The 57,671-nt window shown below is 42.2% G+C and carries 62 protein-coding genes, 1 pseudogene and 2 other annotated features (2 of these 65 running past the window's edge); of the genes and pseudogenes, 12 read left to right on the top strand and 51 right to left on the bottom strand.

Annotation, left to right across the window (positions count from 1 at the left end):
• The 3 genes in view from C5Z25_RS12670 to C5Z25_RS12025 are tightly spaced (at most 2 nt apart) and all read right to left on the bottom strand, a layout consistent with a single transcriptional unit that may run on beyond the window.
• Positions 1-75: the 5' portion of a hypothetical protein gene (locus tag C5Z25_RS12670; RefSeq protein ID WP_234002751.1), read on the bottom strand. 75 nt of this gene lie to the left of the window's left edge; the window shows 75 of its 150 coding nt (coding positions 1-75); its start codon is at positions 73-75; the stop codon falls past the left edge of the window.
• A 2-nt stretch (positions 76-77) separates the two neighbouring features.
• A complete protein-coding gene (locus tag C5Z25_RS12030) occupies positions 78-848 on the bottom strand; it encodes an ORF6N domain-containing protein (protein WP_105452787.1) in 771 nt (256 codons plus the stop codon).
• Complete coding sequence (locus tag C5Z25_RS12025; RefSeq protein ID WP_234002750.1) at positions 849-1,067, bottom strand: helix-turn-helix domain-containing protein; 219 nt, start codon at positions 1,065-1,067, stop codon at positions 849-851.
• 256 nt (positions 1,068-1,323) lie between these two features.
• Here C5Z25_RS12025 and C5Z25_RS12020 point away from each other — a divergent pair, with 256 nt between their 5' ends.
• The 4 genes from C5Z25_RS12020 to C5Z25_RS12005 all read left to right on the top strand — a co-directional run bounded on the left by C5Z25_RS12020 (position 1,324) and on the right by C5Z25_RS12005 (position 4,576).
• Positions 1,324-1,728 carry a helix-turn-helix domain-containing protein gene (locus C5Z25_RS12020; protein WP_105452785.1) on the top strand — a complete coding sequence of 135 codons (405 nt, stop codon included), beginning with the start codon at positions 1,324-1,326 and terminating at the stop codon, positions 1,726-1,728.
• 9 nt (positions 1,729-1,737) lie between these two features.
• The gene (locus C5Z25_RS12015; RefSeq protein ID WP_105452784.1) at positions 1,738-2,214 is read left to right on the top strand and encodes a hypothetical protein; all 477 of its coding nucleotides are present in this window, start codon (positions 1,738-1,740) and stop codon (positions 2,212-2,214) included.
• Between the two features lie 129 nt (positions 2,215-2,343).
• Complete coding sequence (locus tag C5Z25_RS12010) at positions 2,344-3,327, top strand: hypothetical protein (RefSeq protein WP_105452783.1); 984 nt, start codon at positions 2,344-2,346, stop codon at positions 3,325-3,327.
• Positions 3,328-3,445: 118 nt separating this feature from the next.
• Positions 3,446-4,576 carry a site-specific integrase gene (locus C5Z25_RS12005; RefSeq protein ID WP_105452782.1) on the top strand — a complete coding sequence of 377 codons (1,131 nt, stop codon included), beginning with the start codon at positions 3,446-3,448 and terminating at the stop codon, positions 4,574-4,576.
• Between the two features lie 930 nt (positions 4,577-5,506).
• Here C5Z25_RS12005 and C5Z25_RS12000 read toward each other — a convergent pair.
• The 9 genes from C5Z25_RS12000 to C5Z25_RS11960 form a co-directional block, all read right to left on the bottom strand.
• Positions 5,507-6,046, bottom strand: coding sequence for a dUTP diphosphatase (locus tag C5Z25_RS12000; RefSeq protein WP_105452781.1), 540 nt, complete (start codon positions 6,044-6,046; stop codon positions 5,507-5,509).
• A gap of 15 nt (positions 6,047-6,061) precedes the next feature.
• Entirely contained in the window at positions 6,062-7,015 is a 954-nt protein-coding gene (locus tag C5Z25_RS11995) for a hypothetical protein (RefSeq protein ID WP_105452895.1), read from the bottom strand.
• Positions 7,002-7,889 carry an exonuclease SbcC gene (locus C5Z25_RS11990; RefSeq protein WP_105452780.1) on the bottom strand — a complete coding sequence of 296 codons (888 nt, stop codon included), beginning with the start codon at positions 7,887-7,889 and terminating at the stop codon, positions 7,002-7,004. Before C5Z25_RS11990 ends, C5Z25_RS11995 begins: the two co-directional genes overlap by 14 nt.
• 203 nt (positions 7,890-8,092) lie before the next feature.
• Positions 8,093-10,783 carry a BspA family leucine-rich repeat surface protein gene (locus C5Z25_RS11985; protein ID WP_158682948.1) on the bottom strand — a complete coding sequence of 897 codons (2,691 nt, stop codon included), beginning with the start codon at positions 10,781-10,783 and terminating at the stop codon, positions 8,093-8,095.
• A gap of 330 nt (positions 10,784-11,113) precedes the next feature.
• Positions 11,114-13,423 (bottom strand): BspA family leucine-rich repeat surface protein, encoded by a 2,310-nt coding sequence (locus tag C5Z25_RS11980; RefSeq protein WP_158682947.1) that lies wholly within the window; start codon positions 13,421-13,423, stop codon positions 11,114-11,116.
• A 272-nt stretch (positions 13,424-13,695) separates the two neighbouring features.
• Positions 13,696-15,042: a type I glutamate--ammonia ligase gene (gene glnA / locus C5Z25_RS11975; protein WP_105452777.1), complete on the bottom strand. Its 1,347-nt coding sequence runs from the start codon at positions 15,040-15,042 to the stop codon at positions 13,696-13,698.
• Positions 15,043-15,085: 43 nt separating this feature from the next.
• A complete protein-coding gene (locus C5Z25_RS11970; RefSeq protein WP_105452776.1) occupies positions 15,086-15,466 on the bottom strand; it encodes a MerR family transcriptional regulator in 381 nt (126 codons plus the stop codon).
• 109 nt (positions 15,467-15,575) lie between these two features.
• Positions 15,576-16,505 carry a tRNA (adenosine(37)-N6)-dimethylallyltransferase MiaA gene (miaA, locus tag C5Z25_RS11965; protein ID WP_105452775.1) on the bottom strand — a complete coding sequence of 310 codons (930 nt, stop codon included), beginning with the start codon at positions 16,503-16,505 and terminating at the stop codon, positions 15,576-15,578.
• On the bottom strand, positions 16,506-17,240 hold the full coding sequence (locus tag C5Z25_RS11960; RefSeq protein WP_105452774.1) for a glycerophosphodiester phosphodiesterase: 735 nt from the start codon (positions 17,238-17,240) through the stop codon (positions 16,506-16,508).
• Positions 17,241-17,347: 107 nt separating this feature from the next.
• Between C5Z25_RS11960 and C5Z25_RS11955 the strand changes: the two genes are divergently transcribed.
• Positions 17,348-17,524, top strand: a complete 177-nt coding sequence (locus C5Z25_RS11955; RefSeq protein ID WP_024625559.1) for a DUF3042 family protein — start codon at positions 17,348-17,350, stop codon at positions 17,522-17,524.
• Positions 17,525-17,576: 52 nt separating this feature from the next.
• On the opposite strand, the gene C5Z25_RS11950 is transcribed toward C5Z25_RS11955, so the two are convergent.
• The 7 genes from C5Z25_RS11950 to C5Z25_RS11920 form a co-directional block, all read right to left on the bottom strand.
• Complete coding sequence (locus tag C5Z25_RS11950) at positions 17,577-17,990, bottom strand: rhodanese-like domain-containing protein (RefSeq protein WP_105448298.1); 414 nt, start codon at positions 17,988-17,990, stop codon at positions 17,577-17,579.
• A 132-nt stretch (positions 17,991-18,122) separates the two neighbouring features.
• Entirely contained in the window at positions 18,123-19,085 is a 963-nt protein-coding gene (locus C5Z25_RS11945; protein WP_105452773.1) for an ROK family glucokinase, read from the bottom strand.
• 17 nt (positions 19,086-19,102) lie between these two features.
• Positions 19,103-19,324 (bottom strand): YqgQ family protein, encoded by a 222-nt coding sequence (locus C5Z25_RS11940; RefSeq protein WP_105448296.1) that lies wholly within the window; start codon positions 19,322-19,324, stop codon positions 19,103-19,105.
• A gap of 27 nt (positions 19,325-19,351) precedes the next feature.
• On the bottom strand, positions 19,352-20,038 hold the full coding sequence (locus tag C5Z25_RS11935) for a rhomboid family intramembrane serine protease (RefSeq protein WP_105452772.1): 687 nt from the start codon (positions 20,036-20,038) through the stop codon (positions 19,352-19,354).
• On the bottom strand, positions 20,016-20,534 hold the full coding sequence (locus C5Z25_RS11930; RefSeq protein WP_234002748.1) for a 5-formyltetrahydrofolate cyclo-ligase: 519 nt from the start codon (positions 20,532-20,534) through the stop codon (positions 20,016-20,018). Before C5Z25_RS11930 ends, C5Z25_RS11935 begins: the two co-directional genes overlap by 23 nt.
• Before the next feature lie 196 nt (positions 20,535-20,730).
• On the bottom strand, positions 20,731-20,880 hold the full coding sequence (gene rpmG, locus C5Z25_RS11925) for a 50S ribosomal protein L33 (RefSeq protein ID WP_105448293.1): 150 nt from the start codon (positions 20,878-20,880) through the stop codon (positions 20,731-20,733).
• Positions 20,881-21,008: 128 nt separating this feature from the next.
• Positions 21,009-23,051: a peptidoglycan D,D-transpeptidase FtsI family protein gene (locus C5Z25_RS11920; RefSeq protein ID WP_105452770.1), complete on the bottom strand. Its 2,043-nt coding sequence runs from the start codon at positions 23,049-23,051 to the stop codon at positions 21,009-21,011.
• A gap of 388 nt (positions 23,052-23,439) precedes the next feature.
• On the opposite strand from C5Z25_RS11920, the gene C5Z25_RS11915 reads away from it, so the two are divergent.
• Entirely contained in the window at positions 23,440-26,079 is a 2,640-nt protein-coding gene (locus C5Z25_RS11915; RefSeq protein ID WP_105452769.1) for a YfhO family protein, read from the top strand.
• Positions 26,080-26,121: 42 nt separating this feature from the next.
• Here the strand turns inward: C5Z25_RS11915 and C5Z25_RS11910 are convergent, their stop codons facing one another.
• The 3 genes from C5Z25_RS11910 to C5Z25_RS11900 all read right to left on the bottom strand — a co-directional run bounded on the left by C5Z25_RS11910 (position 26,122) and on the right by C5Z25_RS11900 (position 27,688).
• A complete protein-coding gene (locus tag C5Z25_RS11910; protein ID WP_105452768.1) occupies positions 26,122-26,424 on the bottom strand; it encodes a HesB/YadR/YfhF family protein in 303 nt (100 codons plus the stop codon).
• A 124-nt stretch (positions 26,425-26,548) separates the two neighbouring features.
• On the bottom strand, positions 26,549-26,932 hold the full coding sequence (locus C5Z25_RS11905; RefSeq protein WP_105452767.1) for a MerR family transcriptional regulator: 384 nt from the start codon (positions 26,930-26,932) through the stop codon (positions 26,549-26,551).
• A gap of 9 nt (positions 26,933-26,941) precedes the next feature.
• The gene (locus C5Z25_RS11900; protein WP_105452766.1) at positions 26,942-27,688 is read right to left on the bottom strand and encodes an SDR family oxidoreductase; all 747 of its coding nucleotides are present in this window, start codon (positions 27,686-27,688) and stop codon (positions 26,942-26,944) included.
• Between the two features lie 343 nt (positions 27,689-28,031).
• Here C5Z25_RS11900 and C5Z25_RS11890 point away from each other — a divergent pair, with 343 nt between their 5' ends.
• The gene (locus C5Z25_RS11890) at positions 28,032-29,171 is read left to right on the top strand and encodes an RNA-guided endonuclease TnpB family protein (RefSeq protein ID WP_105452765.1); all 1,140 of its coding nucleotides are present in this window, start codon (positions 28,032-28,034) and stop codon (positions 29,169-29,171) included.
• 187 nt (positions 29,172-29,358) lie between these two features.
• Here the strand turns inward: C5Z25_RS11890 and greA are convergent, their stop codons facing one another.
• The 8 genes from greA to C5Z25_RS11850 form a co-directional block, all read right to left on the bottom strand.
• Positions 29,359-29,841 (bottom strand): transcription elongation factor GreA, encoded by a 483-nt coding sequence (gene greA, locus C5Z25_RS11885; RefSeq protein ID WP_105452764.1) that lies wholly within the window; start codon positions 29,839-29,841, stop codon positions 29,359-29,361.
• A gap of 108 nt (positions 29,842-29,949) precedes the next feature.
• Entirely contained in the window at positions 29,950-30,579 is a 630-nt protein-coding gene (gene udk / locus C5Z25_RS11880) for a uridine kinase (RefSeq protein ID WP_105452763.1), read from the bottom strand.
• Positions 30,580-30,599: 20 nt separating this feature from the next.
• Positions 30,600-31,787: an endolytic transglycosylase MltG gene (mltG, locus tag C5Z25_RS11875; protein WP_105452762.1), complete on the bottom strand. Its 1,188-nt coding sequence runs from the start codon at positions 31,785-31,787 to the stop codon at positions 30,600-30,602.
• A 104-nt stretch (positions 31,788-31,891) separates the two neighbouring features.
• A complete protein-coding gene (pheT, locus tag C5Z25_RS11870) occupies positions 31,892-34,309 on the bottom strand; it encodes a phenylalanine--tRNA ligase subunit beta (RefSeq protein ID WP_105452761.1) in 2,418 nt (805 codons plus the stop codon).
• Positions 34,310-34,317: 8 nt separating this feature from the next.
• The gene (pheS, locus tag C5Z25_RS11865) at positions 34,318-35,364 is read right to left on the bottom strand and encodes a phenylalanine--tRNA ligase subunit alpha (RefSeq protein WP_105452760.1); all 1,047 of its coding nucleotides are present in this window, start codon (positions 35,362-35,364) and stop codon (positions 34,318-34,320) included.
• A gap of 53 nt (positions 35,365-35,417) precedes the next feature.
• Positions 35,418-35,647: a binding site (T-box leader), on the bottom strand.
• A 44-nt stretch (positions 35,648-35,691) separates the two neighbouring features.
• Positions 35,692-36,063, bottom strand: a complete 372-nt coding sequence (locus C5Z25_RS11860; RefSeq protein ID WP_105452759.1) for a winged helix-turn-helix transcriptional regulator — start codon at positions 36,061-36,063, stop codon at positions 35,692-35,694.
• A gap of 39 nt (positions 36,064-36,102) precedes the next feature.
• Positions 36,103-36,609, bottom strand: coding sequence for an HD domain-containing protein (locus C5Z25_RS11855; RefSeq protein WP_105452758.1), 507 nt, complete (start codon positions 36,607-36,609; stop codon positions 36,103-36,105).
• A gap of 96 nt (positions 36,610-36,705) precedes the next feature.
• The gene (locus C5Z25_RS11850; protein ID WP_105452757.1) at positions 36,706-37,476 is read right to left on the bottom strand and encodes a TrmH family RNA methyltransferase; all 771 of its coding nucleotides are present in this window, start codon (positions 37,474-37,476) and stop codon (positions 36,706-36,708) included.
• A 110-nt stretch (positions 37,477-37,586) separates the two neighbouring features.
• Here C5Z25_RS11850 and C5Z25_RS11845 point away from each other — a divergent pair, with 110 nt between their 5' ends.
• Together C5Z25_RS11845 and yidC are read left to right on the top strand one after the other, a co-directional pair.
• A complete protein-coding gene (locus tag C5Z25_RS11845; RefSeq protein ID WP_105452756.1) occupies positions 37,587-37,859 on the top strand; it encodes an acylphosphatase in 273 nt (90 codons plus the stop codon).
• Positions 37,860-37,922: 63 nt separating this feature from the next.
• A complete protein-coding gene (yidC, locus tag C5Z25_RS11840) occupies positions 37,923-38,858 on the top strand; it encodes a membrane protein insertase YidC (protein WP_105452755.1) in 936 nt (311 codons plus the stop codon).
• 67 nt (positions 38,859-38,925) lie between these two features.
• Here the strand turns inward: yidC and C5Z25_RS11835 are convergent, their stop codons facing one another.
• From C5Z25_RS11835 to C5Z25_RS11765, 15 genes and pseudogenes are all read right to left on the bottom strand, one after another.
• Positions 38,926-39,864, bottom strand: coding sequence for a UbiA family prenyltransferase (locus C5Z25_RS11835; protein WP_105452894.1), 939 nt, complete (start codon positions 39,862-39,864; stop codon positions 38,926-38,928).
• 148 nt (positions 39,865-40,012) lie between these two features.
• Positions 40,013-41,650 carry a HAMP domain-containing sensor histidine kinase gene (locus C5Z25_RS11830; RefSeq protein WP_105452754.1) on the bottom strand — a complete coding sequence of 546 codons (1,638 nt, stop codon included), beginning with the start codon at positions 41,648-41,650 and terminating at the stop codon, positions 40,013-40,015.
• A complete protein-coding gene (locus C5Z25_RS11825; RefSeq protein WP_105452753.1) occupies positions 41,650-42,336 on the bottom strand; it encodes a response regulator transcription factor in 687 nt (228 codons plus the stop codon). The genes C5Z25_RS11830 and C5Z25_RS11825 overlap by 1 nt, the downstream gene beginning before the upstream one ends.
• A 199-nt stretch (positions 42,337-42,535) precedes the next feature.
• A pseudogene (locus C5Z25_RS11820) lies at positions 42,536-43,878 on the bottom strand (replication-associated recombination protein A).
• A gap of 111 nt (positions 43,879-43,989) precedes the next feature.
• Positions 43,990-45,426: an NADP-dependent phosphogluconate dehydrogenase gene (gene gndA / locus C5Z25_RS11815; RefSeq protein WP_105452752.1), complete on the bottom strand. Its 1,437-nt coding sequence runs from the start codon at positions 45,424-45,426 to the stop codon at positions 43,990-43,992.
• A 233-nt stretch (positions 45,427-45,659) separates the two neighbouring features.
• A complete protein-coding gene (gene rpmF, locus C5Z25_RS11810; RefSeq protein WP_105448274.1) occupies positions 45,660-45,839 on the bottom strand; it encodes a 50S ribosomal protein L32 in 180 nt (59 codons plus the stop codon).
• Between the two features lie 57 nt (positions 45,840-45,896).
• Positions 45,897-46,448: a YceD family protein gene (locus C5Z25_RS11805; protein WP_105452751.1), complete on the bottom strand. Its 552-nt coding sequence runs from the start codon at positions 46,446-46,448 to the stop codon at positions 45,897-45,899.
• 134 nt (positions 46,449-46,582) lie between these two features.
• Positions 46,583-47,728 (bottom strand): nucleotidyltransferase, encoded by a 1,146-nt coding sequence (locus tag C5Z25_RS11800; RefSeq protein ID WP_105452750.1) that lies wholly within the window; start codon positions 47,726-47,728, stop codon positions 46,583-46,585.
• A gap of 9 nt (positions 47,729-47,737) precedes the next feature.
• Positions 47,738-48,472 carry a class I SAM-dependent DNA methyltransferase gene (locus C5Z25_RS11795; RefSeq protein ID WP_105452749.1) on the bottom strand — a complete coding sequence of 245 codons (735 nt, stop codon included), beginning with the start codon at positions 48,470-48,472 and terminating at the stop codon, positions 47,738-47,740.
• Positions 48,469-48,825: a ribosome silencing factor gene (gene rsfS / locus C5Z25_RS11790; RefSeq protein WP_105448270.1), complete on the bottom strand. Its 357-nt coding sequence runs from the start codon at positions 48,823-48,825 to the stop codon at positions 48,469-48,471. The genes C5Z25_RS11795 and rsfS overlap by 4 nt, the downstream gene beginning before the upstream one ends.
• A gap of 24 nt (positions 48,826-48,849) precedes the next feature.
• Positions 48,850-49,467, bottom strand: coding sequence for a bis(5'-nucleosyl)-tetraphosphatase (symmetrical) YqeK (yqeK, locus tag C5Z25_RS11785; RefSeq protein ID WP_105452748.1), 618 nt, complete (start codon positions 49,465-49,467; stop codon positions 48,850-48,852).
• On the bottom strand, positions 49,451-50,086 hold the full coding sequence (locus C5Z25_RS11780; RefSeq protein ID WP_105452747.1) for a nicotinate-nucleotide adenylyltransferase: 636 nt from the start codon (positions 50,084-50,086) through the stop codon (positions 49,451-49,453). Before C5Z25_RS11780 ends, yqeK begins: the two co-directional genes overlap by 17 nt.
• A gap of 13 nt (positions 50,087-50,099) precedes the next feature.
• Positions 50,100-50,414: a ribosome assembly RNA-binding protein YhbY gene (gene yhbY, locus C5Z25_RS11775; protein ID WP_105452746.1), complete on the bottom strand. Its 315-nt coding sequence runs from the start codon at positions 50,412-50,414 to the stop codon at positions 50,100-50,102.
• A 9-nt stretch (positions 50,415-50,423) separates the two neighbouring features.
• A complete protein-coding gene (gene yqeH, locus C5Z25_RS11770; RefSeq protein ID WP_105452745.1) occupies positions 50,424-51,572 on the bottom strand; it encodes a ribosome biogenesis GTPase YqeH in 1,149 nt (382 codons plus the stop codon).
• On the bottom strand, positions 51,572-52,099 hold the full coding sequence (locus C5Z25_RS11765) for a YqeG family HAD IIIA-type phosphatase (RefSeq protein ID WP_105452744.1): 528 nt from the start codon (positions 52,097-52,099) through the stop codon (positions 51,572-51,574). Before C5Z25_RS11765 ends, yqeH begins: the two co-directional genes overlap by 1 nt.
• Before the next feature lie 354 nt (positions 52,100-52,453).
• On the opposite strand from C5Z25_RS11765, the gene C5Z25_RS11760 reads away from it, so the two are divergent.
• The 3 genes from C5Z25_RS11760 (at position 52,454) to C5Z25_RS11750 (ending at position 54,814) form a co-directional block, all read left to right on the top strand.
• Positions 52,454-52,942 carry a hypothetical protein gene (locus C5Z25_RS11760; protein ID WP_105452743.1) on the top strand — a complete coding sequence of 163 codons (489 nt, stop codon included), beginning with the start codon at positions 52,454-52,456 and terminating at the stop codon, positions 52,940-52,942.
• Positions 52,943-52,944: 2 nt separating this feature from the next.
• On the top strand, positions 52,945-54,246 hold the full coding sequence (locus tag C5Z25_RS11755) for a glycosyltransferase family 2 protein (protein WP_105452742.1): 1,302 nt from the start codon (positions 52,945-52,947) through the stop codon (positions 54,244-54,246).
• Positions 54,247-54,478: 232 nt separating this feature from the next.
• Positions 54,479-54,814 (top strand): ribonuclease G, encoded by a 336-nt coding sequence (locus tag C5Z25_RS11750; RefSeq protein ID WP_105452741.1) that lies wholly within the window; start codon positions 54,479-54,481, stop codon positions 54,812-54,814.
• Positions 54,815-54,924: 110 nt separating this feature from the next.
• On the opposite strand, the gene C5Z25_RS11745 is transcribed toward C5Z25_RS11750, so the two are convergent.
• The 6 genes from C5Z25_RS11745 to thrS all read right to left on the bottom strand — a co-directional run.
• Positions 54,925-55,446, bottom strand: coding sequence for a GNAT family N-acetyltransferase (locus C5Z25_RS11745; RefSeq protein WP_105452740.1), 522 nt, complete (start codon positions 55,444-55,446; stop codon positions 54,925-54,927).
• Between the two features lie 12 nt (positions 55,447-55,458).
• Entirely contained in the window at positions 55,459-55,914 is a 456-nt protein-coding gene (locus C5Z25_RS11740; RefSeq protein ID WP_105452739.1) for a MarR family winged helix-turn-helix transcriptional regulator, read from the bottom strand.
• A gap of 415 nt (positions 55,915-56,329) precedes the next feature.
• Positions 56,330-56,689: a 50S ribosomal protein L20 gene (gene rplT, locus C5Z25_RS11735; RefSeq protein ID WP_105448262.1), complete on the bottom strand. Its 360-nt coding sequence runs from the start codon at positions 56,687-56,689 to the stop codon at positions 56,330-56,332.
• Positions 56,690-56,724: 35 nt separating this feature from the next.
• Complete coding sequence (gene rpmI, locus C5Z25_RS11730) at positions 56,725-56,919, bottom strand: 50S ribosomal protein L35 (protein WP_024623797.1); 195 nt, start codon at positions 56,917-56,919, stop codon at positions 56,725-56,727.
• A gap of 21 nt (positions 56,920-56,940) precedes the next feature.
• Positions 56,941-57,441, bottom strand: a complete 501-nt coding sequence (gene infC, locus C5Z25_RS11725) for a translation initiation factor IF-3 (protein ID WP_199774916.1) — start codon at positions 57,439-57,441, stop codon at positions 56,941-56,943.
• 44 nt (positions 57,442-57,485) lie between these two features.
• Positions 57,486-57,609, bottom strand: a sequence feature (ribosomal protein L20 leader region).
• A gap of 44 nt (positions 57,610-57,653) precedes the next feature.
• A protein-coding gene (gene thrS / locus C5Z25_RS11720; protein WP_105452738.1) for a threonine--tRNA ligase crosses the window boundary here: on the bottom strand, positions 57,654-57,671 show its 3' portion. It continues 1,941 nt past the right edge of the window; only the last 18 of its 1,959 coding nucleotides appear in the window; its start codon lies off the right edge, out of view; the stop codon is at positions 57,654-57,656.

Below are 57,671 nucleotides of genomic sequence, written 5' to 3'. Positions count from 1 at the left end.
CAAATTAGGATTTAATTTTGAATCGTTGTAATCTAATAAGAATTTCAACGCTACACGCACATTTTCATATTCCATGACTATTCCTCCTCTTTGTCATCAACATCTAGGTTCATTTGACCATCAGCCTCATCACTCATTCGCTTAATAATCTGAACAGTTGACACGGATGGTTGCCAATCGGTAATTAACTCGTCTACCATATTGAAATCTTTTGCACGTAATTGTGAACGAGTTTTCGTTCCCGCGACTTCATTAATGCTCCGGTTAATATCTTTGAATAAGAGGCTACGCTGCTTGCTGTTAGTGATGAACGAATGAACCTTTGCGTACTCGTTTACCTGCCGTGAGGCTCGCTTACCAATGTAGTTATACTCACCCGGAGTAAGCACCCAATCATCCCGCAATTCCTTGATATCCTTCTCAACGCTGTCTATACGCACGTTAGTTTCTTCATTAACTTCTAATGCTAGCCTTGCTAACTCACGCGGCGTGGTCGGAATTTTAACTTGTTGTGGATTAAAATAGTTTTCCTCGAGTACATCGAACATATCCCAAGCCTTATCAGTACCCAGCATTTTTGAATGTCGGCTAGCACCTTGTCTGGTCCATAAAACTAATTGGCTAGTATATTTATTAATTAGAGGCTTATCGGAATTTCCGATGACCCTCTTAAACTCCTTGAGTTTATTGCCCTGTAAGATGTAATAGTGTTTGCCTTCTAAAAACTTATCTTTGTTCTCATGAAAATTGTCAATAATACGATTAACTGTCGTTTCATAAAAATCAGCTAACTGCTCCGTAGTTAAAATCAAATCACCGTTGTATTTAACCTGCTGTAATTCGTTCATTTAGATCATTCCTTTCGTTTTTTCATCTTCAGGTGGTAACAACAATCTGTAATCAACCCCCAAATAGTCACCAACCTTTTTCAAGGTCGCTATTTTAGGTGGGATTCTATCCCAACGATAAATAACTTTTTCGCCAACCCCTGAACTTTTACCAACATCTTCAATTGTTAGATGATTTGCTAACGCTAATTTTTTTATGTTATTTACAAGTCCGCTCATATTCATGCCTCCCCTATATGATATTTTTATTGCAGTCTAGTACCACAAGTGGTACTATATAGGCATAAAGAAATAAGCCATAGTTTCTAACTGTCCGGTCTGAAATAATTGGCATTTTCATATTACTATGATTTTGTGTTAAATAACTTCTTTAACCTATGACCATAGTTTAATACCATATGTGGTACTTGTCAACATAAGAATACCATTTTTGATACTTTGTGCTTTCTATACCACTTTGAAGGGATGACTCACTATGGACACCGTTGCAATTATAAAAGAGCTAGCTGCAAGTAAAGGATTGTCTTTAAAGCAACTAGCACTGCAATTAGGGTTTGGCGAAAATACGATTTATCGCTGGAATACAAAAAAACCTACAATTGATAAAGTACAAAAGGTTGCAAACTACTTTCACGTTTCGGTTGACTATCTTCTTGGAAACGATGACACACAACAAACTGATGATCCTAAACATATTGACGTGGAAGATATAGTTAACGATTCAGCAATGCTAACATCACGTGATCACGCCTTATCCGATGAAGATAAAGCAGCGATTCGTGCACTAGTAACAACCTACCTTAATAGTAAGGAAGGTCAAGACCGCTTGCGTCAGTATGGTGGTTACGGTAACGATGGAAATAAAATTAATAAGGAATGAAGTGATTAGATGATCTATGATACTTTGGACGAAGCGTTAACCGATATGCAAACATTAGGTACGTGGGACCCTGATCGTCTAATTAGTCACTATGGTATAACCTACCATTTAACTAGCGGCTTGCCAGATAATATTAATGGCTACTCTATTCCTCTCACTCGAACTTTTTTCATTAATGAAAAGACTAGCTTTCCCACGTTTGTTAAGTGTCACGAATTCTATCACTGCTTATTAGACGACAGTATAGAGCCACTCATAGACACTAGCATGGTTTCCAATAGTAAGATTGAATCCCGTGCCAACCACGGTGCCTTCTACATTATGATTAAGAATTACGTTAACGAGAGTGGCATTGAACCACAAGACTTCGATGTAACACGTTTCAGTGATGCATATTGTTTGGAACCTAAGCAACAACTATTCATCCGTAACATCGCTGAAGATGCTCTTGGCATAAAAATTAACACTGGTGCTTTTAGCTTATGAAATCCACTATTCTATCTCAGTAGTAAAAACATTAAGTTGTTATGACCAGAACGGATATCGTTAAAAGCTGTGAATTAGATTTAAGTTCATGGGGATTATGTTGGGGAATAATATTTTGGAGGAGTTTTAATGATTGGAGAATTAGCTTTCATAATTGCTATAATCGTGTCAATAATTTTCATTTTTTCTAAAAAAAGCTGGTGGGGTTGGATCTTGATAATCCTAGGTGCTCTTGTTTTGATTACCTCATTTAGTTCCATACCCACTCTTGTTGCAAGTATTCTATTCATATTACTAGGTATATATGGGACACAACGCTTTAAGATTCCTTTTCTTAAAGATACCAAGTTAATACGTGGGCTCATGATTTTCGTATTTTTAGCTGTTGTTGGTGGCACAACGGTTGCAGTCAATAAAATAGATCAGCAGCACAGAGACGCTAAGATAGAAAAATCAGTAAAAAAGGAACTGGCCAATTTACGTTTAGACACTCCGATTTCACAATATGAATCAGTTCGAGATGAAATCTACACAATTGATGATTCTAAAACTAGACAGAGCTTAATGGCGACTTATAATTCAAAAAAAGAAAACTACGACAGCTCCGCTACGACTAATACTAATGATGATAGTCCAAGTTCATCCAAAAATGACACGGTTAATATTTCAGGTAATGCTAGTAACGTAATCTCGGCGCTTTCAAAAGAAAAACCAGCAGCAAGTAAATATATCAAATCAATCAATACTGATTCGAAGTTAGGATTGGTTGTTACTACTACTGGATTCAATATTAAAAATCAGTCACAGACTCAAAAAATGATTGGCAATATTGAAAATATTATGAAGGTTATTCATAACACAGACAGTAGCAAGGGTATTGGATTCATCCAGAAAGAGGCTTCAGGTGACACCTTATTCGCTATCTATTTCAAGTCTGATAATGTTAACAATAACCTAGCAGTTGGTACTAGTGATTTCTTCGATAATTCTACTTCTTACTACGTAGATGGTAGTGTGGCCGGGAACAACCATGTTTTCACAAATAAACAGCTTTCAAAAGAAGGCCCTACCGTTAATAATAAAACATATACAAATATGCTCATGTACAATTAAATAAAAAAGGCACATCCCACTCCCGCCAAGAAGATGGATGCGCCAACCTGAATTATTCACTAGAGGGGACTAGTACGCCCTTTTAGCTCCTCTAGTATATCACAAGGAGGAATTTATTATGGCAAGCATTCAAAAACACGGTGATCAGTGGCGGATTCGTATTAGCTACAAAGATGCCGACGGTAACTTCAAGACACAACAAAAGTCAGGATTCAAGACTAAGCGCGAAGCTACTCTCTATGCTAGTCAATTGGAAACTGAGAAACAAACTGGTGTAGACTTAGGTGCCAATCAAACCCTAACCGAATACTTCTTAGACTGGTTCCATACCTACCGTGAACCTAATATATCAAGCGTTACTGCCTATCGCTATGAATTGACGTCTAAGGACATTCAAGACTACTTTGGCGGTACTTGTATTAAAGATATTACTAGACGCGACTATCAGCGCTTTATTAACGCTTATGGCAAGGTACACGCTAAGGGTACTGTTAGAAAAACCAATGCTCACATTCGAGCAGCAGTCCGTAACGCTGTTTATGAAGATGTCATCCCTAAAGACTTCACAAAAGATATCATCCTTACATTTGACAAGTCTCGTACGTGGAAGGTTGAATATCTTAACATGGCAGAAATAAACGCATTGGGCGAATACCTAGTGGCCGGTCTATCTACTCGATATACATCGCGTTATATGATATTAACTGCCATGCTTACTGGTGCCCGTTTAGGCGAAATCATGGCATTAACTTGGAAAGATATTAATTTTAACTTCAAAACAATCTCGATTAACAAGGCTTGGAACTACCAAGAAGGCGGCGGCTTCAAACCCACTAAAAATGAAAGCTCAGTCCGAACCATTCGGGTCAATCAGCAACTTCTTGATTTGCTAAAACCACTAAAAAAAGCAAACTCAAATCAACTCGGTTTAGTATTCATGAATCAGAACGGACAAATACCAAGCTCCAATGCTGTTAACAAAAAATTACGAGAATGCCTAAAAGATTTAGACATCGAACGTAAAGGATTCCACTTCCATAGCCTGAGACACTCTCACGTTGCGTTCCTACTCGCTAACGATGTTGATCTATACGTTATATCAAAAAGACTTGGACACTCTGATATCGGTACTACGTCGCGTGTATACGCATACTTGATTGACGAATATAAAGCACGCTATGATGAAAAGATTGATGCTAGTCTAGATACGATTATTCCTAAACATGTTGCTAAAGCTAAACATGCATAAATTCAGTATAAAAAATCGTTTTTTGTTTATACTATTTTACCACCGAAAAAACAAAAAAATAATTTTGAACTTTTTTGACCAAACACCCTATAAACACTGACATATAAGCGTTTAAAATGTCCACTCGTGACATAATTGGTCACATAAAAACTTTTTTTAAAATCAGGAATCCCGTTAAAGCAACATTTAGCGTGGTTCCTGATTTTTAGTTTACACTAGATTACATCAGATTATTAAAAAAATGTGCACAAATTGTGCACATAAAGCGTCTGTTCTTTCGTAACCATAATTATGTCAGATGATTATAATTGACTCTTTCGCTCATTATCCAAGTAATAGTTTTATATGGGCGTTTTTAGTTTTAATAATAAGGAAATCTTTAAACAAATGAGTATATCCCAAGATTATTTAGACTTAAATCACATCACCCGCTACCAAGTTAGCAAAATTAGTGGTGTAGGTCATGACATAATTAGACGAATTAATCACTGCTTTTAGTTTGCATTAAATCTACAACTATTAAAATAAAATTGACTTAGAAACACGTCAAAAAACATTCAAGCGTGGCATCGAGGATTAGTGATTAGTATTTGATTTGATAGTTACGTCACTAATTCTTTAAATTATCACCTGCCCGCTTTATTACCAGACACTCTCATTGCAACGAATATGTGCAATTTGATTTCCACCCGGCATAAATTTTTAAACGATAATTATTCTAAAAAAACGCCGCACTGCCCTTGATTGGTCGATGTGGCATTTTATTGACCCTTCAATTTGTCACTAAGCTAAATCGGTGAATTGATTATTTTACCATTTAGCCTAGCTAGCAGTAATTCCAACATCTACCGGATAGTAACCTGCTTTTATTCTTATTTTAGTAGCCAACTAAAAAAGCATAACCAGCCCCAAGCCAGTTACACTTCCCTTTTAATAATTATCTTTTTGCCGTTGCTCGTTCACTTGGTTCTTAGCAATGAACGCTGCTTGAATCTCCGCCTGCGAATAACCAAAATCCACAAGTCCCAGTTTCAAGAACACATGCCAAGCGTGTTGATAACTGGCTTGACGATGGGTAAAGTAAGCATCATATAATAGCTGTTTAATGGCCAAATACTGTTTATTCAAGTCTGTACTTGGCTTGGCACTAAGCTCTTCTAAGTCAGTCGCCGTCATAGGAATAAGGTGCGTCCACTGTTGAATCGCCGCCACTAGGAAAAAGAAATCCATCGCATCGACGTATTCATTTAACAGCGTTTCACGCGCCGTCTTCCCAGCATCCGCCTTGCCTTTGTGAATCTTCCAAACTTTGAACCATTCTGATGTATTCGCCATTTCGGCCAATTCAACATCTAAAGCGACCATCGCATTTTGCAATCGTTCAGCTGGCCGCCAATGAATGGCTTGTTTCGCCGTAATGTCCCGGTCTAAACGAATTGATTGTTGTAATAAAGTGGTTAAATCTAACATACATCCTCCTGAAAGTTACGCAAATACCACGGGGTCCGCTTTAATTTCAAGTGAGGCAATATTGTCTAAATACCAATCACGCATGAAGTCAAAGTGTAGTAAGACATCGAACCATGACACCCGTTGATCTGGATCACGCACCGTCAGGACCCATTTAGCTTGCTGAGCAGTGCCAGTATCGAAAAGATCCACAACTAGCTTCCCAGGTAGTTCAATCTGAGCACCCCGACCATTCGGCGAGTTGCGTAACATATAATCATGTTGGGCAGCCGTAACGAATAACTTATCGACCACTTCACCAGCTAGATCAGTCTCACGGAGTTCATACTTAGCCGCATTATCAACGTCTAAGATATTGAAGTCCACGTTAAAGCCAAAGTCATCTTGCAAGAAATGACCGAAGTTAATTAACGTTGCTAAAACTGTGTTAATCTGGTCAACGCCGGTCCCCTTTAATAATAACTTGTTAATGAACAAATTCGTAAAGGCCGTGCTGTTAAACCGTAGTAACCGGCGTTCTAGATGAATGTAAAATAAATTTTCACCCGTTGTCTGTTCATGATAATAAGCGCCACCATTTCCACTCGAAACAACTTGATACAAGAAGGTGTAATCATCTGATAACGCTGAAAAAACGTGATACAGCGCCTCACTATGGGTCCGTGTATTCAAAATTGCCTGCTCATCTTCATGCATACTCAATAAGCGACTCATAAAAATAAGATAGTAATCAGCATTTTTGTATTGATGTGGGAACGTCACATACGCCGAATCTAGCTTAAAATCAGCGAGCTTTTGTGCTGCCGTCAATAACACTTCGCCATCAGTGGCATCAATCAACTGGTCCATCAATGCGGTAAACTGTTGACCATTAGCAAGACCACTCTTCAAGCCTTCGTTAAACATCGCCAGCTTGCCATGAGTACTTAAAGTTGCGGAATCAATCTGTTTGTCTTCATTCGCCATCAGCATCAACCTGCGCCTTTCCAATCAGCGTGGTGAGGTAGTCGACATAGAGGCTACGGTTACGCTCATTAAAGTTTTCAAAACTCTTAAATGCGTTTTCAATGGCTTGCTTTTCGTAGGCTAAAATCGTGTCCTCTTTCGATAACGTTAGAATTTTAGCTTCATTGTCTTTCATCGTTGCATGGGCATTATTCGCCTGTTCATCTTCATCCGCCAGCGCCGATAATTGGTCAATAATTTGTTGGCGTTCTTCTTTAATTCGACCAGAATCAAACAAAGAATTACGTTGGCCATTCTCTTTTAATTGTTGCCGTAAAGCGTCTTTTTGATCGTCGCGATCACTTTGCGCCGTAATTAACTTTTGCAACTCGTCGTTAGCCGCCGAGACCTTCTGGATATTATCGGTATTAAAACGCTTATGCGCTGCGGCCAATTCAAACGTTTTTTGCAGTTTGTCAAATTCAGCTTGACTGAATTCAAAAGCCACCTTTAAAACGTTTAACTTGCCGAACTTACGCCGGTCCCACCAATTCCCAAAATAAATTTGAAATTCGCCCGGTTGGGTTTCTTCATAGTAAAAGAACGGATAAACCTGTGCCAAATAATCAATTAACTTCGTACTGAGGTAATGACTAATTGACGGATGCACATCCGTAATCAAATCCACTTGCACATTTCGGGCGGGATTTTGATCCTCATTTAATAAGGCTTGATGATAGTGATCACCATCGATCAATTCATAGATCAACCGGTCATCGCCAGCCATAATTGCTTGACGCAGCGTTGTTAAATAGTCTAATTTTTGTTGTAAACTATCGGTTAACTCGCGCGTAGGTTGATCTTGTTTTTCGAGATCAGGCTGATTTTGTTTTTCCATGATAATCTCCTTGCAATTATTGTTAATTGGCAAATTGCTGAATTATGCTACTGTTGTTTATGTTACCGAATATTAACCAATTAATAAAGGTTTGTGCCATCAATTTTCCAATTTTATAACAAAAAAGTGCTTAGAACGACCAATTTTGCGTTCTAAACATTTCTTTTACCAAAAAATAAGATTCTGAAAGCTTAATTGACATACTATTGGTTTGCCACCGTGGCACCCAAATTCCACGTAATCGTGGCATGATAGTGACCCACCAACCCATTTTCCGGTGAAGTTAACACCAAACCTGCCGTATCCGACCACCCGCTTGATAACTCAACTGGGTCATGTGATGTGGTCGTGTGGGTCACAATCGGTGTGGCGGCCTGTCCAATCACCGTATTCTGGTCACCTATACGATAACTCAACGTGGCACCAAGGTATTTCGGCTTCGTAGCATCTGAATCATCCACAAAACCACCTGAACCTAATTGCGCTGTCAGGGTCCAAGCCGAATCCAGCCGCCGATTGTCTTGCACAGTTAGTGGTTGGTCAGGCGTCGCCCCATAAGTGGCCTGACTGGCTAACTTGTGGGTGCCGAAACGCAATTCGTTGGGAGCAGAATCAAAAACCAGCATCCCTTGATAGATATAAGTAACGGTAATCGGGTCAACTGTATAAGTCCCGGTAGCATCGCCTGGTGTCGATGCCAATTCATAGCCATCAATGTCGGGAGCAGACGTCGTATAGTTAGCACCTACTGGCCCAGTTTGTGACGTGCTTTTTGCAAGTTCATTACCATCAGTATCAACATACCTGGTCGTAACTGTCCCATTTTGTTCTTCCCAATTATACCGTCCAGCCATAGTACTACCATCATAGTCCATCATTAACTCACTAGCCGTATAAGTTGGACCATCAGTACCGAATTGCCATTTACCAGTGTAAGGTGGCTTTGAACTCGGTTTAATAAGCGACATTTCAGTACTTTCATGAAATGTAAACTTCGAACCGAGTACAATGCTTTTTAAGTTAGTATCTCCATTGAGCATATTCGAATATGTCGTTGCCCTGCTTGTATCCCAGCTAGAGAGGTCTAAAAACGTCAAACTAGAACAATCCTGAAAGGTCGCTGTTAAATTAGTCACTTTACTAGTATTCCAATTATCGACATTTATAGCAGCTAGATTGTTGCAATCTGAAAAAATAAAACTTAATGATACTGCATTACTTGTATCCCACTTAGACAAATCTAATTTCGTTAATTTAGAACAGAGTTGAAACATACTATAAAAAGAAGAGCCATTCTCAACATGCCAATCGCTTACATTCACATAGGTCAAGTTCTTACAATTTGAGAAGACTTGAGAAAAAGAGGTCCCCTTATCTGTCTCCCAGTGACTAACATCCACAGTTTCTAGGCTAAAACACCAGCTAAAAACAGAACCAAAGTTAATTACATTAGAAGTATCCCATTGACTAACGTTTACGGACGTCAGCCCACTACAAAAGCCAAAAATATTACTAATATCTGTAGCATTTCCCATTTGCCAATTATCAACAGCTAAATTTGTTATTGTTTTACAGTTTTGAAACATTGAAGTAAAATTCGTCACATGCGAAACATCCCACCGACTCACATCTAAAGCTATCAAATTTTGACAACCCGAAAAAGAAAATCTAAAATACAACGCATTACTAGTATCCCAATTCGAAACATCCAGTTGCTTTAATTGAGTATCCCCGGAAAAAGCACTAGTAAATCTTTGAACCTGACTCACATCCCATGTACTAACATCAACAGTGACTAACGCTTTACAATTCTCAAATAAAGACGCCATATTCACAACTTTCCCCATTTGCCAGTTCGAAGTCGTTACATCAGTTAACGATGCACAATTATAAAACATATATGACATATCTGTAACACTACTAGTGTCCCATCCGGTAGTATCAACACTGATTAATGCCTGACATGCATAGAACATTTGTTTCATCGTAGTCACCTGGCTTACATTCCAATTAGAAAGATCAAGATGCATTAATGACGTACAATTATAAAACATATCTAACACATCTGTAACACTATTAGTGTCCCATCCGGTAGTATCAACACTGATTAATGCCTGACAATTGGAGAACATTTCTTTCATCGTAGCCACTTGACTTACATTCCAATTAGAAAGATCAAGATGCATTAATGATGTACAATTATAAAACATTCGAGTCATCGAATTGACTCCGGTCATATTCAAATTATTTAAACCGGTAATATCAGTTACATTAGTTAAATTGGCAAACAGATATGAATAGTCCGTTATCGTCGACGCTGTAAGTTCACCATCAATATTAATACTAGTAATCTGGCTCGCATAATCGCCACCATAAAGTGGATTAATAATCGAACTAGCCCAGGGAGAGCTGAAGATAGCACTATGTGCCAAGCTCCCACCGCTCAAATGCAACACCCCGGTACTGTCAATCCGCCAACTCACAGTCCCATTCAAACCACTGGCAATATCGTCAGCCGCTGCGGCTTCCCGGGCCAACGACTTTGGCATGCTACTACTGCTAACAGTAGCGGCTTTTGAACTACTGGTCTTTGAACTGCTCGCCGTTGACGCACCGGTTGCCTGACTACTCTGATCACTAGCCGAAGTGCTGTCAGCGGTTGTAGTCGCCGTATCTGTCGACGCACTTGGCGGAACCGGTGCCTCATTATCGACAGCTGAAGACGTGGCGGTGACCAACCGTGAAATTGAATTATCCCTGGCTGGTTGCGACGTATCAGCGGTCGTAACCGCTCGCACTTCAATCAATGGCACGACAGCCACCGCGACTGGCGCTACCAGTCCCAACATGACTCCTACGATTAGGCTACCCCATTTATACGATTTTTTTCTCATGGCTACTCCCATCATCCTTAACTGGCGACCCCCGCCATTTTTGCGCTAATGACTCATTCCCGTTAGCTTATTTTCAACCAACCAATTCAGTCACAGTTAACCGCGTTTACTGTCGACCTTTCACACTATTATTATCTATCGTACCATAGGTTACTGTAATGGACATAGCAATTTTTTAAATTTTAGCGCCGTCATCTCCTTAGCCTATCATAATCTGGATAGATCCCTAATAATCGGGGGCTTTAGCGACTATTTTAGGGCCTACTTCACAGGTTCAAACACCACAAAAAAATTATCCAATCGTTAGTTATAACAACTGGATAATTAAGTTTAGTTATTTGCGACGGTATCACCTAAATCCCATGTGATTTTAGCCTGATAAGTGCCAATTAAACTACTGTCTTGCGCCGTTAAGAGTAACCCAGTCGTCGTTGACCAACCACTTGACACACTAACGGGATTATTCGAGATACTCATTTGTGTCACAATTGGAGTTGCCACATTGCCAATCACCGTTGCGGTGCCCAGCGCATCTCGATAAGTTAGGGTCGCCGCCAATGAATCACCGGTTGCTGTATTGACAAAACCACCGGCACCTAGTTGCGCTGACAACGTCCAGCTGGCATTGGGACTTCGATTATCCTTCACCACCAACTCCTGATCTAAGTTAGCGCCATAAGTCGCCGACTGTCCCGTCAGAATATGACGCCCAAAGCTCACCGTACTAGGTACTGAACTAAATATCAGGTTACCCGTATACACATATGTCACGGTAATCGGGGCCGTCGTGTAAACACCAGTCGCATTAGCTGGGGTGGTTGTTAATGTATAACCAGCCAACACTTTAGGCGCAAATGCGTAGTTAGAACCAACCGTACCAGTATAAGTTACCGCTGGCGACACAGTCTCACCGATTGTATCCACATACTTCACAGTAACCGTTGATTTAGTCGGTACCTTGACCCAATTATACTGCCCGGCCATCGTACTGCCATCATAGGTCGTCATTAAGTCGTTTGTCGCAATGGCCGGCCCATCATCCCCCAACTGCCAATCTCCAGTATATCCATTAGTAATCGCACCACTGGTCAACGCCATCGATGTATCACCATGAAACGTGAATTTTTCTCCCAGTGTAAGATGTTGTAAGTTTTGGGAACTACCAAACATAGCCGTATAACTAGTTGCCGCCGAAGTATCCCAACTAGCCAAATTCAAGGTGGTTAACTTAGCCATTCCGCTAAAGGTATTCTTAAAATTTGTGACTTTAGCCGTCGTCAACTGACTTAAATCAAGCGTTTTTAATCCGCTACCGTTAAAAAGCCCAAGCATACTAGTCACATTGCTCGTATCCCAACCCGTCCCGTTAAAGTCCAAGGCTGTAAGACTACTTGCACCCTGAAATGTCTGCGAAAAAGTAACTAATTTCGGTGTTTGCCACTGACTAATATCTAAGGAAGTGAGGCTCTTGCAGTTAGTGAAAGTATAGTTAAGCGTCGTCACATTGCTCGTATCCCAATTACCAACCGGAAGTGTTGTCAAATTGAGACAACCATTAAAAGCAGATGCTAAAGTGGTTACATTACCCATTTTCCACTTACTCACATTTAGCGTCGTTAATTGTGAGCAGTTGATAAAGGTGCTATTTAGGGAGGTCACCTTGCTTGTGTCCCAGTTACCAACCGCTAACGTCGTCAAGCTGGAACAACCATTAAAAGTATTTTCCAAACTGGTCACGTTACCAAGCTGCCAACCACTAACATCAATGGCGGTCAAGGCTTTACACCCCCAAAAGGTCCCACTAAGTGCTGTGACATTGCTGGTATTCCAATCGTGCGTATTGACCGTGGTCAAGGATGCACAATTATAGAACATTCTTGATAAGTTGGTCACCTTATTGAAAGTCCACGCTGTCCCAACGGTCGTTAGTTTAGTACAGCCTTCAAACATTGATAGCATGGTCGCCACACTCGAAAAATCATTATCACCAAAATCAACGCTTATCAGACTAGTATCGTTATAAAACATATAACTCACATTAGTCACACCAGCCAGACTCAACTGATTTAATCCCGTAATCGTGGTTACATTAAGTAGCCCGGAGAATAGACGAGCATAGGTCGCATTCGCTCCCGCTGTGATAGGACCTTCAATACTAATACTGGTAATCTGAGCCGCATAGCTGTTCCACAGTGAACTATTGCTTGGCAATGTGCCGAAACTCCCAGCACTTAAATGTAAGACCCCATCATCACCAATTGTCCAATTAACCGTACCACTAACCCCAGTCGCCACCGTATCATCAGTGGTCGCCGTGGTTTTCGTCACTGCAGTCTCAGTCGCTGCCCGACTAGCTTCACTGGTAGTCGTTGAACTGGTCACGGTGGCACTACTTGCGGCCTCGCTTGCCGCACTGTCAGTTACCGGCGCACTACTTGAAACTGCCGAATCACTCACCGCTGAAGCCGTGGTCGCCACCAAGCGCGCGACAGCATCATCCGAACCAACTGGTGGCAGTGAATTGGCGGTCGTCACGGTCTGTACTTCAGTCACAGCAGCCCCCACAGTTGTTAGCGGTGTCACAACCCCAACCGTTAAACTAAGCAACAAACAGCCCCATTTGTTTTGTAATTTACTCATCACGAATCCCTTCATTCTTTAATTGGCGGCACGCACCAACTCATTTATCATACGTTTAATAATCAATCGATTAGCTAAAACTAATCATCAATAGTGTTTACTGTCGACCTGTCGTATCATCATCACCTATCGTATCATAGGTTGACCTAATCGACATGTAAACGCACCAAAATTATACTAATTAGTTATTAACAAGCATAAAAAAAGTTATCCAAGAATTAAAAATTCTCGAATAACTTTCATATTACTTAGTCATTTATTTTTTATACGACTTAGTACAATTCCATATATTGATCGCGTTCCCATTCACTAACTTGTTGGCGATATGATGCCCATTCCAACCGTTTAGCTTCTAAGAAACTTTGATAAATATGTGGCCCTAAGGCTTTCTTCATCGTTGGATCAGTCTGGAATTCCTTTAAGGCATTGTGCAATGTGGATGGTAAGTCCGCAATGCCAGCAGCTTGTCGTTCGTCTTCATCCATCACATAGATGTTACGGTCAACACTCTTTGGTGGTTCGATGTTATTTTTAATACCATCAAGTCCGGCTTCCAAAACTGCCGCAAATGCCAAGTATGGATTAGCAGACGCATCAACACTTCGTAGTTCCAATCGCGTGGATAATCCACGTGAACTTGGGACCCGAATCATTGGTGACCGGTTAGAACCAGACCAAGCAACATAAACAGGTGCTTCATAACCTGGCACTAGTCGCTTATATGAGTTAACGGTTGGGTTAGTGACCGCCGTGTAACTCCGGGCATGCTTCATCAAGCCACCTAAGAAATGATAGGCATCCGTTGATAATTGCAGTTCGTCTTTTTCGCTAGCATCGTAAAAGGCGTTGCCTTGGTCATGGAACAAGGACATGTTCACATGCATCCCAGAGCCGTTAACCCCATTCAATGGTTTTGGCATAAAGGTGGCCCATAAATTATACTTACGTGCAATCGTTTTGACGACTAATTTAAAGGTCTGAATATGATCAGCGGCAGTTAAAGCATCCGCATATTTAAAGTCAATTTCATGTTGACCAGGCGCAACTTCATGGTGACTTGCTTCAACATTGAAGCCTAAGCGTTCTAATTCCAACGCAATATCACGGCGACAATTTTCACCTAAGTCCATTGGTGCTAAATCAAAATAGCTCCCTTTATCGTTTAATTCAGTGGTTGGTTCACCCTTGTCATTCATCTTAAATAAGAAGAACTCTGGCTCAGTCCCAATATTAAAGGCCGTAAAACCAGCGTCACGCATATCACTTAGGACCCGAATTAAGTTGTTCCGTGGATCGCCTTCAAATGGTTCGCGATCAGCATTGTAAACTTCGCAAATAATCCGTGCAATCTTACCATGTTCAGTGTTCCAAGGCATAATCAACCAAGTTGATAAGTCTGGATATAAGTACATGTCACTTTCTTCAATTCGTACGAAACCGTCGATTGAAGAACCGTCAAACATTAACTTGTTGTCTAATAATTTATCTAATTGTGACACTGGAACTTCCACATTCTTGATAGTCCCAAATAAATCAGTGAACATTAAACGTAAGAAATTAACATTTTCTTCATCGACGATTTTGCGAATGTCGTCCTTTGTATACTGCTGTTTTGCCATGTGAATCGCTCCTTAAATTGATTGACTAATGGGTGCAGATGGATTAATGAGTGGGATATTCTGGCCCATCTTTGGTCTTTAAACCGCCAATAGTCAGAAATTCGTCATGTAAGATCCGGCGTACATCGTTGTCAGTCAGTGGGCGCGCTAAGTCCGCTTCTTTTTGTTGGGCTTTTTGCTTTTGCATGGTATAGATGGCTTTAATCCCCGCCATATTAATGCCATCAGCTAAATAATCCTTAATCTCTAATAACCGATCCACATCATTCAAGGAGAACATTCGGCGATTACCCGCATTACGTTCCGGGCGAATCAAATTCTGTTCTTCATAATAACGAATCTGACGTGCTGACAAGTTAGCTAACTTCATAACCGTACCAATTGGTAAGACTGCTAACGAACGACGTAATTCCTTTTCTTTCATAACGACCCTCCTTCTTAATACAGACTTAATAGTAGCAATGTCGACACAGAATGTCAATCATTCATGTTAGAAAACATTACATGTTTTGGGTGGGTATACCAATTGCATTTTAGCAGCGCCAATTAGTGACTAAGTCATCAATTTCACGCCGTTGTTCTGGGTGTTCAAGTAAGTTATACCAGTTGACCGTCATTTTATTGCGAAACCAAGTTAATTGGCGCTTCGCATACCGACGCGAGTCCCGTTTAATTAAGTCAACTGCGGTAGTCAGCATCGTGTCTCCTGCAAAATACGGGAATAATTCATGATAGCCAATCCCCTTACCGGCGGGCAATGCCCGACCGCCTTGTTGGTAAAGCCAGCGAGCCTCATCAATGAGCCCCGTCGCAACCATCTGATCAACCCGCTGATTAATGCGCTGGTAAAGTTCTGACCGCTCCGCCGTTAAACAGACTGTTAACGCTGATAAATCCGTTGGCTGTTCATCGGCTTGATCCGAGAATCGCCGGCCACTCACATGTTGATACTCTAAAGCCCGGACCACGCGGACCACATTTTGTGGCTCAATCTTGGCAGCCGCCTGCGGATCAACCCCTTGTAAGACCGACCAGACGGCTTGGGATCCCTTAAGCGCCGCTAAATCAAACCACGTCTGCCGATACGTTAAATCCGGGACTACATTGGCCGTACCAAACTGAAAGCCGGCTAACAATGATTGTAAATAGAACCCCGTCCCCCCAACAATAATCGGCAACTTGCCCCGCGCTTGGATTTGATTAATCAAAATCGTTGCTCGCGACACAAATTCAGCCACTGTAAAGGAATCATGTACTGATTTTATGTCAATCAAATGATGGGGGATGGCTTGCCGTTCATCTGGTAAGACTTTGGCCGTACCAATATCTAAATGCCGATAAACTTGCATCGAATCGCCAGAGATAACTTCACCATCAAATTGATGCGCCAATTCTAATGATAACGCGGTTTTCCCAACCGCAGTTGGTCCCGCAATTAAGAGCACTTGCTTCGTTGTCACAATTTATCCTCCTTGCATTGTCCGGCGCAACTGGTGAGCCAGGCCGGGATAATCGGTAATCAGGCCGGCAAACCGGTGCCGAAAACAAAACTTCATGTCACGGGCAGTATTGACCGTCCACGGCCGTAGTTGCACCTTAGGCAACATCAGCCAATGCCGCCGTACCCAGCGAATATCCGGATGATAACCGAGAATCACCCGTTCCGCATGTAACCGTTTGGCGGTTTGAAATTTACTTTTAAATAAGCTATCAAACTCAGCGGTCGGTTGTAACGCATGTAGTCGTTCAATTGATTTACCATAAAAGCTGGAATAGACTAACTTAAACGGAACATCATGATGATTAAAATAATCGGCCACTAACGCTTCAATCCCATCATAATGAATTTTATTGGTTTTTAATTCCAGATTAAAGATGCCGGTAAAGTTTTCTGCTACTAATAATTGCACGACTTCATCTAACGTTGGGACCCGCGTGCCAGCATAGTCCGGTGCAAACCAAGCGCCGGCATCTAACTTTTTTAATTGGACCAAGGTCAAATCAGTAATCCGCCCGGTCCCGTTAGTCGTTCGATCGACTCGTTCATCGTGCATAATGATCAAATGGCCATCTTTTGATAAGTGGACATCAGTTTCGAGACCATCCGCGCCATCCGCCAATGCGGCTTGAAAAGCCACCAGTGTATTTTCCGGACGGGTACCCTTGCTCCCCCGATGCGCAATAATCTGCGTTAACATCTAAATCACCTCAACTTCATTCAAGATATTTTTTAAGCCTTTCGTATTGATATCTAGCCTCAAAACAATCATAATGAACTTAATAACTTACTAGGAGGGTCAATTCTATGAAATCATTTACACGCGGCTTTTTATTCGGCGTCGTTGCCACGGCAGGTGCCGTTATCGGCTCGGTACTATCATTTAAAAAGCAGGTCGTCGATCCCATCGAAGATCAAGAAAATAAGTTTGAAGAAAGTCGGAAAAAGGCTTTACGTAAAAGTCGTTCCGCTCATAATGGTTAATTAAAAAATGGTGGCTTGAACAAAAAATAAATTTTGTTCTGGCCGCCATTTTTTAATACTTCGCTTTTTTTGTTTTTCCTTCCCAACGGGCATAACCTGGCTTCAAAATAAATAATTCTTTGAACCCATTTTTGGATAAGGTCGCCACGGCACGGGTACTCAACGTATGGGTCTGGTCATAGACATAGACTGGCATATCTTGACGTAATTCGCCCATCCGAGATTTTAACATGTTATATGGAATGTTCCGGGCACCAAGAATATGGCCCGCATCAAATTCCTTCTTTTCACGTAAATCAACGACTTGCGCTTTCCGCATGCCGGCATTAAATTCGTCAGCTTCCAACATCGTCGAGACTTGGCGGCGTCGAATATAACTATAAAAAACATAAATAAAATACGCTGCGATAAGAATAATTAAGACAATATTAATTGAATTCCAAACGCTGATTGCACCTAAAACCACACTATCCCTCCTAATTTCTACTTCTTTATTTTACACAAAACCGCTTACTTTTACTAGACCTAAACCCATTAAAAGCCAATTACGCCCAAAAAAGAGGCCCCCATCGCTGGTCAGCCTCTTAAAAATCGTTAATTAGATAAATCGTTGGGCTAATGAAGCGGCCCCAATCACACCGGCATCGTTACCCAATACCGCTAACTTCAAAGCAGTCGTATTACGTACCGTTGGGAATGTATTTTCTTTAAAGTAATGTTCAACTTGGCGTAATAAGAAGTCGCCGGCAGCTGAAACGCCACCACCAATAATAATAGCGGCGGGGTTCATCGTATTACCAACATTCGCTAAAGCTAAGCCTAAGTAGAATGAAACGCGATCCACGACGCTCTTAGCCAAGACGTCGCCTTCTTTAGCTAAATCAAAGGTAATCTTAGAGCTGATTTCTTCACCGTTGTCTAAAAGTTGTTTTAGCTTAGAAACACCAGAGAATTCTTCAGCCATATCACGAGCCACATGGACAACCCCAGTAGCAGAGGCGTATTGTTCCAAACAACCACGCTTACCACAAGTACACATGTAGCCATCTGGCTTGACCGTAACGTGACCAATCTCACCAGCAGCCCCAGCGGCACCATGCAACAAGTGACCGCCAGCGACGATTCCACCACCGACACCGGTCCCTAAGGTAACGAAAACCACATTATCATTGTTTTCGCCGGCACCCTTCCAGCGTTCACCTAAAGCAGCGACGTTAGCATCGTTGTCTAAGGTGAACTTGATTCCGGTGCCTTCTTCAATCTGTTGCTTAACTGGTTGTAAAACCTTCCAGTTCAAGTTGTAGGCGCCAATAACGGTCCCAGCTTCCAAATCAACGGTCCCAGGAGTTCCCATCCCGATACCGACGAATTGTGAGCGGTCCATCTTGTATAAATTGATGTGGTGATTGATTGATTCAATAATATTCGGTACGATATGCGTACCTTCATCAAGAATTGTCGTTTCAATACTCCACTTTTGTTGGATGTCGCCATTTTCAGTTAAAATAGCGAACTTAGTTGTCGTCCCACCAAGGTCGACACCAATTAATTTGCGGTCCATGTGACTAAATCCCTCCATTAATCATGTTTCTGCGCTGTTGGCGCTTGTTCTGCTTCAAGCCGGTGCTCATGATTCAATACAATCTTCACCCGGGCATACATTTTGGCATTAATAACCCCAGCTTGATACAAATGATCAATTTCGATGGCCATTAATTCAATATCCCAAATACGTTTGCCCACATAAACGTAAACACCAAACTTTTTCAGTAGCTGTTGTACATCGTAAAGTGTTTTCATGTGCATAACCTCGATTAATTATACCGTTTATTTAAAATTTGTAAAACCCAATTTTATCATGGCGGCCCAAGCAACAATTAGCGTGATGCCAGCTAAAATCCGCTTTAAGTTTGGTATTTTACCCATCTTAGGCACCCCGATGACATACGCAATCAAGAAGCCCCCGATTAAGCCGCCAATATGGCCCCAAATATCAATTCCCGCTGAGAATAAATCAAAGACCAGATTCATCACCGTAAATAGTAGGAATTGCCCAGTTAATTGCCGAATCATTGGATTCTCCCAGAACGATTCACCAACCATTAAGAAAGCACCTAGTAGCGCAAAAATTGCGGTACTAGCACCTACTGACTGGTTCGCAGATAAGCCAAAGCTCATCACGTTCCCACTGATACCACCTAATAAATAAATCGCCAGTAAGCGCCACCGACCAAACAACGCTTCAATCTGCATACCCATAAAATAAATGACTACCCCATTTAACACAATGTGGGTTAAGCCCATATGTAAGAAGATTGGCGTTACAAATCGCCACCACTGACCAGCAATGATTGCCTGATTATTCTTGGCCCCCATTAAATATAAAATAGCGGCATTCGTGCTGCCACCCAGCAACCATTCAATTAAAAAGACCCCGACCGTAACCCCTAAAATAATCTGAGTCATTGCGGGTTGGGTCCGCCACCATCGTTTAATGTCCGTCGTTACCACCATCCTCTGCTACTAATAATTGATCCAACAAGATATCAGTCGGCTCGATGGGCCAACCAGCTTGGTCAAATGCCATCTCACGAAAAGCCAAGGTTAACTTAACCCCCGTATAATCAGCCAGATAACGATCGTAATAGCCGCCACCAAAGCCAATCCGCGCACCATCCGCACGACTATAGCCTAATCCAGGTACCAAAATCAAATCTAACGTGGCCTTATCAACGGTCAGCCCAGTAACCGGTTCTAAAATACCGAACTTGGTCCGTTCTAATTGGGTGGTTGCCGTATACGGCTTAAAGGCAAGTTGCCGCTGTGGTCGCGTCTGGGGCACAAAAACAAGTTTATGTGCCCGCCAGGCCGCTTCAATAATTGGCCGGGTATCTACCTCAATGGCGCTACTAATCGTCACAGCAATTCGATTAGCTTGCTTCCAAGCGGGACTAGCAACTAACTGTTGCTGCAAAGCTTGGTTTTGAGCCAATCGATCAGCCGCACTCATTGCGCCTAGGCGCGTTAGTTGTTGTTGTCGAAATTGCTTTTTATCGATCGTAACCAGCTCCTAATTTTTTGCTTTAATAACAAAAAATCTCATTCATCAACATAAGCGACTGGAAACCCAATCACTCATTTGCCAACAAATGAGAAACCCATTGTCTAATGACAATGCAACAGAAAAACAACAGGTAACCCCGTTGTTATTTTGTTTCACGATGTAAAGTTACTTTATGTTCCCGTGGACAGTACTTCTTAAATTCAACCCGATCCGGATTGTTCCGACGGTTCTTTGAAGATAAGTAGTTACGTTCATGGCAATCAGTACATTCTAGTGTAATGTGTACCCGCATGTTGTTGACCCTCCAAACTCATTCGCAAATTACAGGGCCGGAACCCTTAACTTGAATTACTATACCATTAATGGCAAAAAAATACCAGTATCAATTAAGATACTGGCACCTAAAAATCAAGATTTTAGTTATTTTGCATAGTACTTCCAATAAGCCTTATAAATCTGGGTTGCAGTCGTGGTATTAACCGTGCTACTTGTTGCTGTAATCCCAGGAAAGACAATGGCAATTACCACTTTTGGATTCTTATATGGCGCATAAGTTGCCAAACTCAACGTTTCCGTCGAAGTCGTCCCATGGAACGTTTCAGCAGTCCCAGACTTAGCAGCCACTTGTGGTGATAGGTCTTCTAGGGCACTCCCAGTCTTATAAGTACTGGTCCCATGAACCACCAAATAGTACCCCTTTTGAACCACGTCAAAGTATGATGATGGCACGTCAACCGTGTTCAAGACCCGGGTGCCGACATTCGTCTTAACCCGACCTTGTGTCCCGTCAGACTTAGTCCCAGTAATGGCAGAAACCACATGTGGGGCAACCCGTTGACCACCATTAGCCATGGTTGCCATGTATTGGGCAACCTGAATTGTCGTATATGAATCGTAGTTACCGAAGGACAAGTCAAGGGATTTACCAATACTGCTCTCACTAGAATCCCCTTGATAACCGGTCGCTTCACCTGGTAAATCAATCCCAGTCTTGACCCCTAACCCAAATTCGTTAAAGTAACTCCGGAGTTTTGAGAAAATCGAGGTCGACATAGTTAAGGCTTTACCTGAGGCATACGTATAATTGCCTTCCTTCATGGCTAACTGCATCATGTACGAGTTAGAAGACACTTCCATCGCTTCAGACGCATTCAAGGATAAGCTCGTTGCCCCAGTTTTGTTGAACCAAGAACTCTTGGTAGCGGTACCTTGAAGCTTGATTGGCGTATCCGTTAATGTACTGCTGGTTGGGGTAATGACGCCTGATTGTAAGGCTCCCATAACGGTTGCCCCCTTAACAACTGACCCCATGACAAAGGATTGATTAATCGTCCCCAGCGCATTTTCAGTGACTTTACCAGTCGATAAATTACGACTAGCCCCAGCTAAGGCGTAAACTGCCCCAGTCTTAGGATTCATGACGACTGCATAGGCGCCTGGCAAATATGGATTAGCTGACCCAGCACTCTTCGTCTGCGCCATCATAATCTTTTGAACATCTTTTTGGAAGGCCGAGTTAATCGTCAAAACAACGTTATCACCCTTTTGCCCACCGTACTTTTTAATTTCTTTTTTGATGACGCCGTCTTGCGTCTTCACTTCAGTTTGCGACTTAGTGCCACGGAGCACACTCTCGTATTGCTTCTCTAGTTGGCTTTGCCCAACTGAGTCGTCCCGCGAGTAACCTTCAGCCAATAACGTCTTGATATTATCACTAGGTAACCCTTGCTTTTCAGTGGTAACAGTTCCCAGTACACTGGTCATACTAGTGCCATTCGGATAACTCCGAGTCCAGCTAGTCCCAACTTTAACACCAGGCATTTGCGATTGATGTTCGCCAATCTCAGCTAATTCCTTACTGGTGACACCCGTTGATTTAATATTGACGGTTGACAAGGAATACGCAGCACTCATTTTGGCATAAATGGCGGCTGCATTTTCTTGCTCGGCTGTAAAATTATCAATGAGGTGTTTTTCAGTATAAGCGACTTCTTTATCATATAAGGTATCTGCCGACAAAGAAGACGCTCCCGAAATATGCTTTGCAACTGCTTTTAAATTTGCGCTGCTACCCAAATAGTAATCAGCCTTATTTCGATCGGTCAAACTTGACGTCGAAATAGTTAAATAGTCGCTCAAACTCGTCGCAACTTGGTACATTTTAGTCGATGCGACACTCAAGCCCTTTGTATATTGAATGGCCTGATGTGATTTATTACCGACTAAGACCCGCCCCGTTGAATCATAGACTGATCCCCGTTGGACACTTGCGGTCGCCGTCGTATTATTTGCTGAATTAACTTCAGTTGCAAACTTACCACCATAATCAACTTGTAAGTAAGCCAACTGACCAATTAACGCCGCAAATAGTAAAAAGACGATAAAAAACAAAAAATTCAATCGGAATGGAATATGCGACTTATTAGGGTCACGGTTCGCAGTAATTTTCTTAAACAGTTTCAATTCTCAGGCTCCCGTTCTTAATTTGGTAAAATTGGCTCCTAGTTCGCCAGCTGTTACTAGCACTTTTAGATAATTGCATTACTCATACTATTGTAGCCTATGCCTATTTTTCAATCAATAGTGTACTATAAATCTGACAGTTTAGCAGTCCGATTGCAACTACTTTATCACCATCTTTAACAATTCCCAAAATCATCACCCATTTACGGGCCAATTAACCAAAGTTGGTACCGCTAATTAACCACTGATCATAATAAAGATTTAACGCGTACTGCATAAAGAATATGATATTCTATATAGTAGACATAAGAATTTCAACTAATCAATCCAGCCGATGCAGGTAATTTTTGATTTGGTTGAAGATTTAAATAAAGATTGAGGTGGCATTTTGAGAATCCGTCGTATTTTTGACAAACGAACTTGGCCGCTCTGGCTGAGTTTCTGGCTGCCATTAATATTAATGACTGGCTATTTTATTTATCGACACATGGCGCCATTTGGTTCCAGCAGTTTATTGACTGTTGATTTAGGGCAACAATATGTTGACCTATTCGCCTACTTCCGCCATACGCTGTTGCACGATCCAAGTGCTTTTTTCTATTCCTTCTCTAAAACGATTGGTGGTGAAATGGTAGGTGTTTGGGCTTATTATTTAATGAGTCCCTTTAATTTAATCTACTTGTTTTTCCCTGGTCAATCGCTGACTACTGGGATTTTCATCGTCACAGTCTTGAAATACGGCTGTGCTGGCTTAGCCTTTGCTTGGCTTTTGACCAAAACACAGACGCAAAAAGGTTGGCTCGTCCCAACTTTCAGTACTGCTTACGCCATGATGGGCTGGATGGTTGCTAATCAACTCAACATGATATGGTTGGATACCATCGCCATCTTACCCCTAGTCATCTTAGGCCTTGAGCGCCTCTTTAAGACTGGGAAAGTGCGCTGGTTTGCCGGTTGGTTAGCGGTCATGTTAATTGATAACTATTATATGGGTTACATGGTCGTCTTGTTTGCTTGTCTTTACTGGTTGTATGGTGCAACTAAATATTGGCAGAACTTTAAGACCCTTGGTATTCAGGCGTTAAAATTCGCTTGGGGGGGCTTATTGGCAGCAGCATTATCGGCCTGGTTGCTCTTACCAACCCTGTGGGCCTTAATTCAAAGTAAAGCGCAATATAATGAAACAACCGTCCATTGGAAATTTGAATACGCCCCTTGGAAAATGCTCGCTAAGTTTATTACCGGCAGTTTTAATTTCAACCAAATGCCATCCGGTCAGCCTAACTTCTATATTGCCTGGCTTGCAATTTTGGCATTTATCTTATTTTTCTTACGCCGACATGCCAAATGGCAAGTTAAGCTCGTCGTCTTATTAGTAACGGCTTTCTTACTGCTCTCGTTTTGTTACGAACCATTAGACTTGCTCTGGCACGCAGATCAATTTCCAGTTTGGTACCCTTACCGCTTCTCCTTCGTCTTTAGCTTTTGGATTGTATGGATTGGTGCGCAGGCGTTAACCAAAGAAATAACAATCAAGTTATGGCAAGCGTTAGTGATGTTAGGGCTACTAATTGGCTTATTCACAACTGTTTATCTGAATATGAAACATGTAACGTATGTGACGCAAGCTAACCTGGTCATTACGATTGGACTAGCCGCAATCACCTTGATCTTGTTGATTGTACCTAAGCACCATTTAGGCTTGTATCAAGCGATTGCACTCTTGTTAGTCGCAACTGACATGATGATTAATGCCTCGGCCTCCTTGGGTAACTTATCCTACGTATCTCAAGCTGAATTCGGTAAATATACGACCGCTTTGGATCGAACCGTTAATAAAATCAAAGCCAGCGACAGTCATTTCTATCGTATTGGCAAGACTTTCACCCGGACTAAGGATGACCCGATGCAGGCTGCTTATAATGGTGCTGACCACTTTAGTTCAACCTTTGAAAGCATTATTCCGAACTTCTTTGGCTCAATTGGTCAACCTGATGGCGATGGCGTTGTGACTTATTCTAATGGGACCTTGATCACAGACTCTTTATTAGATATGAATTATTTCATGGATAAGACCGTGCCAACTGCTCAAACGGATAATGACAATTACAATAGTTATATTCCAGTTACGAGCACGAAACCAGACTTGAAAAATTATCATAAAAAATCTAGTTTGAGTAACAGTGAAGCGACCACTTATCAGAATCCCTATGCGCTAGGCTTAGGCTTTGCGGCTTCAGATAAAATTACGACATTAAAAGTTTCTAAGACCACTGGCGATCCGATTGCGCGGCAAGAATTAATTTATCAAACCTTAGCTAATCGGTCTACCACCAGTTTAATTTCAGCGGAAAACTTTGACCAAGTCATCTTCCAAAATGTGAAGAAAGTCGTCACGCTAACGGGGTCAGTGGTTAATAAGCAAAATCTGGCTAAAACTGGGTCAATTTACTTCAAATTTACTCCCCAGACCAATGATTCGTACTACTTGACGCTTGGACAAAACTTAACAACGTCCAATGCCAGTTATTATATCAACGGTAAAGAGCTCAAGCAGTACCCCACTTATCGCCATACAATTGCGGTAAACATTGCAGCTAATAGTAAAGGTAAGACGATTACCTTTGGGATTCAGATGAAGAAGACGTCCTTGTGGTTGCAAAACTTCACGCTGTATAAGTTAGATAACAGTGAATTCAAGCAATCCGCTAAAAAGTTACAACGTTCGCCGTGGAAGTTAACACAACACTCTAGTCGCAAATTGACTGGAACTATCAACATTAAGCAAAAGCACCAAGTTTTAATGACAACAATTCCCTACTCGGCTGGCTGGCATGCTAAAGTCGATGGTAAGACAGTGGCAACTAAGAAGGTTATCAACACCTTTGTTGCTGTGCCACTAAGTAAAGGCAAGCATACGGTCACTTTGACGTATCGACCGCCTTACCTCGCTACCGGGGGGCTCATCACTGGTATCGCTGCCGTTGGGACCGTTGCTTGGTTTACCATCAAGCGTCGGCGCCACTAATAACCTAAAAATGGATTCGAGACGTCGGTCTCGAATCCATTTTTAGTCTTGATTGGGTTGATAATCGTATTTAGGCCCATCATTTTCAGCATCAAAATCAACCGTCAAATCGTACCCTTTAAAGAACCAGTCATCACGATCATTAACGTAATAGTTCACGCCATCCTTTTCAACTAGCGCAATCGGTCGATGGGGCTCATCATCTCGCGCTAGTCCAATGGAAAAACCATGATGGACAGCGGTTTTACCATACGTTTTACCGTAAAAACGGACACCATTCCCAGCTACTACACCCATTTCAGTTTGGAACCAATGACTGGCTTCATCTGTAACTGTTATTTTCATATCGGTTCACCTCATTAATTGTAATCGTTTACAGTATTGTCTCCTTTTTACCTGTAAAACGCAACATTGCAACTTGGTGAGCAAGTGCTCCAACAAAAAAGCGCCCAAGAATGGACGCTACTAGCTATTGTGGTGGTACTAACTTACCATGATAGCCTTCCACATGTTCTTCATAATGGTCAGCCTTGTATTTAATTAAATCATATGTTTTCTGCATCCGGGCCAAGCGTTGGTGAATCCCGACTAATTGCTCGTTAAGTAAATCCTTACGCGCTGATCGGGTTGCCTCGCCTAGTCGAAATAAGTCAATATATTCAATTAAATAATCAATGCTGACCCCGGCCTCACGCATACACTGTGCAAACTCAATCCAACCTAAATCTTCTTGGTCATAATTTCGATACCCCGCTTGGTCACGGTGCACGGCAGGAATTGCGCCGACCCGTTCCCAATAACGTAATGTATCGGCAGGAATCTGATATTTTTCGGTCACGGCTTTAATTTTCATGCTTTTATTCTACCACGGTTGCGTCGTCGGACCAATTGTGAATTCGCTGACGTTAGTGTCTTCGGGCTGATCAATCGCAAAAGCGATCACATTTGCAACCCGCGCTGGTGAGATACCATATTCTTTGTAAATTTCAGCTGCGCCTTTGGCGGTCGCTTGATCGGTAATCGTATCCAAAAGCTCCGTATTGATTGCAGCCGGATAAATTGTCGCCGTTCGAATATTCGTCTTTTCTTGGGCTGATTCCATCCGTAAAACTTCCATCAAGTCCCGGACGGCCCATTTAGTTGCGCCGTAAACCGCACCACCAGGGTAAGCTTTCAAGCCAGCGACCGATGACGTTGCAATAACATGACCGGACTTTTGCGTTTTGAAAACAGGTAATACTGCCTCTAATCCATTTAAAACACCATTAATATTCACATCGACCATTTGATGCCATTGATCAGTTTTTAAGTCTGAAAGTGGGGAGTTAGGCATTAAACCAGCATTTAAAAACATGACATCGACTTGCCCAAATTTTGTCTGTGCCAATTCAACTAGGGCTTGATTATCAGCCACTTTGGTCACATCGGTCACCCGGTAAACAGCTTCGCCACCAGCAGCAATAATTTCATCGACCATGGCTTGTAACTTACTTTCACGTCGTGCGCCTAATACAAGCTTGGCACCTTTACTGGCTAATAATTTAGCGGTCGCCGCACCAATCCCTGCTGATGCGCCGGTAATAATCACGACTTTCCCTTTAATACTCATGTTAAAAACTCCCTTACTTGTTTAATAGCCTTAGTATAAACCTTTGAGTCGACTCCAAGGCAACTAAAAACACGCATTTTTTGAACTTAGGTGAGGAAACACGTTCTTTTAAGGACGTGATGAATCGCCTTTTGTTTTGTACGCAGTGTATATTTAATAGAAATCGTTTCAAAATACGTATTTAGTACTGAATAGATGGAAATTGGTCACGACGATTGTAGCCACTTATTAGTTAATGTACCGCAAAAGTTATCGGCAAAAAACTGATTGTCACTGGTGGTCACCTAGTTATGATGTCGAAAACATTATACTACTAGCCAACAAATAAAAGAGGTGCTTTTAGATGACGCTACGAGCGATTAAAACCAGAATCTATCCCCAAATTGACCAACAAGCCAAAATCATTAACAATTTTGGCTGCTGTCGTTTCGTTTGGAACCAGTTATTAAGCATGCAGATTGAGCGCCATAACAATGGTGGATCTTACGTCAATGAATTTGGCATGAATTATCTGATTAAGTGTCTCAAACAGGAATACCCATTCCTCAAGCAAGCGGAGTCAACCAGTCTGTTACATGTTAGTCGTGATTTACATCATGCTTTTCAGAAATTATTTAAGGAGCATGTTGGTTTTCCGAAGTTCAAATCGCGTAAATTCCCCAAACAGAGTTACCAGTCTAATTCAGTCAATCAGAATATTAGTCAAATCGATCAACACTATCTCAAATTACCAAAATTAGGCCGTCTTGCCTTTAAGTCTGGCCGACAACTTACCGGTAAGATTAAAAATGTCACAGTCTGTTTATCCGCTACCGGTAAATACTACGCCATTGTGTTAGTCGATAATGACATGCAAGAACTGCCTAAAACTAAGCAGGCGGTGGGGATTGATATGGGTGTTGCAGATTTAATGATTACCAGTGATGGTGTCAAATATCCCACTATTCGTTTTGATAAGGCCTTATCGCAAAAGAAACATTATTGGGAAAAACGGCTAGCCCGACGTCGGTTACAAGCCATGAAAGAAATTGCGTGGGACAAACACAATCAAGTCTTAGAACCGCGTGAATTAACCGACTTCAGTAATTATCGCAAGGCGCGTATCATGGTTGCCAAATATAACGAGAAGATTGCTAACCAGCGGAATAACTATTTACATCAACTCACTAAGAAACTAGTAACGCTCTACGATGTGATTAAAATCGAAGATTTGAAAACCAAAAATCTTCTCAGCAATCATCAGCTCGCTCGCGCAATTGCCAATCAAGCTTGGCGTGAACTACGCACGCAGCTTGAATATAAATGTGCTTGGTATGGTAAACGGTTGGTCACTGTGAACCCTCGAAAAACTAGTCAAATCTGTGCTGACTGTGGTTACGATGATGGTAAGCATGGGCTAGCTATCCGGCAATGGACATGTTCTAGTTGTGGTGTTAACCATGATCGGGATATTAATGCCGCCAAGAATATACTAAGCGCTTAACCAGACTAGCAAGGCTCGGAACGAGCCGTGATAAATAGCTGTAACCGCTGGGCATAGTGCTAGTCACTATTGTGTAAGTTGGCAGTGTTCTCAGAAGCTCGGTCATTTATGGCCGAGTAGTTCACATGAATCAATACAAAAAAGACCAATCCACAATTGAATTGGTCTCCTAGCATCACACCTGAACTTAGGCGTTTTCTACCTTAATAATCTTAACGTTCATCTTACCAGCTGGAATTTCGATGGTCACTTCTTCATCCACGTGATGGCCAATTAAGCCTTTAGCAATTGGCGAATCATTGGAAATCTTACCTAAAACAGGATCGGCTTCAGCCGCACCAACAATCGTGTAGCTTTCAGCTTCTTCATCAGGTAATTCTTTAAAAGTCACAATCTTACCAACTGAGACTTCATTAACATCAATCTTTTCGCTATCAATGATTTCAGCATATTGGAGCATGTGTTCAACCGTTTTAATGCGGTTTTCTAATAAGCTTTGTTCATTTTTTGCTGATTCATATTCAGAGTTTTCTGATAAATCACCATAACTCCGTGCAATTTTAATTCGGTTAATAATTTCTGGGCGTTGGTTAAGCTTGAGGTCTTCAAGTTCATGTTCGAGCTTAACTTGACCCTCTTCCGTCATTGGATATCTTTTTTCTTCAGCCAATGTTTCCACTCCTCTAGTTCTTCAAATAGTTAACAAAGAACAGCCTACCATGCCGGATTTTAATAGTAAAGGCTCAAATCCGAAAAATAGGCTGTCTTTTAATTTTGTTTATAAAATCGAACGAACTTTCGTGGTCAAAAGATCAATGGCAACTTTATTTTCGCCACCTTCAGGCACGATTAAGTCCGCATATCGCTTCGTTGGTTCCACGAATTGATGATACATTGGCTTGACCGTCGCTAGATATTGATCAATGACCCAATCTAGTGTCCGACCACGTTCTTTAATATCCCGTTGAATCCGTCGAATAATCCGTAAATCATCATCCGTATCCACGAAAACTTTAATATCCATTAAATCACGCAACCGTTGATCATCTAGAATCAAAACCCCTTCAACAATAATCACATCACGTGGTTCTTGATGAATAGTTTTGGCACTACGAGTAGATTGTTCATAGTCATAGACGGGCTTTTCAATCGGTTCATACCGCAAAAGTTGTTTGATTTGGGCAATCATTAAATCCGTATCAAAGGCCAATGGGTGGTCATAGTTAACTTGCCGACGTTCAGCCATGGTCATCTCGCTTTGGTCATTATAGTAAGAATCTTGTTGTAAAATCAACAATGATTGACCTGACAGCTGATTATAAATAGCTTGGCTAACTGTGGTTTTTCCACTACCGGACCCACCAGTAACGCCAATCACAACTGGGCGACGATGTTTTTTTTCAGTCATATTTTATCTCAGCCTCATTTTTATTCTTCGGCAGCTGCGTTATGCTTAGCAACTTTCTTGATGTTGGCAGCATGCCCAGCGTCGTCCTTAGCATAATAAACTTTTCCGGTCTTGAGGTCCGCTACAAAGTACATGTAGTCCTTACTACGTTGCGCTGGATCAAGCACCGCTTTAATTGAAATCAAACTAGGACTATTGAACGGTCCTGGGCCGTAACCTAAGTGCAAACGTAAGTTATACGGTGACTTCGATTGTAAGTCCTTCGCCGTTAATGATGCTTTCGTCGAATTAATCGCATATAGCACTGAAATATCAGAATCTAAGCGCCACTTAGCATCAATCCGATTCATGAAGACCCCGGCAATAATGCGACGATCCTTCGTGGTACTCCCCTCACGTTCAGTTAAGGACGCTAAAGTCATCACCTGTTGCACCGTCATCCCAGACTTCTTGATTTGCTTATAATAAGGTTGCATTTCTGCATCCGTCTTAGTCACCATTTGGGTCACTAATTGCTTCAACGTGGTCTTTTTATCTGCTTGATACGTCGCTGGGAATAAGTAACCTTCTAAGCGATAGCGTACATTTTTGGCTTTCATCGCTGAACCTAACAAATCAGGGTACTTCTTTGCTAACGAGTTCAAGAAAGTTTGGTCTTTCATCAGAGCATAAAATTCCTTCGACGTAAAATCAGTTTGTTTTTGAATGGTTTGCGCAATCGTCTTAATCTGACTACCTTCAATCACTAAAACGCGTCCGGTCGAACTTTGAATGGGCTCGGAAGTACCACCCTTATTTAATTTCTTCGCGATTTTTTCCAATGACATCGATGGCTTTAATTGATAATAGCCGGCATGAAAGTTGGATAAATTATGGGCCTTCGTCCAGTATTCAAAGACAAAGCCACTCTTAATCACTTTTTTTGATTGTAAAATATTCGCAATCTTTTTACTATTGGCACCGTATGGAATCTTAACTTGGACCACCTGATTGTCACTCTCATTATAAGGTTGCGTAGCGTTATCAAAATAGCGATAACCCATTACCCCAATAATAACCAACAAGGCCACTAAAATTCCAATGACACCCCAGATGACGTGTTTAGAGAACGACTTGCGTTCTTTCTGATTCACCTCAGGTTGGTTATCGGTACTGTGATCTGATTGATTCTGCTTATCTTGGTCGTTATTCAAAATTCGCCCCTCCATCTATTGATTAATCCTATCAATTATACAAAACTGAGGCTCATTTTGCACTAGTTCTATCAGACTTTTAGGCTTTTTTAGGCTTATAAGCCAGTCCTAATGACAGCTTAACGGATTTCCGCACCTAATTCAGTCGTCAAAGCAGTGAGGACCTTTTCGAAAGCTTGGGTCACTTCATCATCAACTAAGGTCGCATTTTGATCTTGATACGTTAATGTATAGGCCAATGATTGCTTCCCGGCTGGCACATTCTTCCCATGATAAACATCGAAGAGTTGCACATCTTGAAGATGGGCGCCGCCCTTGGCCGTAATTAAAGCCATTACCGTCGCATTCGTCACCGTTTGGTCAATCAGCATTGCCACGTCCCGCGTCACACTTGGGAATTTTGAGATTGGTTGATATTGTTGACGGGCTTTTGGTAACGCAATTAACGCATCTAAGTCTAATTCAAACACAAAGGTCTCACGAACTTTGTAGGCTTTAGCGGTGGTTGGGTGAATTTGACCGACGAACCCAATCAATTGATCGCCACTATAGATATCCGCAGTCCGACCAGGATGCATTTCTGGATGGGTGGCACTGGCGACATACGTTACTGGCGTCGCTAAGGCCAATGACTTTAAGTAGCCAGCGACAATGCCTTTGATTTGATAAAAATCAACAGGGGTCGCTTGCGTATCCCAGGCAGCTTTCACCATTGAACCGGTAATAGCCCCAGCAATATGGGTCACTTCTTTTGGCCGCACCTGTTCTGGTTGACTGAAGAAGACCCGCCCGACTTCATACAACGCCACATCATGTTCTTTACGAGCCTTGTTGTAGGCTAAATCATCTAATAAACCAGCCACTAAGTTTAAGCGTAGCGTCGTCCGTTCAGAGCTCATTGGGAAGTCCAACTTCGTCACTTCACTGGCATGTAACGCAAAGGCTTGCGCTTTAGTTGCCGTAGTCAATGAATAACTGATTGCTTGCGTCAATCCGGCACTTTCCATCAACCGGCGCGAATCTCGAATCAATTGTTGGGTTTCATTGAGTTTACCAATAGTTGGTTGTCCTGTTGGTAACGTCGTTGGTAGCTTATCATAGCCGTATAACCGTGCAACTTCTTCAATCAAGTCGGCTGGAATATGAATATCCCACCGCCGGGCTGGCACCGTCACGGTAAAGGTATCTGCTTTAACAACCGTTGGAAAGGCTAACCGGCGGAAAATATCTGACACTTCAGCAGTAGTTAAAGTCGTGCCTAGCACGTGGTTAATCCGTGCTAACGTGATTTCAACGACAGTCGGCGTGACAACTTCTTCACGCCCAACTGCAGTGCCCATTGTGACTTGGCCGGCACCTAATTCAGCAATCAAAGCAGCGGCAGCATCTAATGCCGTTTGGGTCGCACTGTGGTCAATTCCACGTTCATAACGCATTGCGGCTTCACTGTGTAAGCCATGGCTATGAGCAGTCTTACGAATCTTAACCGCATCAAAAACAGCCCCTTCAAGGACTACCGTTGTCGTCTGATCAGTCACTTCAGTGGCTAAGCCGCCCATGGTCCCGGCCAAACAAATCGGTTTATCATCACTACAGATTAGTAAATCAGTCGTTAATAAGTCCCGTTCTTCACCATCTAAAGTGGTTAACTGTTCACCAGGCTTAGCAAAGCGCACATTCACTTTACCGGCATTTAATTGGTCATAATCGAAGGCATGTAAGGGTTGCCCATATTGCATTAAGATATAATTCGTCGCATCAACAACATTATTAATCGGCCGCATTCCAGCATTCCAAAGCCGAATTTGTAACCAGAGTGGGCTTGGCTTGATGGTAATGTTCTTAACTAAACGCATTTTGTAGATTGGGACATCCGCTTCGTCAACGTCGACCGTCACGTCTAAGGCATCATCCGTTAAGTCAGCTGCATCTTCGTGTAAATCAACGGTTGGCATCGTTGGCGTTTGATCATAGATGGCCCCTAATTCATGGGCGGTTCCATTCATACTGAGCATGTCTCCGCGATTCGGCGTAATTGATAAATCAATAATTTCATCGTCCATCCCCAAATATGAAAAGACGGGTTCGCCTGGCGTGGCATCAGCTGGGAGGATAAAAATTCCATCCGCAACTTCTTTAGGCACTAATTTTTCATCAAAACCTAATTCGTCTAACGCACATAACATCCCGTTAGAGACTTCACCACGCATTTTACTGCGCTTAATTTTAGTGTGATTGCCAATCCAAGAATTAGGCAACGCAACGATGACCTTTTCGCCAGCGGCCACATTAGGGGCCCCACAAACGATTTGAATCGGATCACCATCACCCACATCAACTTGGCAAATGTGCAAATGATCAGAATCGGGATGTGGCACACACGTTAATACATCGCCCACAACGACTTTCTTCAACCCTTCACTGGGCCGAATTACACCGTCAACTTCTACCGCCGTCCGCTCAATTTTTTCAGCTAATTCATCGGCTGGGATGTCCAACTGTAAATAATCACGTAACCATGCATAAGATATTTTCATAGGACCGCCTAACCTTTCTTATAAAACTGCGACAAGAACCGAACATCATTTAAGTAGAAGTTACGAATATCGTCTACCCCATACTTCAACATGGCAAACCGATCTGGACCTAAGCCAAAGGCAAAACCACCATAAACTTCGGGATCAATGCCAGACATCTCTAAGACGCGTGGATGAACCATGCCGGCACCTAAAACTTCAATCCAACCAGTCTGTTTGCAGACTGCACAGCCCTTACCATTACAGTTAAAACAAGTGACATCTGCTTCAACGGATGGTTCTGTAAATGGGAAGTAGCTCGGTCGAATCCGAACATCAAATTGATCACCAAATAATTCATTGGCAACTAGGACTAAGGTCCCTTTTAAATCGGCCATCGTAATATTTTTATCAACGACTAACCCTTCGATTTGATGGAATTGATGCGAATGAGTCGCATCATCCGTATCACGTCGATAGACCCGCCCTGGTGATAGCACCTTCAAAGGTCCCTTCGAAAAATCGTGGTTTTCTAGTGAGCGTGGTTGATCGGCAGAAGTTTGCGTCCGTAATAAGACTTCTTTCGTAATATAAAACGTATCTTGCATATCGCGGGCCGGATGATCCTTTGGTAAGTTCAACCGTTCGAAGTTATAGTAATCTTCTTCAACTTCGTCGCCATCCTCAATCTGATAGCCCATGCCAATAAACAAATCTTCTAATTCCGTAATAATCTGGGTAATCACATGCGGTTGCCCTTGTGGGACTGTACGACCAGGCAAGGTCACATCAACCGTCTCAGCAACTAATTGCTTATTGACAACGGCTTGTTCTAATTGTTCCCGCCGATGATCAATCGCCGCTTGTAACTTATCCCGGACCTCATTCGCATAAGCCCCAACTTTGGGCCGTTCTTCTGGTTCCAAGTCCCGCATACCACGTAAGACTTCTGTAATCGGGCCTTTCTTGCCAAGCAAATCAACTTTAACTTGATTGACTTTTTTCAAGACATCCGCTGACTTAATATCTGCTAAGCCCTGATCACGCAATTCGGTTAATCGATCTTGTAAACTCATATGCTGCCTCCAATTTTTTAGTCGCATTTTAGACACAAAAAAGCCCCGTCCTAAAAAGGGACGAGGTCATCGCGGTACCACCCTTGTTCGTCAATTATCGCTTCGCTTAAATTAACGCACTTTCACCGGATAACGGCCGGGTACCGGAAATTTAGTTGTATCATAATGTCTAATTCCAGCTCAAAGAGTGAATTCGTTAGTGTAACCGCCAGAGTGCTTCCAGTCGCTGACACTCTTTCCTAAGACGGCATAACTAAGTACTACTTCTCATCAACGCTTTTCAATCTACTATGTCAGTTTATGGCAAACCCAACGTAGCGTCAAGCCCTATTCGTAAGAATTCTCAGGACTATTCCACTTATCAGACCAACCATGGACGGTTTCCATCACTTGCTTTAAATCGGCACCTTTCGCAGTTAATCGGTATTCAATCAAGGCTGAATCACAATGTGTAATCCGACTAACGATGCCATTGGCTTCTAATTCTTTCAAGCGCACCACCAAAACGCGGTCACTACAACGTGGAATTCGTCGCGCCAGGTTTTTAAAACGTTGTGGCCCATCCTCTAATAAAACGTCAATAATTAGGCCATTCCACTTTTTACCTAAAATTGAAAAGGTTTGTTCAAATTTAGGACACAATTCAAATTCGGATTCAGCGGTCGTGTCAACAACCGTATCCAGTATCATTTCTGACATTTTACATGACCTCCAAAAAAAGTTCTCCTGGCCGGTTGGTTATCCGGCGGAAACTTTCCCCCGGAATCGGTCCAGTTGTTTGGCCACCTTGAGACGTAATGGTCCAAAAAACTCATGTTCTGCTTCATAATCATCGACTAAAGAGACTAACAAACTTTCTCGATATTTAGGTATGGCTAACGTCGCCCCAAACATGTGCTTTAAAATGATGTCTTTCTCCATCGGGGTTAGTTTGGTTAACTTTTCAGCGTTCCGTAACGCTACCCGCGGGTGAATAAAGGCGTGTGACCCCAAGTCAAACTTGGTTTCACGCCAATCATAATAAAACAAATCATGTAACAAACCACCACGTGCGACCGCAGCAGTGTTGAGGTGCCATTTCTTTGCTAATAAATAACTATCATATGAAACTGCAATTGAATGATCTAATCGATTCGAATGATGGTGTTGCGTAAAATCGGCTAAGTGTTGCACAGCCGGTTGAGCTAATAAATCAGCGACAATTGCCACGTACTCGGAATCTTGTTTCCATGCATTGATTTTCATTGAAAGCTCCCTTTGCTAATAACTACCGCTATTCTACTAAAAAGTAAGCTATTTTGAAAGTATTTTGTTCAGCAACCACCTAATTCTAACGACAACTTAACGATTTAGACCAAACATCAAAATTCCAGCCGCAATCGCAACATTCAACGATTCGGCTCGGCCTTTAATTGGGATATACAAATTTTTAGTCGTTTGGGCCAATAAAGCAGCACTCATACCGTTGCCTTCGTTACCCATAATCAGTCCGAAACTCACGGGGGCATCCACATCTAAGTACGCTGCCGCCTGTGGGTTTAATTCTGATCCATAAATCGGCAACCCTTGTGCTTTCATCTGGGTCACCAGCGCCGCTAAATCCGTACTAATTAATTGCAAATGAAATTGGCTACCTTGCATAGCCCGTTCCACTTTAGGTTGATGAATATCACCGGTACCAGTCCCGAACGCCACCCCGGCAAAGCCCGCTGCATCCGCAGTCCGTACCATGGTGCCAATATTACCTGGATCTTGCACATTATCTAGCAGTAACCATGGCCGACTTAAATCCAGCTGGGCTAAAGGATCAGCGGCTGGCTTAGGCAGCAAAGCTAACGCAAAGACCCCCTGTGGTGTCACGGTTGCGCTGATATGACTGGCAACTTCCTCTGAGATTTCAATGACGTCAGGAAAATGCGTTAAATCTGGCTTAGTTGCTAGTTGTTTTTCGGTTAACAGCAGTGTTTTGATTGAAACCTTGGCTTTGACCGCTTCATTAACCAAATGCCACCCATCCAATAAGTATAAGCCTTGTTGGTGACGACCCTTTTTCGTCTGTAGTTTTTTCCACGCCTTCACGTGGGCATTTTGCAACGAATTAATTTTTTCCATGCGAAAACCTTCCTCTGATGAACGTTTTAGTTAAAGACAAGTATAGCATATCGCTCCCGACTAACTTCCATGCTATTATAGATAATATAGCTTTAAAAGGGAGTGACAATATGCGAGCAGTAACATTACAAGTTAGCGGTCGCGTGCAAGGCGTCGGCTTTCGCTGGGCCACCAAGGCTGCTGCGGATAAATGCGGTGTCAATGGCATCGTTCGTAATTTAATGGATGGCTCAGTCTTCATTGAAGCTGAAGGTGAAGATCAACGCATTCAAGTTTTCATTGACGTCATCAAACAATCACCGACTGACTTTGGTCGCGTCAAGCACCTCATTGTGCACGATGTTGAACCACAAAACTATCATAATTTTCGGATAACCAATTGAAATCCCCTGCCATCTCTAGTATCATCATGCTTATATGACTAAAATAAAGGGGATTATGATCAAGTGAAAAAGAGAAAAGGCCTCACCGTTACACTGGCACTGTCCAGCTTAGCGTTGCTACTTAGTGGCTGTGTACAGGTTTCAAAAGCTGGTAAACCATACGGCTTCGTATATGACTACTTAGCGCGACCTGGACAAATTGTGATGCAATGGTTATCACAGTTGTTCGGCAACAATTACGGTTGGGCTATTATTGGCTTAACGGTCATCGTGCGGTTAGTCTTATTGCCAATGATGATTAATCAACAACGTAAATCGACCTATCAACAAGAAAAAATGGCGGCAGTTAAGCCACAATTAGCTAATATTCAAGCACGGCAAAAGCAAGCCACAACACAGGCTGAAAAGGCCGCTGTCAGCAACGAAATGATGCAACTCTACCGTGATAATGGGATTAGTATGACTGGCGGCATTGGCTGTTTACCATTACTGATTCAATTTCCAATTTTCTCAGCCTTGTATTATGCGATTCGCTACTCACCAGAACTTTCTAGTGCTAAGTTTATGGGAATTGCCTTAGGTCACTCTAGTCTCCTATTGGCAATTCTGGCATTCGTTTCTTACCTAGCCCAAGGTTACCTCTCAATGATTGGGTTACCCGCTGAGCAACGTAAGGCCATGCGGACCATGTTAGTCGTCAGCCCCGTCATGATTTTATTTGTAACCATGTCAGCGCCAGCCGGTTTGGGCCTCTACTTCTTCGTTGGCGGCCTGTTCGCCTGCTTACAAACTTTAATCATCAACTATTTCCGTCCTCGAATTCGACGGGAAGTTGAAGCTGATTTAAAGAAGCATCCAATCAAGACGCCTACGCCGAGTGCCGTTGGTGGCGCTAAACCAGTTAACGCAACTGAAAATTCAGTGACCGATACCCCAACGCCACATCAATCTGATGGTGCGGGTCGAAATGCGGGTAAACAGCAACGTCATCATCATTAATTAACCACAAAAATACGTTAATCACGCCCTTACTGGACTGTGATTAACGTATTTTTTTAGGTGAACTTTAAAAAACAATTCCTAGAATAAGCGCAATTAACTGCAACCCTTGAAACAACATCAAATTCTGTGGCGCCGTATTAAACGTCGTTTCCTTCACTTGAACGGCATTGAAGGTTTTGATATTTTTGATGATTTTTGGTAGCGCCAAAACAACTAATAATTGATAAATAGGTAAAATTTGTAAGCCAACACTCACAAGCACCGGTAAATAACTGAGCAACGCTAACCAATCATAGACTTTCAAAGCCCGTGCTTTCCCGATATAATAAGGCACCGTATAACGTTGATTCCGCACATCCTGATCTAAATCACAAATATTATCAGCTAACATAATATTTGCAACTAAAAAGATGTTCGGTAATCCCACTAATATCATGATTAAGATATGTTGTAAATTACCAACAATGGCAAAGTGCGGCCACGCCCAAGTAAAGCCCATTAACACCGGCGTCGCTACGTTAACATAGACCGCTAAAAAGAACACGCCGAACCCTTCAACCGTTCCCGACAATAATTCCCCCAACGGAAAACGTGAAAATGGCACCGGTCCATACGTATAAAATATTGCGACGCCAATCGCCGCCGCTCCCATAAATAGTAAAAGCAAATTGGTCCGTGAGACTAAAACGAGCCCTAGAATAATGGCAGTCGCTAACATCCCAAGCATTAGTCGTAACGAACGGCGTGGCGATAAGTGCTCACGCCCAATAATGTTGTACGTGTCACGATAATGTAAATCGACGGCCAGATAATAATCCTGCACATTATTGAACCCCGTGACAAATAAGGCGATTGCCACTTGGGCGATGAGATAAATTAGTGAATTAACCCAATTAAATGCTTGAAAATAATAAATTGAAAATAAAACACCCATAAAATATGGCACGACGCTGGCGGCCTTCGCATTCAATCGAATAAATTGCAAAAAAATCTTGACCGTCATCGGCTGATAAGTTGTTTCATTTGTCACCCTAGTTGCCTCCCCAAAAATAAAATTACTGCTCTTTTACTATAACAGTAATTATTGCTTGTGAAAACCTTTGCAATAGCAAAAATCCGCTCAAATTACTGAGCGGACTTACTAGTGACCTTTATTTTTCATGTTCATGTGCATCTAATGGTGGCTCATCTGGATCAGGTGTCGCTGGCTTAATACCAGCTGGCAATGCGGTCTTTGGAATCTTTTCAACCGTCGTCGCCTCATCAGCGGCCTGTGCCAATAATTTAGGATCTTTTAAAATCGGTAAATGGAATCTAAATATTGACCCTTGACCCACAACTGATTCAACACTAATCCGACCATGATAGCCTTCCACCAGCCGTTGCGCAATGGATAACCCCAAACCATTACCGCCCTTATCGCGACTGCGTGCTTTATCTACCCGGTAGAACCGATTGAAGACCCGATCAAGATTGTCTTTTGAAATTCCCTCACCAAAATCTTGAACGGCTACCTCAATATAACGGACATCCGTCGACAAGGATAAGTGAATTTCGCGGCGTTTGGTTGAATACTTCACCGCATTATCTAGTAAAATAATCAGAATTTGTTCTAAATGATTCCGATAAATTTGGGCATAGACGGGTTGCTCAACATCATCATCAAACGTAAAAAGAAAGTCCGGGTGAATCATCTTAAAGTCATTAAACGCCTGGGCAACCAACTTCTGGACGTCGGTTGTTTCATGACTAAAGTTGATTTCCAATTGTTCGGCCCGTGACAAGTCAAGCATCTCTTGCACCAGACTTTGCATACGCTTGGTTTCCGATAGGCTAGCTGCCAAGGACTCGGCCAACACTTTAGGATCATCCTTACCCCAGCGATTCAGTAATTCCATATGACCTTGAATAATTGCAACAGGTGTTCGTAATTCATGGGAAACATCTTCCACAAATTGTTGCTGTTGTGTGATGTAGCGCTGCATTTGATCTAACATATCATTAAACAAATGGCCCAAATCAGACAATTCATCATTACGTTTTAAATCCGGCACCCGTGAATCCGTCTGCGGGTCGAGATTAACCGCACTAATTGTCCGAGTAATCTGCCACATCGGTCGCAACAAAAAGGCCGCTAAAAAGTATCCTAATAGGGTCGCACCAAAAATGGCAATCAACGTCATCACCACAAAAATCCACATTAAATTATGCGTGGTACTATGATAATCGGTTAAACTATCCGTCACTTGCGCATAACCAATCACTTTGGCCTTATTGGCCGTTCGGATAGGTGCACGGCCCACCAATTCAGCCGCCGACCCGTGACCGATGAGCTTAATAGCACGCTGTTGACTACGCTTAAATTCATGCGTATCACGTCGTGAAATATATAGCGTCGTTCCATCCGGATCATAGACTGTTACCGCTAGATTAGTCCGTGACAAGGCCGTTAGTTCCGAATCTGAAAAGAAAGTCGTCTTTAAAGCACCCTGTCGGCGGCTGGACATATTATTACTAGGCTCAACATTAGCTTCCGGTTGCAGTTTGGCAGCGACCGATTTAATGGTTAGCCCTTTTGACTCAGTTCGCAGAGATTGCTGAATTGTGCTCACGGCACTCGCAACGTCACGCTGTTCTTGGCGTAATAAGAGGTTCGTGAAACTCTTATAGACCAATAATGAAAAACAAATAAAAATGAGCGCGGTCCCGATTGCGGTCCCGAGCGCCCATTTCCATTTCAACGACCAACGTTTTGGTTGCGTTGTCTTGGCAGTTGTTGTGTCAGTCATTATGACCGAATCACGTATCCTGTCCCACGAACAGTTTGGATGTAGCTCTTTTCGCCTGGTCGATCAATTTTATTTCGTAAGTAACGAATATAAACATCGACAACGTTAGTTTCAACTTCAGATTCATAACCCCAAACTTTGTTTAACAAGACGTCACGCGCTAAGACGACATTGATATTTTCCATTAAAGTCAATAGCAATTCGTATTCCCGCTTCGTTAAGTTAATCACTTCATCACCACGTTTAACGACTAAATTTTCTTTTTCAATCGTTAAATCTTTATAAGTTACCGTGGTTTGCTTCGTACTTTGTTGTTCACTTTCGAGATCAATCCGTCGTAGTAAGGCCCGTAAACGTGCCAATAACTCTTCAATTGCAAATGGCTTAACAATATAGTCATCCGCCCCATGGTCCAAACCAGAAACCCGATCAATGACTGAGTCACGGGCCGTCATCATAATAATTGGGGTGTTTTTAACTTCACGGACCCGTCGACAAACTTCTAACCCATTTAGTTCAGGCAACATTAAGTCTAAGAGAATCGCATCAAAATCTTCAGCTAATGCTGCATCCAAACCTTTACGACCATTATATTCAACCTGAATATCGTAACCTTCATGCTTTAATTCTAGTTCGACAAAGCGGGATAGATTTTTTTCATCCTCAATAATTAATATTCGACTCATTTACTTTTAGTCACTCCTAATATTCAACTTATCTAACAACCAACCTGTTCAGGATTAAATGAGAACTAACCACAAACAACAGGTACAACATGTTATTTTAACATGAATTTGCTAAATTTCCTACTACTGGAATTTAGCCTAGGCCTCATCTAAATCTCATTCTATCAAGAATTACGCTAATTGCAATCGATAAACAACGTTAATCTTGCGACGATGGCGCCGGATGATTGGCATGCCAACGTTTAATTGCTGCCAAGCGTTGTTGCCAGCTTTTTTCTTGACCTTGGTCGCTGGGTTCATAGAACGTCTGTCCCATCAACTCCGGCGGCATCGTGGTCATTGCCGTTAATTTATCTGGATTATCATGAGCATATTGATAATGTTCACCATAACCTAAGTCTTGCATCAATTGTGTCGGGGCATTCCGAATTTGTAACGGTACGGGCAGATTACCGGTGGTCTTGATGGCCGCTTTCGCCGCAGATTTCGCCATATATAAGGCATTCGACTTCGGCGCCAAGGCCAAATAAGTGACCGCTTCAGTTAAGTTAACATCACATTCCGGCATCCCAATAAGTTGACACGCTTGATATACGGCGACCGTTAACGGCAAAGCCTGTCGATCGGCTAACCCCACATCTTCACTGGCAAACCGAATTAACCGCCGTGCAATGTAAATTGGCGATTCACCGCCCCCTAACATCCGCATCAGCCAATAAATTGCCGCATCCACATCACTATTGCGCATCGACTTATGCAAGGCTGAAATCAAATTATAGTGTTCTTCACCGTGTTTGTCATAACGCAAGGATTTCGTATTGATTAATTGATTTAAGCTCGCCGCTGTAACTGTGACGTGCTGATCCGCTGTTCGTTCACCATTCAAGACCGCCATCTCAAGCGTGTTCAACGCCATTCGCGCATCCCCATTGGCGAAGTTGGCAATCAACGCCAATGTATCATCCTGCAAGTGAATCGTTAGGCCCGGAAAGCCTTGCGGATGGGCTAACGCCGCCTTTAAGACTTGCTCTAAATCCGCCTCGGTCAGTTCTTTTAAGACTAATACTTTGCACCGTGATAATAAGGCCGCATTAATTTCAAAAGAAGGATTTTCAGTTGTTGCCCCGATTAACGTGATGCTCCCCGTTCCACATAGGGCAAAAAAGCATCCTGTTGTGCCTTGTTAAAACGATGAATTTCATCAATAAAAACGATGGTTTTTTCACCAAAATCCCGATTAGCTTCCGCTTCATCCATAATTTGGCGAATTTCTTTAATCCCACTAGTGACCGCGCTAAACGTCATAAAGTGGGATTGGGTTTGTTGTGCAATAATTTCTGCTAAGGTCGTCTTGCCGACCCCTGGCGGTCCCCAAAAGATCAGTGAGGGTAACTGGTCTTGGGTAATAAATTGTCGTAACAACTTACCTGGCCCTAATAAATGGTCTTGACCTTTAAATTCTGCTAAGGTCGCCGGCCGAACCCGATAAGCTAATGGGCTATCGGTTGACCGGTCTGGATTGAACAATGATGCTTGTTTCACACGCCCACCTCATTTACGCTTAGTTAATAAGTCCATTTTAACGCAAACAAATGTTCGACACAAAAAAAGTTGCGGCCAAATGACTGCAACTTTTCAGATTAACTTTAATTTTTATTGTTCTTCATACCAAGTATAATGGAAGGCCCCTTCACGGTCAGTCCGTTCATAGGTATGCGCACCAAAATAATCCCGTTGTGCTTGTAATAAGTTTGCTGGCAATACTTCGGCCCGATATGAGTCATAGTATGACAACGCTGCGCTAAAGGCTGGCATTGGAACCCCAGCTTGAACCGCTAAGCTTAAAACATCACGTGTCGATTGTTGATACTTCGCAGCAATATCTGTAAAGTAATCATCCATCAACAAGTTATTTAAGTCAGGCTTCTTATCAAAAGCATTGGTGATATTTTGTAAGAATTGGGCCCGGATGATACAACCCGCACGCCAAATCTGTGCTAATTCACCAAACTTCAAGTCCCAACCATAATGTTCAGCGGCAAAACGTAATTGTTCGAAACCTTGCGCATAACTCATGATTTTGCTGAAGTATAAGGCTTGACGAATTTTTTCAACTAATTCTTCTTTAGCTGGTAATTTAACGTCATTCTTAGGACCGGCTAGCTTCTTAGAAGCTGCAACCCGTTCCGTCTTCATCATGGAAATGTAACGTGCATAAACCGCTTCAGTGATAACTGATTGTGGCACTTGGACGTTCAATGCATCTTCGGAACTCCACTTACCAGTTCCTTTGTTGTTCCCACGGTCTAAAATCATATCAACGATTGGCTTTGTCTTGTCAGCGCCCAAGTCATCTTTACGGGATAAGATATCCGCAGTAATTTCAACGAGGTAACTGCTTAATTCACCCTTGTTCCATTCGGTGAAGACATCAGACATTTCATCAACTGATAAGCCAGCAACATTTCGCATCATGTTGTAACTTTCATCAATTAACTCTTCATCACCGTATTCGATCCCATTATGGACCATCTTAACGTAATGACCGGCACCGTTAGCACCGATGTAAGTGACACAAGGTGCGCCATCTTGAGGGGCCTTAGCAGCAATCTTTTCTAAGATTGGGGCAACTAGGTCATAAGCTTCCTTTTGACCACCTGGCATCAATGAAGGGCCTTGTAAAGCGCCCAATTCACCGCCAGAAACGCCCATGCCGATAAAGTTAATCCCCGACTTGTCTAAACGGGCATTCCGAGCCATCGTGTCATTAAAGTTGGTATTCCCACCATCAATTAACACATCGCCCTTATCTAGCAATGGTAATAATTCATCAATCACAGCGTCGGTTGGTTTGCCAGCCTTAACCATCATAATAATCCGCCGTGGTGTTTCCAGTGACCCAACAAAATCAGCCACGTTATAGCTAGGGACTAATTGCTTGTCCGCATGATCCTGAACGACTTTTTCCGTCTTGGCACCCGTCCGGTTAAAGATGGCGACCTTATAGCCGCGGCTTTCAATATTCAAAGCCAAGTTCTTGCCCATAACGGCCATTCCAATGACACCAATTTGTGGTTTTTCATTACTCATTAGTTGTTTACCTCCCAGATTTTACTACGTGCTAATCGTACCAAAAAAATGCTTTTAATAAAAGGATATTGTCGTGATTCATAAAATTAATTTCATTAAGTTTCATTCTTAGAGAAATTAATTTTCATAACAAGCAACAAAAAAACTCGCCGCAGCGAGTTTTTAAATCCATCTCGTAAAGAAAAGCAGTATGCGCCATGGCCGCGATACGACTTTTCATCAACTAAATCAAATTAGTTGTTTACTTTAACGATTTCTTTACCGTTGTAGAATCCACAACTTGGGCAAACGTGATGTGAAACTCGTAATTCGCCGCAATTTGGGCAAGCTGACAAGTTTGGAGTAGCCAATTTAATATGACCACGACGGTTGCGTTTACGCATCTTAGATGTTCTTCTCTTAGGTACAGCCATCAACGAACACCTCCTTAAAATAATTTCACAAATGTGATTTTGATAGGTCTAACTAACTTAATCCTTAGTTTCCTGATCAGGGAACAGGTTTTTCAACTTAGCTAAACGCGGATCAACAGTTTTATGTTCTGTAGCTTGCTTGGCAAGGTCGTCTTCACTGAAGACTTCCCAACCATTACCAGTTGGCAAAGGTTCACCATTCTGTTCAGCTTCAGAAAGAATCTGCATGGGGATGTGAATTAAAATATTATCCTCCACAGCGACATCAAAATTCAAAATATCATCTTCCGGTAAAATAATTACCGTATCGTCCTCACCAAACCGATCTAAATCGGCCCCTTGAGGCACATAATATTCCGTTATTTGAAAGGCCAGTGGCACCAACACCGGCGTCAACGACCGGGTTGACGGTAACGTTAAGGTTACTGTCACGGCCGCTGAAATTAGCACATTACCATGATCATATGACAAGTAGCCCTTAACTTGGGCCGCCTCAGCGTCAACAATCTCAGGATAACGCGTCATCAGGGCGTCTTTTAAATCCAGTGCTTCATCAAACTGAAGTGGTTCATCCCGGTAACTTTTAAGCTGCCCTAACGACCATTTCATTTAAAAACCTCCTAATGCAACGTGATAAATTATACCTGTGTAAAAATCCTTTGTCAATGTTTTTTCCTTGACAGGTAAAAAAGCCCGTCATTGGTCACTACCATAACAGTTCCCCACAAGCCAGTCAACCAATATTACCGTGCTGGTTGCATCAATGGTCGCCGATACAAATCTTGCGATTGACCATTAACCAATTGATAGACTCGCCCTGCCCGATAATCTAAAGCTAACTCATGTAACCGTAATTTTTTGTTGATTTTAGTGTACAACGGTAACGACAGCTGCGATTTAATTTGATGTAAATACTGCTGCCCAGTCGGCGTAAAACCAAGTACGCGTACATAATTATGTTGTTGTGCAGCCTGGACCTCAGCATGCGTTAATTGCAGTAGCGCCGCTGTTGCCACGCGTTGTAACCGGGTATAAGTATACCGTTTCGACTTAACCAAGCTGATAAATTCTGTAAAATCAGTCGCAGTTTGCCCCATTTCACGCATCCGATATTCCAAACCCTCAGCCATTTGATCATAGGCACGACTCTGTGTCACACTGCCCGTTAAGAGCTGATAACGCAGGTACGGCCAAAAATCAGACCATTGTTGTAGCCGTTGCGTTTTTAGCGCCTGTAACGTCGCCGCCGGGACAACCGGCTGAATCGCCGGCCAATCCTGTTTAACGGCTGCCTGTCGAATCGCCGTTCCACTGGCAAATTTCTCGGTGGGCGAAATTGACACATCATTATGCCCGGCGACTTGCCGTTTAATCGGCACTAGTTGTAAGGGCCGGCCTAGCTGTTGATTTGCTACCGCATAACAAAACCCCAACAGATCATTAGACTGAGTTAACGTGACCCCTGTCGCCTGTTGTAACGCTGTATTAAACTGCGTTGCATACGTTGCGTTGTATTGTTTAAACGCAGCCTGGGTCTGTGGTAACGCCGTTGACAAGTGGTCAAAGTCCAACGTTGGATGTTCAGTGCCAAATACTAAGCTGTCGCATTGCAACGCCGCTAATAATTCGACCCCACCTTGCGCAAACAAATGCGCCGGTTGTGTCGCAAAAAAGACCGGTAATTCTATCACTAAGTCGGCACCAGCAGTTAAAGCTAATTGCGTGCGTGTCCATTTATCTAAAATAGCCGGCTCGCCACGCTGTAACCAATTACCACTCATCACGACAACTGTACAATCAGCCTGTGTTTGCGCGCGGGCTTGTTGTAAATGGAACCGATGCCCGTTATGCAGTGGATTATATTCAGTTATGACCCCAACTGCTCGCATCCGTTTCACCTACTTTTGACATTCGAAGAACCAGCGGGTTGTCTGCTCGTTAGGCGCCGCTTGACCAAAGTCAGCGGTCACCTTAACTTGACTAAATCCCGCTGCTGCTAACGCTCGCTGATAGTCTGCTAAGACATACGTACGTTCTTGATGAAGTTCACTCACTTCATCAAAGGCGTCTTTCTCAGCATTCCAAATAAAGAAGCTCAGGTCATGTTCCGCGCTGTGCGCAACTTCACCCGCATAACTGGTCCACATAAAGGCCCGTTCTTCATCTCGATAATTATACATATAGCCCGGATAGACCTCATCAGTTTGATGGGGCGTAATAACATCGAACAGGAATTTACCCGTTGCCGTTAAATGTGCCGCCACTTGGGTAAAAGCGGTCTGAACTTGAGCTAAATCTGGTAAATAACAAAATGAATCGGCAAAACAAGTAACCGCTGAAAACGTGCCTAATTCGGATAGATCTAACATGTTGCCTTCTAATAATGGCATTGCCACTGCCGCAGCTTCGATGTGTTGCTGGGCTAAGGCTAACATATTATCGGACAAGTCTAAACCGGTGACATGATAACCCGCCTGTGCCAATAACACACCGAGCCGACCGGTGCCACAAGCAAGTTCCAGAATTTCACCGTCCTGCTGAGGTAATTCACGACGCACAAAATCCAGCCATTGCTGGTACATGGCTGGATCGAAAAGTTCGTCGTAAAGTTCGGCAAACGTTTGGTAAATCATGCGTTAACCCATTGATCAACCGCAACTAACGGTGCATCGGACCATAATTTTTCTAAGTTATAATGTTGCCGTGCATCCTTTTGGAAGACGTGTACAATCACGTCACCGGCATCAACTAAGATCCATTCGCCAGCCGTCCGACCTTCAACACTCTTAACGTCAGAACCAGCTTGCCGAATTTCGCTCACAATGTTATCGGCAATTGCTTGTACTTGCCGCCGTGAATCAGCTGATAAAACCACAAAATAATCGGCCATCAAGCTAACTTCTGCCACGTCTAAGGCCACGATATCTTCGGCTCGTTTATCATCGGCCGCTTTAACTGTTAATTGTAATAATGCTTTGCTTTCCATGTAATTCTCCCTTTAAATATAAACTTAATTTTTAGGTACCGTGCCGACACCACCGACCCACGCATTATACGTTGCCAGCGTGGCGGGATATACCGGTGCACCCTTAGTGACTAGATAATTCAAAGTATGCTGAATCTGATAACGGACCCCGGCTGCAAGTGATTTCTTAGTCAGTTGCCGTGCATCGTCAACGCCTGGGAAATCGCGCTGAGGTTCAATAAAATCAGCCATAAACACGATTTGCGCTAAAGTGGACATATAAGGTGCCCCAACCGTATGCAAGCGAATCGCATCTAAAATATCTTCATTATAGATGTGTAACTCTTGTTTAATTAATTCGGCACCTACCACCCCATGCCAGACCCCGTTGCCATAAGCCAACAAGGCCGGATTCAAGCCGCGCGTTTTAATAATTTTGATGAATGTTTCCGCTGACCGTTGTTTTGCGTAATCATGCAATAAGCCGGCAATCGCCGCTAATTCTGGTTCAACACCATTAGCTTGCGCTAACTCACGTGCGGTTTGTTCGACACGCAAGCAATGCTGGTAACGACTGTCAGTCAACTGTGCCGCGACCTTCGCCATCAATTCAGCGTGCGTATAGGGCACCAAATTAGCCTGATACTCAATTATTTTGCTCATATAAGTGATGCTCCTTAATATAGTCGGCAACAGCATCAGGTACTAAGTACCGGACAGTGTGCCCCCGACTAACTTTTTGGCGAATCTGCGTTGAACTAATCGCCACTAAAGGGGCATCTACCCAGATGACCGGATATTGACTCGTGGTTGGATAATTAGCCCGCTTGATTCCAACAAAAGTGACTAATTTTACTAAATCATCAATGTGATACCAAGTATGCAAATACGCCACCATATCCCCACCAATAATAAAGTAATATTGCACTTCTGGGTGTTGGGCCTTTAAAGCCTTAATTGTATCATACGTGTAGCTTTTGCCACCACGCTTTAGTTCGGCAGTTTCTAACTTGAATAACGGATTACCAACGATGGCTTGTTGCACCATATTAGCACGATCTTTCGCTGCAATCGTGGTCTTTTCATCAACATGTGGCGGTTGCGCATCTGGCATAAAGCGGACTTCATCCAAACCTAATTGATCGCCCACCTGCTGGGCCATAATTAAGTGACCGAGATGTGGTGGATTGAACGTCCCACCTAAAATACCAACCCGTCGCCGTTGAATATCGGTCACCGTTTCGGCCAAAACTTTGGTCGCCGTTTGACTAACCGTTTTCACCCAAGATTCCTCCTTAAAGCTTGTCAACTTTCAACGAATAATGCCGTAAATCGGCATTACTCGCTGGCATATACAACACCAAAACCCGGCCAATCGTTTGGACAACCGTAATCGGTGTTTTTGCTTCTACAGCCGCCTTAACTTCAGCTGTTGTCACCTCTGAATTTTGTAAAATGTTAACTTTGATCAGTTCGCGTTTGTCCAGCGCCCCTGTCAATTGCGTTAACCATTCATCAGTCAGTCCATTTTTACCAACTGCGAATAACGGCCGCATGTGATGTGCCGCACTCCGCAAATAACGTTTTTGTTTACCTTTTAAGTTTTCCATTAAGTTCTCCTATTTCCTATTAATCATCGCTGGTCGGGTCAAAACATCGACCCCTTTAGGTGCCCAGCCAGCTAATCGGGTCCCGGCTGGTACCGTCACCCAACCTAGACCTTCAAAAACCACATCACTAATTTCTGTGGTCTTAAATTCATGCCGCACCAATGGTGGAAAATCTTTGATTGCGTCACCGGTTGGTGGCGTAATCAATTCACCAACATGTTTCGTATAAAAGTTTTCGGCATTTTCCGTCCGCGTTCGGTGTAACGTTAAATTATTATCCGCATACACGATACCAGCTGGTTTAGCCGTATCCACAATGTCTAACCGGGCCACGCCACCTAAAAATAACGTCTGACCATTGCCTAATTGATAAGCCTTGGGCCGAATTTCTTTCTGTGGTGAGACTAATTTCAAGTCGTCACCACTCAAAACGTGTGCCATTTGTTCTGGATGAATAATTCCTGGCGTGTCGACCATCTTATGACCATCATCTAGTGGGATTTCGATCTTATCCAACGTGGTTCCGGGGAATCTTGACGTCGTTATCAAATCCTTCAGGCCAGTGTTATTTGCAATAATTCGGTTAATTAATGTCGACTTACCAACATTAGTCACCCCAACAACATAAACATCACGACCGCGACGATATTTTTCAATTAGCGCTAATAACTCATCAATCGAATGGCCCTTTTTCGCACTAGTCAATGCGACATCGACGGGTTTAATCCCTTGGGACCGAACTTGTTGTTTCATCCATTCTCGAAGTTTTGTCCGCCGTAATTGACGTGGTAAGACGTCTTCTTTGTTCCCGACCAACAAGACTGGATTATTTCCAACAAAGCGTTGCAACCCAGGAATGATGCTCCCATTAAGATCAAAAATATCAACGACATAGACAACTAAAGCGTCGGCTTCCCGAATTGTTGCTAGCAGGTGCCGAAAATCATCATCGCTCAAATCAACGGGTACGATTTCGTTATAATGCCGTAATCGGAAACAACGTTGACAATATAGATCTTTGGTATCACTTTCTAAGGCTTTATTCAAAGCTGAAGCTGGGGTATAACCAGCCGCTTGGGCGTTCGTCGTTTGAATGGCGGCCCCACAGCCAATACAGTATAGCGTTTCTGCTGATGTTACTTGAGTTGATTCACTCACTATTTAAGTTCCTCCTGAAAATGCAATTCTGGATAACGATGGGCTAACCGAGCTTTAATAAATCGTTCAAAGAATCGATTAATACGTGTGTTCCATGCGTCGGTCTTGACAATTGGTTGTACCAAGACACTGGCAACGCCGGCCACATGAGACGCCCACATATCGGTGATATATTGATCACCAACCATAATAACTTCAGTACGGCGTAACCCGAGTTGTCGGCGTGCTTTTTGAATGCCGATTGGTAGCGGCTTCAAGGCCCGCGAAACAAATGGGAGCTCCAATGCTGACACAGCTTTAGCAATCCGGGCTTCCGAATTATTGGAAACGACAACTAATGGAATACCAGCATCTTGAAGCGCATGCAACCATTTTTTTAGTTCCGGGGTACCATCCGGATTATCCCAAGCAATCAGGGTATTATCAAGATCAGTAAAGACTGCTTTGATCCCCTTATCACGCAGCTGAGCTGGCGTTATATTATAAATTGCCGGTATCATCCAAGTTGGCTTAAATTGCTTAATCATCATTTTCCCCTTCGCTTCTCACATAGTCTATGCGCAGGCCTGATTAGTCGCCAGACCCCACCTGTTCATTTTATCATACTCCCGCAACCTTTTAATAGCCGGTCATTGACCAGACTAAGCATCAGACAGTTGATAAATTCAGTTATCTTTTCATAATAGAGGCTTTTCAAAGAAAGTGCAACTTTTATTAATCAAGCTGTTATATCAACGCCAAGTGAGGACCCGACTTTAATTGTCACTCACCATTACCAGTCGTAGACTAACTCATCTCCAAATGTTTGGTTTTTATTTATTTACTGAAAGCGTATATTTAAGCTGTGAAAATAAATATGCTTTTATATAGGAGGAAAATCAATGGAGAAAAAAGATGTTATGCAGACCTACGTGACCGACAGTTATTTTGGCAGCGGTCATTTTTTGACCAAAATCTGGCAAACTATCATGGTCATTATTTTCTGGATTTGCGTCGCCGTTCCCGTTTACTGGACTATTTCATCTACGCTACTCATCAATAATCACCGCTTTTTACATGCTTGGCGTTATGAGGAAGGCCGTACCCTATTTTACTTTTTTGACCGTTTTTTTATTATTGCGTTTATTATTTTAGCCATTATCGTTATTATTTCTACTGTTCATAATAATCACCGCGTCAAACAACACGTCGAAAAGAAGATTCAATATGATGACGCCCAGTTGCAAGCACGCAAACAGCAACTCGAAACTTTTTATACCACCCGTTTTGCTGATCGGCATTACCGTGAAACGGTCCGCAATTATCACGTTAAACCGGAACAAAACTTGGAAATTAACGAAATCCATAAACTTTATAAAGAGGAGGACTAGCTATGGAGATTCTTTCAACGCTGAAACCATTTGAAAGCATTTGGAACTTTGTGCTCCTGCTACTTGTTTCCTATCCGATTTTAGGCGCCTTCGCTTGGTTCATGGGCGTTATTTGTTACCAAACCGTCTACCGGCATCGGCATACTGAATTCTTTTATCTCACACCTAAAGATCAACCCTTCATCACCATCATGATTCCGGCTCATAACGAAGAAGTCATGATTGCTCAAACTATTGATTACTTAATGAACAATCTTACTTATACGAATTATGAAGTCCTCGTCACCGATGATGGCTCAACCGATAAAACCCCTGAAATACTGATCGAATTGCAAAAGAAATATGCGAATTTAAGGGTAATTACGATTGAAAAAAATCAGGGTAAAGCGCATGCCTTCAATGTTGGCGTTGCTTTTGCTAAAGGCGAGTTCATTCTCAGCAATGATGCTGACTCTATTCCGGAACCCGATGCCTTATGGAAATACATGAATTATTTTGTGGGCCAAGAACACACCAATGTCGCAGCCGTAACTGCTAACATGGATGTGCAAAATCGGAGTAAACTCATTGCTAAGTCCCAAACGGTCGAATTTTCTAGTATCGTTGGCGTCATCAAACGCAGCCAAGTTAGTGCCCTTGGGAATATGTATGCCTATAGTGGGGCCAATACCATGTATCGTCGCGACGCCCTCATTGATGTTGGCTTATTCCGTCAAGACCGTGCCACTGAGGACATCAGTATCGCATGGGATCACCAGCTAAACGGTTGGACAACTGTCTTTTCACCTGATATTTTATTTTACATGAACGTGCCAGAATCATTAAAAGCACTCTATCATCAACGAAAACGTTGGGCCAAGGGTGGGACGGAAGTCTTGTTAACTAATTTTGGTCGTGTGATGAGGCATCCCTTGCGATTCTTGAAACAAATGGCCTTTATTACTGACCAGACATTAAGTATTATTTGGTCGTTGTTTTTCTTTATTTCAACAATTATGTTTGTTCTTTCACTTGTTACCTTTGTCTTCACTGGTAATTATGAACGCGTTTATCACATGTTCTGTATGGCTTTCATCTTTGTTACCTTCGAAATGTTTGCCGGGTTATTACAACTCGTGTCAGCGTTAATCGTCGATGACGGTGGTCGCAAGCTCAAATATCTTATCTTCATGCCGCTCTACATGCTCGTCTATTGGCAGGTTAATTCCCTGGCCCTAGTCACAACCCTAATTCCAGCGATTAAAACTGTTATGGGCTACGGCAGTGGGACCTGGGTCAGTCCAGTTCGTAAACATATCAATTAATATTAATTATTTAGCGCGTGGATCAAAATGAACTAGTCGATCATCAAAGGTGTCGGTTGAATTATTCGTAAGCCCTTCCATACGATAAAGATTAGGTTAACCGTAAAAAACACCGAATTACCCCCTATTAAAAATAGTTAGCTTTCGATATAATAATTAATATAATATTTATTCAGTTGCCTGACCAGATTCTGATGTCATTAAAAGCTGACTTGTTTTGGGGGAATAGATTATGGAAGAAAACGGCACACAGGTTCCAGCAGAAGTGAAAGGCTGGAATTGGGGCGCTTTTATGTTTAGTTTTATTTGGGGAATTGGGAATCGCACTTATTTACCACTTTTGACGTTAATTCCAATTTTTAACATTGTTTGGGTTTTCGTCGTCGGTTTCAAAGGTAACGGTTGGGCTTGGCAAAAAGGACAGTATACTGATGTTGAAACCTTTAAAGCCGTTCAATCCACTTGGAATCGGGCCGGCTTAGTTCAATTTATTATTTGGATTGTACTCGTTGCACTTTATATCTTCGTATTTGGTGCCATTGTTTCAGCATTATTTTCAAATTATTAAAGTTAACTTATTTACTTTAAAGTCCCGCTCCTAATTGGTTTCACTCAATTAGGAGCGGGACTTTTTAACTATCCTATCGATAGCAGTAACCAGCTTTACCACGAGATATATTATTCCCCAAGTTCTTTTTTCATCAAAATATCACGTTGCTGATCATTGCCTAAATTAAAGACATGCTCACTAAAGGCACTAAATCCTTGTTTTTCATAAAAAGCAATTGCGCCTATATTATGTTCCCATACACCTAACCAAATAGCCTGTTTATGCTTTTTCACGGCTTGTTGATAGGCATAGTCAATCAACTGTCCGCCCAGTCCTAGTCGATGAAATGGCTTTCTAATATAGATACGCTCCACTTCGAGTGCATTTTTAACTTTAAGTTCTGTCTGGGCCGAATTCTCATTCAACTTAAGATAGCCTGCTACATCATCTTTATAAAAGATTAATTGAAAATCAGTGTTAGGATTGTCGATTTTAGCCATCAGCTTTTGTTTATTATAAGCTGACTTTAAATATTTTTCCAAATCTTCTTTTGAATTTTCCGTGCCAAAGGTTTCTGAAAATGTCTCGATGCTAACCTGTTGTAAGTCTGCAACATCGTCCACTGTGACTGGTCTCATTTCGATAGCCATGAATTTAACTCCTTAATAATGACGTTTATTTCCTTGCTTCACAAATTGCCAATTTTCTACAATGTTGTGCGTGACGACTGAAAGTGCCTGTTCAATCGCTTTAATTTCATCCGAATTCAATCCCGCTAAGGCAACTTTTGTTGAATATAAACGCTCTTTTTCTAAATTTTGGTATAACAGCTTTCCTTGCTTACTCGCCCAAAGTAACTTGTTTTTTTGGTTGGTTGGATCATCCGTTTTGATGATAATTTCTTTTTCTATTAACCTCATAATCGCTCGACTTGTCGTTGTCTTATCAACACAAAGGAGTTGGGACAGCTCTTTTTGTGTAATTCCAGGATTTTCATAAATACGGCTTAAATATAAATACTGCCCTTTTTCCAATGAAATAGCCTTAAACTCAACATTACTAATAGAATCAAGCGCACGTGCTATTGTTCCAATATCGCGTAATACCCTACTTTCCATTTCAACCCTCCCTGATACTTAATTATAAAGCTATTATAGACTTTTTAGTTGCATTTGCAACTTATTTTTTTAAAATTAGGTCATCAAGCATGCTAAAATAACCAACATTTTACGCCCTTTTCATGCTTGAATTTTCTTTGTTCTTACAATTAAATAGTAAGCTAAAATCACTGATACTATTGTAATTATTGAAATTAGCACCAACATGTGAACGGTTCCGAACTTTTGAATAATAAAACCAATGATCGGATTTACAATCATGGTCACCAAACTAATCGCCAAAAAAATTAATTTCCTAAAAGGCATCGCAAAACAAGACAAATAACCAAAAATCGACACAAAAAAACCGGTAACGATACCCAAATGGTATCATCACCGGTCCACCGATACTAACTCATTAGTGACGGATTTTTAATTAAGCGGCCAAGGCCTTTTTAGCTTCTTCAACCAATGCTTTGAAAGCATCCGCATCGTTAATAGCTAAGTCAGCCAACATCTTACGGTTCATGTCGATGTTAGCAAGCTTCAAACCGTGCATTAATTTGCTATAGCTGATGTCGTTAATCCGGGCTGCCGCATTGATCCGGGCAATCCAAAGACGACGGAAGTCACTTTTACGCTTCTTACGATCACGGAAAGCGTATTGGTATGACTTCATTACTTGGTCCTTAGCAACCTTAAATTGGATATGCTTAGCACCACGGTAACCTTTAGCTAATTTTAAAATTCGTTTACGACGTTTGCGTGTAACTGTTCCACCTTTTACTCGAGCCATCTTATTTCCTCCTAGATTTAACTAAAACGTGTTAATTATTTTTGTAATAACTTGTGATATGTTTTGACCATTGGCTTTTCGATCACAGCCGTACCACGTAATTGGCGACGTTGTTTCTTAGTCTTACCATGGAAACGATGACTTGTGAAAGCGTTGGCGCTCTTAATGTTACCTTTTGCAGTTACCTTGAAACGCTTGGCAGCAGCGCGGTTTGTCTTTTGTTTTGGCATAATCAATAATCCTCCTAGAAATTACTTATCAGTTTTTGGTGCTAGCACTAAGAACATGCTCCGGCCGTCCATCTTAGGATAGGCTTCAACCGACGAATATTCTTTAGTTGCTTCAATCATCCGGTTTAAAACTTGACGACCAATATCCTTATGGGTAATGGCCCGACCTTTAAATCGAATGGAAACCCGAACTTTGTCACCTTTTGACAAGAACTTTTCAGCATGTTTCAGCTTTGTGTTAAAGTCATTGGTGTCAATTACTGGGCTCAAGCGAACTTCTTTAATGCTAACAACCTTTTGTTTCTTACGGGCTTCCCGTTGCTTCTTTTGTTGCTCGAAACGATACTTCCCATAATCCATAATTCTGGCCACAGGTGGTTTCGCTTTCGGTGCAACTAGTACAAGATCTAAGCTTGCCTCTTCAGCAATCTTCATTGCTTCTTGTCGTGACTGGACACCTAATTGTTCACCATCACTGGCAATCAAACGTACTTCACGAGCACGGATGCCGTCATTAACCATTGAATCTTTAGCTATGGTAATTCACCTCCGTAAAATTTCGAGAAATCCACAAAAAAGAGCAGGCGCATAACACGCCCGCTCAACCCCGTTAATGGGAATCAATTCATCGTTCGTCTGCCCGATAACTCTGGTTATCTAGGCGAGAAGCGGGTGCTTCTGCTTTTTTTCTCAACTACAATACTATAGCAGAACCAAAATCGTAAGTCAACTATTTATTTGCTAGCGCCACG

This window comes from Lactobacillus sp. CBA3605, assembly GCF_002970915.1.
GTDB lineage: Bacteria > Bacillota > Bacilli > Lactobacillales > Lactobacillaceae > Lactiplantibacillus.
The sequence above is the reverse complement of the archived record's forward strand: the minus strand, read 5'-3'. Positions and strand labels throughout refer to the sequence as shown.

Coding starts and splice junctions, on each gene's coding strand:
- C5Z25_RS12030 (WP_105452787.1), bottom strand. CDS start 848: ATGAACGAATTACAGCAGGTTAAATACAACGGTGATTTGATTTTAACT.
- C5Z25_RS12025 (WP_234002750.1), bottom strand. CDS start 1,067: ATGAGCGGACTTGTAAATAACATAAAAAAATTAGCGTTAGCAAATCAT.
- C5Z25_RS12020 (WP_105452785.1), top strand. CDS start 1,324: ATGGACACCGTTGCAATTATAAAAGAGCTAGCTGCAAGTAAAGGATTG.
- C5Z25_RS12015 (WP_105452784.1), top strand. CDS start 1,738: ATGATCTATGATACTTTGGACGAAGCGTTAACCGATATGCAAACATTA.
- C5Z25_RS12010 (WP_105452783.1), top strand. CDS start 2,344: ATGATTGGAGAATTAGCTTTCATAATTGCTATAATCGTGTCAATAATT.
- C5Z25_RS12005 (WP_105452782.1), top strand. CDS start 3,446: ATGGCAAGCATTCAAAAACACGGTGATCAGTGGCGGATTCGTATTAGC.
- C5Z25_RS12000 (WP_105452781.1), bottom strand. CDS start 6,046: ATGTTAGATTTAACCACTTTATTACAACAATCAATTCGTTTAGACCGG.
- C5Z25_RS11990 (WP_105452780.1), bottom strand. CDS start 7,889: ATGGAAAAACAAAATCAGCCTGATCTCGAAAAACAAGATCAACCTACG.
- C5Z25_RS11985 (WP_158682948.1), bottom strand. CDS start 10,783: ATGAGAAAAAAATCGTATAAATGGGGTAGCCTAATCGTAGGAGTCATG.
- C5Z25_RS11980 (WP_158682947.1), bottom strand. CDS start 13,423: ATGAGTAAATTACAAAACAAATGGGGCTGTTTGTTGCTTAGTTTAACG.
- glnA (WP_105452777.1), bottom strand. CDS start 15,042: ATGGCAAAACAGCAGTATACAAAGGACGACATTCGCAAAATCGTCGAT.
- C5Z25_RS11970 (WP_105452776.1), bottom strand. CDS start 15,466: ATGAAAGAAAAGGAATTACGTCGTTCGTTAGCAGTCTTACCAATTGGT.
- C5Z25_RS11960 (WP_105452774.1), bottom strand. CDS start 17,240: ATGTTAACGCAGATTATTGCGCATCGGGGGAGCAAGGGTACCCGTCCG.
- C5Z25_RS11955 (WP_024625559.1), top strand. CDS start 17,348: ATGAAATCATTTACACGCGGCTTTTTATTCGGCGTCGTTGCCACGGCA.
- C5Z25_RS11945 (WP_105452773.1), bottom strand. CDS start 19,085: ATGGACCGCAAATTAATTGGTGTCGACCTTGGTGGGACGACAACTAAG.
- C5Z25_RS11940 (WP_105448296.1), bottom strand. CDS start 19,324: ATGAAAACACTTTACGATGTACAACAGCTACTGAAAAAGTTTGGTGTT.
- C5Z25_RS11935 (WP_105452772.1), bottom strand. CDS start 20,038: ATGGTGGTAACGACGGACATTAAACGATGGTGGCGGACCCAACCCGCA.
- C5Z25_RS11930 (WP_234002748.1), bottom strand. CDS start 20,534: ATGAGTGCGGCTGATCGATTGGCTCAAAACCAAGCTTTGCAGCAACAG.
- rpmG (WP_105448293.1), bottom strand. CDS start 20,880: ATGCGGGTACACATTACACTAGAATGTACTGATTGCCATGAACGTAAC.
- C5Z25_RS11910 (WP_105452768.1), bottom strand. CDS start 26,424: ATGAAAATAACAGTTACAGATGAAGCCAGTCATTGGTTCCAAACTGAA.
- C5Z25_RS11905 (WP_105452767.1), bottom strand. CDS start 26,932: ATGAAAATTAAAGCCGTGACCGAAAAATATCAGATTCCTGCCGATACA.
- C5Z25_RS11900 (WP_105452766.1), bottom strand. CDS start 27,688: ATGAGTATTAAAGGGAAAGTCGTGATTATTACCGGCGCATCAGCAGGG.
- C5Z25_RS11890 (WP_105452765.1), top strand. CDS start 28,032: ATGACGCTACGAGCGATTAAAACCAGAATCTATCCCCAAATTGACCAA.
- udk (WP_105452763.1), bottom strand. CDS start 30,579: ATGACTGAAAAAAAACATCGTCGCCCAGTTGTGATTGGCGTTACTGGT.
- mltG (WP_105452762.1), bottom strand. CDS start 31,787: ATGGAGGGGCGAATTTTGAATAACGACCAAGATAAGCAGAATCAATCA.
- pheT (WP_105452761.1), bottom strand. CDS start 34,309: ATGAAAATATCTTATGCATGGTTACGTGATTATTTACAGTTGGACATC.
- pheS (WP_105452760.1), bottom strand. CDS start 35,364: ATGAGTTTACAAGATCGATTAACCGAATTGCGTGATCAGGGCTTAGCA.
- C5Z25_RS11860 (WP_105452759.1), bottom strand. CDS start 36,063: ATGTCAGAAATGATACTGGATACGGTTGTTGACACGACCGCTGAATCC.
- C5Z25_RS11855 (WP_105452758.1), bottom strand. CDS start 36,609: ATGAAAATCAATGCATGGAAACAAGATTCCGAGTACGTGGCAATTGTC.
- C5Z25_RS11850 (WP_105452757.1), bottom strand. CDS start 37,476: ATGGAAAAAATTAATTCGTTGCAAAATGCCCACGTGAAGGCGTGGAAA.
- C5Z25_RS11845 (WP_105452756.1), top strand. CDS start 37,587: ATGCGAGCAGTAACATTACAAGTTAGCGGTCGCGTGCAAGGCGTCGGC.
- C5Z25_RS11835 (WP_105452894.1), bottom strand. CDS start 39,864: ATGACGGTCAAGATTTTTTTGCAATTTATTCGATTGAATGCGAAGGCC.
- C5Z25_RS11830 (WP_105452754.1), bottom strand. CDS start 41,650: ATGACTGACACAACAACTGCCAAGACAACGCAACCAAAACGTTGGTCG.
- C5Z25_RS11825 (WP_105452753.1), bottom strand. CDS start 42,336: ATGAGTCGAATATTAATTATTGAGGATGAAAAAAATCTATCCCGCTTT.
- gndA (WP_105452752.1), bottom strand. CDS start 45,426: ATGAGTAATGAAAAACCACAAATTGGTGTCATTGGAATGGCCGTTATG.
- rpmF (WP_105448274.1), bottom strand. CDS start 45,839: ATGGCTGTACCTAAGAGAAGAACATCTAAGATGCGTAAACGCAACCGT.
- C5Z25_RS11805 (WP_105452751.1), bottom strand. CDS start 46,448: ATGAAATGGTCGTTAGGGCAGCTTAAAAGTTACCGGGATGAACCACTT.
- C5Z25_RS11800 (WP_105452750.1), bottom strand. CDS start 47,728: ATGCGAGCAGTTGGGGTCATAACTGAATATAATCCACTGCATAACGGG.
- C5Z25_RS11795 (WP_105452749.1), bottom strand. CDS start 48,472: ATGATTTACCAAACGTTTGCCGAACTTTACGACGAACTTTTCGATCCA.
- rsfS (WP_105448270.1), bottom strand. CDS start 48,825: ATGGAAAGCAAAGCATTATTACAATTAACAGTTAAAGCGGCCGATGAT.
- yqeK (WP_105452748.1), bottom strand. CDS start 49,467: ATGAGCAAAATAATTGAGTATCAGGCTAATTTGGTGCCCTATACGCAC.
- yhbY (WP_105452746.1), bottom strand. CDS start 50,414: ATGGAAAACTTAAAAGGTAAACAAAAACGTTATTTGCGGAGTGCGGCA.
- C5Z25_RS11765 (WP_105452744.1), bottom strand. CDS start 52,099: ATGATTAAGCAATTTAAGCCAACTTGGATGATACCGGCAATTTATAAT.
- C5Z25_RS11760 (WP_105452743.1), top strand. CDS start 52,454: ATGGAGAAAAAAGATGTTATGCAGACCTACGTGACCGACAGTTATTTT.
- C5Z25_RS11755 (WP_105452742.1), top strand. CDS start 52,945: ATGGAGATTCTTTCAACGCTGAAACCATTTGAAAGCATTTGGAACTTT.
- C5Z25_RS11750 (WP_105452741.1), top strand. CDS start 54,479: ATGGAAGAAAACGGCACACAGGTTCCAGCAGAAGTGAAAGGCTGGAAT.
- C5Z25_RS11745 (WP_105452740.1), bottom strand. CDS start 55,446: ATGGCTATCGAAATGAGACCAGTCACAGTGGACGATGTTGCAGACTTA.
- C5Z25_RS11740 (WP_105452739.1), bottom strand. CDS start 55,914: ATGGAAAGTAGGGTATTACGCGATATTGGAACAATAGCACGTGCGCTT.
- rplT (WP_105448262.1), bottom strand. CDS start 56,689: ATGGCTCGAGTAAAAGGTGGAACAGTTACACGCAAACGTCGTAAACGA.
- rpmI (WP_024623797.1), bottom strand. CDS start 56,919: ATGCCAAAACAAAAGACAAACCGCGCTGCTGCCAAGCGTTTCAAGGTA.
- infC (WP_199774916.1), bottom strand. CDS start 57,441: ATGGTTAATGACGGCATCCGTGCTCGTGAAGTACGTTTGATTGCCAGT.